The 57,671-nt window shown below is 32.6% G+C and carries 50 protein-coding genes and 6 tRNA genes (1 of these 56 running past the window's edge); 48 read left to right on the top strand and 8 right to left on the bottom strand.

Annotated features, from left to right (window positions below):
* Positions 1 to 66 carry the final stretch of a SusC/RagA family TonB-linked outer membrane protein gene (locus AC2D8I_RS08435; RefSeq protein WP_484705559.1) on the top strand. It extends 2,964 nt beyond the left edge of the window, so the window shows 66 of its 3,030 coding nt (coding positions 2,965–3,030); its start codon lies off the left edge, out of view; the stop codon is at positions 64 to 66.
* A gap of 17 nt (positions 67 to 83) precedes the next feature.
* Positions 84 to 1,625: a RagB/SusD family nutrient uptake outer membrane protein gene (locus AC2D8I_RS08430; protein WP_484705558.1), complete on the top strand. Its 1,542-nt coding sequence runs from the start codon at positions 84 to 86 to the stop codon at positions 1,623 to 1,625.
* Positions 1,626 to 2,078: 453 nt separating this feature from the next.
* Here the strand turns inward: AC2D8I_RS08430 and AC2D8I_RS08425 are convergent, their stop codons facing one another.
* Together AC2D8I_RS08425 and kdsA are read right to left on the bottom strand one after the other, a co-directional pair.
* Positions 2,079 to 2,675, bottom strand: a complete 597-nt coding sequence (locus tag AC2D8I_RS08425) for a YdeI/OmpD-associated family protein (protein ID WP_484705557.1) — start codon at positions 2,673 to 2,675, stop codon at positions 2,079 to 2,081.
* 205 nt (positions 2,676 to 2,880) lie between these two features.
* Positions 2,881 to 3,702 (bottom strand): 3-deoxy-8-phosphooctulonate synthase, encoded by an 822-nt coding sequence (gene kdsA, locus AC2D8I_RS08420; RefSeq protein WP_484705556.1) that lies wholly within the window; start codon positions 3,700 to 3,702, stop codon positions 2,881 to 2,883.
* 318 nt (positions 3,703 to 4,020) lie between these two features.
* Between kdsA and typA the strand changes: the two genes are divergently transcribed.
* The 7 genes from typA to AC2D8I_RS08385 all read left to right on the top strand — a co-directional run bounded on the left by typA (position 4,021) and on the right by AC2D8I_RS08385 (position 11,305).
* Positions 4,021 to 5,820, top strand: coding sequence for a translational GTPase TypA (gene typA, locus AC2D8I_RS08415; RefSeq protein ID WP_484705555.1), 1,800 nt, complete (start codon positions 4,021 to 4,023; stop codon positions 5,818 to 5,820).
* Between the two features lie 147 nt (positions 5,821 to 5,967).
* On the top strand, positions 5,968 to 6,204 hold the full coding sequence (locus AC2D8I_RS08410) for a uroporphyrinogen decarboxylase (protein WP_484705554.1): 237 nt from the start codon (positions 5,968 to 5,970) through the stop codon (positions 6,202 to 6,204).
* A gap of 151 nt (positions 6,205 to 6,355) precedes the next feature.
* Positions 6,356 to 7,237, top strand: a complete 882-nt coding sequence (locus AC2D8I_RS08405) for a hypothetical protein (RefSeq protein ID WP_484705553.1) — start codon at positions 6,356 to 6,358, stop codon at positions 7,235 to 7,237.
* A gap of 222 nt (positions 7,238 to 7,459) precedes the next feature.
* Positions 7,460 to 8,332: a GNAT family N-acetyltransferase gene (locus AC2D8I_RS08400; protein WP_484705552.1), complete on the top strand. Its 873-nt coding sequence runs from the start codon at positions 7,460 to 7,462 to the stop codon at positions 8,330 to 8,332.
* Positions 8,329 to 9,438, top strand: a complete 1,110-nt coding sequence (locus tag AC2D8I_RS08395; RefSeq protein ID WP_484705551.1) for a DegT/DnrJ/EryC1/StrS family aminotransferase — start codon at positions 8,329 to 8,331, stop codon at positions 9,436 to 9,438. Before AC2D8I_RS08400 ends, AC2D8I_RS08395 begins: the two co-directional genes overlap by 4 nt.
* Positions 9,439 to 10,746, top strand: a complete 1,308-nt coding sequence (locus AC2D8I_RS08390) for an O-antigen translocase (RefSeq protein WP_484705550.1) — start codon at positions 9,439 to 9,441, stop codon at positions 10,744 to 10,746.
* Positions 10,736 to 11,305 (top strand): acyltransferase, encoded by a 570-nt coding sequence (locus AC2D8I_RS08385; RefSeq protein WP_484705549.1) that lies wholly within the window; start codon positions 10,736 to 10,738, stop codon positions 11,303 to 11,305. Before AC2D8I_RS08390 ends, AC2D8I_RS08385 begins: the two co-directional genes overlap by 11 nt.
* Here AC2D8I_RS08385 and AC2D8I_RS08380 read toward each other — a convergent pair.
* The gene (locus tag AC2D8I_RS08380; RefSeq protein ID WP_484705548.1) at positions 11,289 to 12,440 is read right to left on the bottom strand and encodes a glycosyltransferase; all 1,152 of its coding nucleotides are present in this window, start codon (positions 12,438 to 12,440) and stop codon (positions 11,289 to 11,291) included. The two genes, AC2D8I_RS08385 and AC2D8I_RS08380, sit on opposite strands and share 17 nt — an antisense overlap.
* A 35-nt stretch (positions 12,441 to 12,475) precedes the next feature.
* Between AC2D8I_RS08380 and AC2D8I_RS08375 the strand changes: the two genes are divergently transcribed.
* Together AC2D8I_RS08375 and AC2D8I_RS08370 are read left to right on the top strand one after the other, a co-directional pair.
* Positions 12,476 to 13,336 (top strand): hypothetical protein, encoded by an 861-nt coding sequence (locus tag AC2D8I_RS08375; RefSeq protein ID WP_484705547.1) that lies wholly within the window; start codon positions 12,476 to 12,478, stop codon positions 13,334 to 13,336.
* Entirely contained in the window at positions 13,318 to 13,737 is a 420-nt protein-coding gene (locus AC2D8I_RS08370) for a sugar 3,4-ketoisomerase (RefSeq protein ID WP_484705546.1), read from the top strand. Before AC2D8I_RS08375 ends, AC2D8I_RS08370 begins: the two co-directional genes overlap by 19 nt.
* 1 nt (position 13,738) lies before the next feature.
* Here AC2D8I_RS08370 and AC2D8I_RS08365 read toward each other — a convergent pair whose 3' ends face one another.
* Positions 13,739 to 14,635: a glycosyltransferase family 2 protein gene (locus AC2D8I_RS08365; RefSeq protein ID WP_484705545.1), complete on the bottom strand. Its 897-nt coding sequence runs from the start codon at positions 14,633 to 14,635 to the stop codon at positions 13,739 to 13,741.
* Between the two features lie 276 nt (positions 14,636 to 14,911).
* The gene (locus AC2D8I_RS08360) at positions 14,912 to 15,595 is read right to left on the bottom strand and encodes a cell division ATP-binding protein FtsE (protein WP_484705544.1); all 684 of its coding nucleotides are present in this window, start codon (positions 15,593 to 15,595) and stop codon (positions 14,912 to 14,914) included.
* 192 nt (positions 15,596 to 15,787) lie between these two features.
* Here AC2D8I_RS08360 and AC2D8I_RS08355 point away from each other — a divergent pair, with 192 nt between their 5' ends.
* The 3 genes from AC2D8I_RS08355 to AC2D8I_RS08345 all read left to right on the top strand — a co-directional run bounded on the left by AC2D8I_RS08355 (position 15,788) and on the right by AC2D8I_RS08345 (position 22,466).
* A complete protein-coding gene (locus AC2D8I_RS08355) occupies positions 15,788 to 18,808 on the top strand; it encodes a tetratricopeptide repeat protein (RefSeq protein WP_484705543.1) in 3,021 nt (1,006 codons plus the stop codon).
* A 106-nt stretch (positions 18,809 to 18,914) separates the two neighbouring features.
* A complete protein-coding gene (locus AC2D8I_RS08350; protein WP_484705542.1) occupies positions 18,915 to 20,627 on the top strand; it encodes a TonB-dependent receptor in 1,713 nt (570 codons plus the stop codon).
* Between the two features lie 216 nt (positions 20,628 to 20,843).
* Positions 20,844 to 22,466, top strand: a complete 1,623-nt coding sequence (locus AC2D8I_RS08345; protein WP_484705541.1) for an amidohydrolase — start codon at positions 20,844 to 20,846, stop codon at positions 22,464 to 22,466.
* A gap of 67 nt (positions 22,467 to 22,533) precedes the next feature.
* On the opposite strand, the gene AC2D8I_RS08340 is transcribed toward AC2D8I_RS08345, so the two are convergent.
* Positions 22,534 to 23,232: a class I SAM-dependent methyltransferase gene (locus tag AC2D8I_RS08340; RefSeq protein ID WP_484705540.1), complete on the bottom strand. Its 699-nt coding sequence runs from the start codon at positions 23,230 to 23,232 to the stop codon at positions 22,534 to 22,536.
* Between the two features lie 65 nt (positions 23,233 to 23,297).
* Here AC2D8I_RS08340 and AC2D8I_RS08335 point away from each other — a divergent pair, with 65 nt between their 5' ends.
* On the top strand, positions 23,298 to 23,792 hold the full coding sequence (locus AC2D8I_RS08335) for a YkgJ family cysteine cluster protein (RefSeq protein ID WP_484705539.1): 495 nt from the start codon (positions 23,298 to 23,300) through the stop codon (positions 23,790 to 23,792).
* 66 nt (positions 23,793 to 23,858) lie between these two features.
* Positions 23,859 to 24,692 carry a sterol desaturase family protein gene (locus AC2D8I_RS08330; RefSeq protein WP_484705538.1) on the top strand — a complete coding sequence of 278 codons (834 nt, stop codon included), beginning with the start codon at positions 23,859 to 23,861 and terminating at the stop codon, positions 24,690 to 24,692.
* 42 nt (positions 24,693 to 24,734) lie between these two features.
* On the opposite strand, the gene AC2D8I_RS08325 is transcribed toward AC2D8I_RS08330, so the two are convergent.
* On the bottom strand, positions 24,735 to 25,973 hold the full coding sequence (locus AC2D8I_RS08325; protein WP_484705537.1) for an exo-beta-N-acetylmuramidase NamZ family protein: 1,239 nt from the start codon (positions 25,971 to 25,973) through the stop codon (positions 24,735 to 24,737).
* Between the two features lie 9 nt (positions 25,974 to 25,982).
* On the opposite strand from AC2D8I_RS08325, the gene AC2D8I_RS08320 reads away from it, so the two are divergent.
* The 27 genes from AC2D8I_RS08320 to AC2D8I_RS08190 all read left to right on the top strand — a co-directional run bounded on the left by AC2D8I_RS08320 (position 25,983) and on the right by AC2D8I_RS08190 (position 52,525).
* The gene (locus tag AC2D8I_RS08320; RefSeq protein ID WP_484705536.1) at positions 25,983 to 27,218 is read left to right on the top strand and encodes an ABC transporter permease; all 1,236 of its coding nucleotides are present in this window, start codon (positions 25,983 to 25,985) and stop codon (positions 27,216 to 27,218) included.
* A 181-nt stretch (positions 27,219 to 27,399) separates the two neighbouring features.
* Entirely contained in the window at positions 27,400 to 28,380 is a 981-nt protein-coding gene (locus tag AC2D8I_RS08315; RefSeq protein ID WP_484705535.1) for a PLP-dependent cysteine synthase family protein, read from the top strand.
* Positions 28,381 to 28,652: 272 nt separating this feature from the next.
* Complete coding sequence (locus tag AC2D8I_RS08310) at positions 28,653 to 29,198, top strand: hypothetical protein (RefSeq protein WP_484705534.1); 546 nt, start codon at positions 28,653 to 28,655, stop codon at positions 29,196 to 29,198.
* Between the two features lie 118 nt (positions 29,199 to 29,316).
* Positions 29,317 to 30,597: a DUF2851 family protein gene (locus tag AC2D8I_RS08305; protein WP_484705533.1), complete on the top strand. Its 1,281-nt coding sequence runs from the start codon at positions 29,317 to 29,319 to the stop codon at positions 30,595 to 30,597.
* Between the two features lie 27 nt (positions 30,598 to 30,624).
* Positions 30,625 to 30,852 carry a PspC domain-containing protein gene (locus tag AC2D8I_RS08300; RefSeq protein WP_484705532.1) on the top strand — a complete coding sequence of 76 codons (228 nt, stop codon included), beginning with the start codon at positions 30,625 to 30,627 and terminating at the stop codon, positions 30,850 to 30,852.
* Complete coding sequence (locus AC2D8I_RS08295; RefSeq protein ID WP_484705531.1) at positions 30,849 to 31,871, top strand: potassium channel family protein; 1,023 nt, start codon at positions 30,849 to 30,851, stop codon at positions 31,869 to 31,871. Before AC2D8I_RS08300 ends, AC2D8I_RS08295 begins: the two co-directional genes overlap by 4 nt.
* Before the next feature lie 141 nt (positions 31,872 to 32,012).
* Complete coding sequence (locus AC2D8I_RS08290) at positions 32,013 to 33,608, top strand: alanine/glycine:cation symporter family protein (protein WP_484705530.1); 1,596 nt, start codon at positions 32,013 to 32,015, stop codon at positions 33,606 to 33,608.
* Positions 33,609 to 33,723: 115 nt separating this feature from the next.
* Positions 33,724 to 34,482, top strand: coding sequence for a ComEA family DNA-binding protein (locus AC2D8I_RS08285; protein ID WP_484705529.1), 759 nt, complete (start codon positions 33,724 to 33,726; stop codon positions 34,480 to 34,482).
* A gap of 26 nt (positions 34,483 to 34,508) precedes the next feature.
* Positions 34,509 to 35,678, top strand: coding sequence for an acyl-CoA dehydrogenase family protein (locus tag AC2D8I_RS08280; protein WP_484705528.1), 1,170 nt, complete (start codon positions 34,509 to 34,511; stop codon positions 35,676 to 35,678).
* Positions 35,679 to 35,801: 123 nt separating this feature from the next.
* On the top strand, positions 35,802 to 37,229 hold the full coding sequence (locus AC2D8I_RS08275) for a carboxypeptidase-like regulatory domain-containing protein (protein WP_484705527.1): 1,428 nt from the start codon (positions 35,802 to 35,804) through the stop codon (positions 37,227 to 37,229).
* Positions 37,230 to 37,508: 279 nt separating this feature from the next.
* Positions 37,509 to 38,399 (top strand): tyrosine-type recombinase/integrase, encoded by an 891-nt coding sequence (locus AC2D8I_RS08270; protein ID WP_484705526.1) that lies wholly within the window; start codon positions 37,509 to 37,511, stop codon positions 38,397 to 38,399.
* A 37-nt stretch (positions 38,400 to 38,436) separates the two neighbouring features.
* Positions 38,437 to 38,739: a ribosome hibernation-promoting factor, HPF/YfiA family gene (gene hpf, locus AC2D8I_RS08265; protein ID WP_484705525.1), complete on the top strand. Its 303-nt coding sequence runs from the start codon at positions 38,437 to 38,439 to the stop codon at positions 38,737 to 38,739.
* 112 nt (positions 38,740 to 38,851) lie between these two features.
* Positions 38,852 to 38,925: transfer RNA gene (locus AC2D8I_RS08260), tRNA-Thr, on the top strand.
* Between the two features lie 70 nt (positions 38,926 to 38,995).
* A tRNA-Tyr gene (locus AC2D8I_RS08255) sits at positions 38,996 to 39,077 on the top strand.
* A gap of 33 nt (positions 39,078 to 39,110) precedes the next feature.
* Positions 39,111 to 39,183: transfer RNA gene (locus AC2D8I_RS08250), tRNA-Gly, on the top strand.
* 12 nt (positions 39,184 to 39,195) lie between these two features.
* Positions 39,196 to 39,267 (top strand) — tRNA-Thr (locus tag AC2D8I_RS08245).
* A gap of 66 nt (positions 39,268 to 39,333) precedes the next feature.
* Positions 39,334 to 40,518 (top strand): elongation factor Tu, encoded by a 1,185-nt coding sequence (gene tuf / locus AC2D8I_RS08240; RefSeq protein ID WP_484705524.1) that lies wholly within the window; start codon positions 39,334 to 39,336, stop codon positions 40,516 to 40,518.
* Positions 40,519 to 40,577: 59 nt separating this feature from the next.
* Positions 40,578 to 40,650: transfer RNA gene (locus tag AC2D8I_RS08235), tRNA-Trp, on the top strand.
* Positions 40,651 to 40,742: 92 nt separating this feature from the next.
* A complete protein-coding gene (gene secE, locus AC2D8I_RS08230) occupies positions 40,743 to 40,937 on the top strand; it encodes a preprotein translocase subunit SecE (RefSeq protein ID WP_484705523.1) in 195 nt (64 codons plus the stop codon).
* A 23-nt stretch (positions 40,938 to 40,960) separates the two neighbouring features.
* On the top strand, positions 40,961 to 41,515 hold the full coding sequence (nusG, locus tag AC2D8I_RS08225; protein WP_484705522.1) for a transcription termination/antitermination protein NusG: 555 nt from the start codon (positions 40,961 to 40,963) through the stop codon (positions 41,513 to 41,515).
* Between the two features lie 73 nt (positions 41,516 to 41,588).
* Positions 41,589 to 42,029 (top strand): 50S ribosomal protein L11, encoded by a 441-nt coding sequence (rplK, locus tag AC2D8I_RS08220; RefSeq protein WP_484705624.1) that lies wholly within the window; start codon positions 41,589 to 41,591, stop codon positions 42,027 to 42,029.
* Between the two features lie 17 nt (positions 42,030 to 42,046).
* Positions 42,047 to 42,736, top strand: a complete 690-nt coding sequence (rplA, locus tag AC2D8I_RS08215) for a 50S ribosomal protein L1 (RefSeq protein ID WP_484705521.1) — start codon at positions 42,047 to 42,049, stop codon at positions 42,734 to 42,736.
* A 21-nt stretch (positions 42,737 to 42,757) separates the two neighbouring features.
* A complete protein-coding gene (gene rplJ, locus AC2D8I_RS08210) occupies positions 42,758 to 43,279 on the top strand; it encodes a 50S ribosomal protein L10 (protein ID WP_484705520.1) in 522 nt (173 codons plus the stop codon).
* Between the two features lie 66 nt (positions 43,280 to 43,345).
* On the top strand, positions 43,346 to 43,717 hold the full coding sequence (rplL, locus tag AC2D8I_RS08205) for a 50S ribosomal protein L7/L12 (protein WP_484705519.1): 372 nt from the start codon (positions 43,346 to 43,348) through the stop codon (positions 43,715 to 43,717).
* A gap of 125 nt (positions 43,718 to 43,842) precedes the next feature.
* Entirely contained in the window at positions 43,843 to 47,655 is a 3,813-nt protein-coding gene (gene rpoB, locus AC2D8I_RS08200; protein WP_484705518.1) for a DNA-directed RNA polymerase subunit beta, read from the top strand.
* A gap of 93 nt (positions 47,656 to 47,748) precedes the next feature.
* The gene (gene rpoC, locus AC2D8I_RS08195) at positions 47,749 to 52,050 is read left to right on the top strand and encodes a DNA-directed RNA polymerase subunit beta' (protein WP_484705517.1); all 4,302 of its coding nucleotides are present in this window, start codon (positions 47,749 to 47,751) and stop codon (positions 52,048 to 52,050) included.
* 157 nt (positions 52,051 to 52,207) lie between these two features.
* Positions 52,208 to 52,525 (top strand): DUF3467 domain-containing protein, encoded by a 318-nt coding sequence (locus AC2D8I_RS08190; RefSeq protein ID WP_484705516.1) that lies wholly within the window; start codon positions 52,208 to 52,210, stop codon positions 52,523 to 52,525.
* Positions 52,526 to 52,583: 58 nt separating this feature from the next.
* Here the strand turns inward: AC2D8I_RS08190 and AC2D8I_RS08185 are convergent, their stop codons facing one another.
* Positions 52,584 to 54,173, bottom strand: a complete 1,590-nt coding sequence (locus tag AC2D8I_RS08185; protein ID WP_484705515.1) for a peptide chain release factor 3 — start codon at positions 54,171 to 54,173, stop codon at positions 52,584 to 52,586.
* Between the two features lie 220 nt (positions 54,174 to 54,393).
* On the opposite strand from AC2D8I_RS08185, the gene idi reads away from it, so the two are divergent.
* From idi to AC2D8I_RS08160, 5 genes are all read left to right on the top strand, one after another.
* Positions 54,394 to 54,930, top strand: a complete 537-nt coding sequence (idi, locus tag AC2D8I_RS08180; protein ID WP_484705623.1) for an isopentenyl-diphosphate Delta-isomerase — start codon at positions 54,394 to 54,396, stop codon at positions 54,928 to 54,930.
* Positions 54,914 to 55,324 (top strand): 6-pyruvoyl trahydropterin synthase family protein, encoded by a 411-nt coding sequence (locus AC2D8I_RS08175; protein ID WP_484705514.1) that lies wholly within the window; start codon positions 54,914 to 54,916, stop codon positions 55,322 to 55,324. Before idi ends, AC2D8I_RS08175 begins: the two co-directional genes overlap by 17 nt.
* Before the next feature lie 3 nt (positions 55,325 to 55,327).
* A complete protein-coding gene (locus tag AC2D8I_RS08170) occupies positions 55,328 to 56,302 on the top strand; it encodes a type I phosphomannose isomerase catalytic subunit (protein ID WP_484705513.1) in 975 nt (324 codons plus the stop codon).
* Positions 56,303 to 56,329: 27 nt separating this feature from the next.
* Entirely contained in the window at positions 56,330 to 56,599 is a 270-nt protein-coding gene (locus AC2D8I_RS08165) for a hypothetical protein (protein ID WP_484705512.1), read from the top strand.
* A 55-nt stretch (positions 56,600 to 56,654) separates the two neighbouring features.
* Positions 56,655 to 56,728: transfer RNA gene (locus AC2D8I_RS08160), tRNA-Thr, on the top strand.
* Positions 56,729 to 57,671 lie beyond the last annotated feature (943 nt).

Raw genomic sequence — 57,671 nt, 5'->3', positions numbered from 1 at the left:
GGGGTTGATAGCGGTTACTACCCTGTTCCCGCAACGGCCTTATTTGGGGTGTCTGTTGATTTTTAATCAAAAAAAAGAAAATTATGAAAAAAATAATTTTAAGCGTATTAACTTGTCTGTCATTATTATGGTTAAATTCTTGTGAAGATGATTTTGTCGAAAATCCTAAGATAGGATCCATAAACTCAGAGACTTTTTTTGATAGTCCAGAGAATGCAGAATTTGCCATTGTTGGTCTGTACGATTTATTACAATTTACTTATGGTCAAGATTGGCATAGTGCTTTTTTTGTAAAGTTACTACCAGGGGACGATGCAAATGCGGGAGGAGGAAACTCTGGAGATCAGCAACAGTTGCAGGATATAGATGATTATACAGCTGTGTCTACAGCTAACCCTTCAATCGCAAATGTATGGGGGAATTTTTATAAAACAATTGCTTTGGCTAATTTAATAATAGAAAAGGTTGAAGCAGGAAACTTAGTAAATAAAGAAATTCTTTTAGCTGAAGCTAAATTTTTTAGAGCTTGGTCTTATTTTGAATTAACAACAATGTTTGGCGATATTCCATTGCGAAAGAAACTGCCTGTAAATGAAAGTGAAATTCCCCTTAAAAAGTCCTCAAGAGCAGATATATATGCTTTTATAGAAGCCGATTTGTTGGCAGCAATAGCAGCATTACCAGATAAGGGAGCTGTACCAGTTCAATATAGAGTGTCAAAAGGAGCAGCACAAGCTTTAATGGGAAAAATGCTAGTGTTTGATGAAAGGTATCAAGAGGCCATTCCGTTTTTTGTCGCTGTAATAAGTAACCCAGCATTCGGTTTGGAGACAGATGTTAATACTGTTTGGTCGCAAAGTACAGATTATGGGAAGCAATCTTTGTTTGAGATTGGCTATGTTTCTACAGAAGGCTACGACTGGGGAGGAGCTAATTTAGAATGGGGAGGTCGTGTAGAAAGTAATTTACATATTCAATTAATGGGACCTAGAGGTGATGGTATTTTTGAAAATATAGGCGCCATAGGATTATCTAATGGTTGGGGATTTAATTTACCAACAAGTAAATTAATTAATGCCTTTAATAATGTAGGGGATACAGATCGTAAAGCGGCAAGTTTAATAGAGGAAGCAGATTTTATTGCCGCCGGTGTAGCGGTTAATCCTCCTGCAGGTGGGATTTGGGATTATGAAGGAGCTATTAGAACGAAATACGCTACTCGCCCTGAAGATACCTCTACAGGAGGAGTGGGGGAACTTAATTATACTACAAACTGGCGTCTGTTTCGTTATGCAGAAGTATTATTATTAGCCGCAGAGGCATACAATAAGGTAGGACAAGATGCGGCAGCAAGAGCAGAACTTAATAAGGTAAAGCTAAGAGCTGGTTTGCCTCCAGATGAGACGTCATCAGGAATGGCATTGTTTGATGCTATTGTAAATGAAAAATTCTTGGAACTTTCTTCTGAAGGACAACGTTTTTGGGATTTAGTAAGATGGGGCTTAGCTTCAACTGAATTGTCAGGGACAGGTTATACTTCTAAGAATAACTTATTCCCTATTCCTATTAACGAGATTAATCTTAATGATGCTTTAACTCCAGCAGATCAAAATCCAGGGTATTAAAAAAGAATAATAGGTTTTGTTTTATTTGAATCTATTTAGTCCAAACAGCGTACAAGAGTATGCTGTTTTTTTTTAACTGTAGTAATTCAGTAGATTATTGAGTTGTAAGGGCGGCGTCTAGAATGCGCTAAGTCCTTTAATTTATTTAAAGCTGAAAATAAATATAAATCATACTCAATTATTAAAAAAAATAATTAAGCTTTTGCTATTCTCTAAAAAGCTATTAATTATCACTTTTATGCTTTTGTTATTTTAAGTAATTAGAAGATATAGTTTGTTAGAAAGTACGTAAATCTGCACCCATTTATAAAATACTATAGCGTACAAGTGAATACAAAATATATTTAAAAAAACAAGACCTTATATCACTTCAAGTTATGTCGATTTTACTGTTTTATACAATGAAATCAAAAGAAATTTAAGTTACGATTACGGTCCGTTAAGCGCTTTTTATTATTTTTTGTATTTATCATGCAATCCCTTATTTTGTAGTATCATAGGTTTTATTTTATCCAATCTGGAGTGTTTAGTAGCATCTCGTTTAGCGCTAACGATATGTTCACAGTATTCACGTTGTTTAGATGGACTTAACCCTTCGAAAGCATTTTTATAATTTTCGTCTGCGTCTAAAGCCGTTTGGAGTTCTTGTGGAATGATGGTTTCCTTTTTACTTCTATCTGGCTTTATTTCTTTACCTAATTTTTGGTTTTCTATGGCCTCTTTAATATAGGCGAGAACAAGGTTTTTGTTGACCTCTTTTATAGAGTTAAAACGCATTTGTCTTAAAGCTTTGGTTTTGTTTTCTTGAGCATTTACTAAGAGATTATAGTCATCTTTTAGAAATACACCATTAAAAAACCAGATACCAAAATGCTTTTTGAAGGCACCAATACCAACTACATTTTTACCATTTAATGTGTAAACAGGAGCATTCCATTTTAAGGTTTCCTTGAGTTCTGTAGTGTTTATAATGCTTCGTAAAAGGATTAATGCCTCTTCAAAATGCATATTCATTTCTATGTATTCGTCGATTGAATGTACTTTTTTCATATGCTTTTTGTATTTAGAAATGAGAAGGTTTTACTGTTGTTGATGCGATGTATTTTAATACGATTTATCAAGTCCTAATCTTAATAAAGAAAAGCGGTGTTCCTAATAATTAAGGAAATTAATACTACTACAAAATATGAAAATAAAAAATCCTAACATAATTGTTAGGACTTTTTAAAGGATCTATTATGTTTTTCTGTTTCTTTTAGTAAAGGTTATTTATAGTTTTCCTAATAGCAACCAGATTGGTTAATAGGGGTTCTAAATTATCTAAATGCAGCATATTTGCACCGTCACTTTTTGCATTTGCAGGATCAAAATGTGTTTCTATAAATAGGCCGTCCACATTATTTACGATACCAGCACGAGCTATTGTTTCAATCATATCTGGTCTTCCTCCAGTAACACCAATGTTTTGATTCGGTTGCTGTAAAGAATGCGTAACATCTAAAACGGTTGGCGCATAGGCTCTCATTGTAGGGATGCCACGAAAATCTACGATCATATCTTGGTAACCAAACATCGTCCCTCGGTCTGTAATCCAAGCTTTATCACTCCCCGAATCCTTTACTTTTTGCACCGCATGTTTCATTGCTTCCGGACTCATAAACTGCCCTTTTTTAAGGTTTACCACTTTTCCTGTTTTGGCTGCAGCAACGACTAAGTCTGTTTGGCGTACTAAAAAAGCAGGAATTTGTAATACATCTACATATTGGGCAGCGAAAGCAGCATCACTAGCTTCATGAATGTCTGTTACTGTAGGAACATCAAATTTTTCTGAAACTTTAGCTAATATTTCTAGCGCTTTTTCATCCCCGATACCAGTAAAACTATCTATACGACTGCGATTGGCTTTTTTAAAACTCCCTTTAAAAACATAAGGGATTTCTAATTTGTTTGTGATTTCAACAACCCGCTCTGCAATTTTAAAAGCCATGGCTTCGCTTTCAATTGCGCAAGGCCCACATAAAAGGAAAAAATTATTGGCGTTTGTATGTTTTATTTTAGGAATATCTTGAAGCTTCATTTTCGAGTGTATTTCAAATTAAAAGCAAAGATACTATTAATGCTGAATTTATTTCTGTTTCTTTTTAAATAGAAATTTAAATAAAAAAAGGGCTTATTTTTAAAAGTATAGGGTTGTTTTAAATACGGATTAGTATTTAAACGAAAGCGTAAGGAATTAAAAAAGAATAATATTTTTGCTCATATAAAGAGACTTGTTGTTAGGCGATTAGCCCGTAAATGCGTTAAAGAACTTAATCGGAGCTCAAAAAATAGATAAAAAACTATAAATACATAAAAAATGAGTACCTTTGCACGCTTAAAATAAGGCACTAAGATTATGGCTAATATTAAAAACATCGCAATTATTGCGCACGTAGATCACGGGAAAACAACTTTGGTAGATAAAATTATGTATCACTGCCAATTGTTTCGTGAGAATGAAAACACTGGAGATTTAATTCTAGATAATAATGATTTAGAGCGTGAACGTGGTATTACCATTACGTCTAAAAATGTTTCTGTAATATATAAAGATACTAAAATAAATATTATAGATACCCCTGGTCACGCCGATTTTGGAGGTGAAGTAGAGCGTGTATTAAATATGGCAGATGGTGTTTTATTGTTGGTAGATGCTTTCGAAGGCCCTATGCCACAAACACGTTTTGTACTGCAAAAAGCGATAGATTTAGGTCTTAAACCTTGTGTAGTTGTAAATAAAGTTGATAAAGAAAACTGTACGCCAGAAGAAGTACATGAAAAAGTATTCGATTTAATGTTCGAATTAGGCGCCGAAGAATGGCAGTTGGATTTTCCTACCGTATATGGTTCGGCAAAAAACAATTGGATGAGTGACGATTGGCAAAACGAAACGGAGAATATAGAACCATTATTAGATATGGTTATCGAGCACATTCCTGAGCCTAAAATCCCAGAAGGAAATACACAAATGTTAATTACTTCGTTAGATTTCTCTTCATTTACTGGACGTATAGCCATAGGGCGTTTAACACGTGGTGAACTAAAAGTAGGACAAAATATTTCTTTAGTAAAAAGAGACGGTTCTATTGTAAAAAGTAAAATTAAAGAACTTCATATTTTTGAAGGTTTAGGCCGTAAAAAAGTAGAAGAAGTACAAACAGGAGATATTTGTGCTATTGTAGGTCTAGAAGGATTTGAGATAGGAGATACTGTTGCAGATTTTGAAGCGCCTGAAGGCTTAAAAACAATTGCTATCGATGAGCCAACAATGAGCATGTTATTTACTATTAACGATTCGCCTTTCTTTGGTAAAGACGGAAAGTTTGTAACCTCTCGTCATATTAAAGATCGTTTAACTAAAGAATTAGAGAAAAACTTAGCATTACGAGTAGAGGAGACAGGAAGTGCAGATAAGTTTATGGTTTTTGGACGTGGTGTATTACACTTATCTGTTTTAATCGAAACAATGCGTCGTGAAGGTTATGAGTTGCAAATTGGACAGCCACAAGTAATTATTAAAGAAATTGATGGTGTAAAATGTGAGCCAGTAGAAGAAATGACAATCGATTTACCAGAAAGTGTTTCTGGAAAAGCGATTGAAATGGTGACACTTCGTAAAGGAGAAATGTTGTCTATGGAAGCTAAAGGTGAGCGTATGGTTTGTGAGTTTATAGTGCCTTCTCGTGGTATTATTGGGTTGCGTAACCAGTTATTAACAGCAACAGCAGGAGAAGCTATTATGGCACACCGTTTTAAAGAGTATCAACCTTTAAAAGGAGGTATTCCAGAGCGTCAAAATGGATCTTTAGTATCTATGGAAAAAGGAACAGCTATCCCATATTCTATAGATAAATTACAAGATAGAGGGAAGTTTTTTGTAGATCCAGGAGAAGATATTTACGAAGGTCAAGTGATTGGAGAAAATTCTCGTGGTGATGACATGACGGTCAATATTACAAAAACAAAAAAACTAAGTAACGTACGTTCTTCTGGAGCAGATGATAAGGCAAAAATAGTTCCTGCTATTAAGTTCTCTTTAGAAGAAGCATTAGAATACATACAAAAAGATGAATATGTAGAAGTTACACCAAATTTCTTAAGATTACGTAAAGTGTTTTTAACAGAAGTTGAGCGTAAAAGAAATAAAAGCATCTAGAAATTTATAGATTAACTATATTTTTAAAGAGGAATTCTATTTTAGAATTCCTCTTTTTTATGACTAATAATATTAGATTTAAGTTCAGATTAAATAGTGAATATGCTTAATTTGACTTAATTAAAGGACTATATAAAGATTAAAATTATGGAATTATTTGGAATTACAGGAACTGAATATATTGGTTATTTAGCGTCGTTAATGGTTTTGTTGTCTTTTACAATGAAAAATGTAAAAAAACTACGTTTGGTAAATATGACAGGCTGTATTTTGTTTATTGTCTATGGCTTTTTAATGCCTACATTAAGAGTTGGACTCCCTATCATTATTGCTAATGCTGCGATATTACTTGTAAATGCTTATTATTTATTTTTTAAGAAGTAGAAGCTTAGGGCCTTTATTCTAAAAAATAAAAGTGAATATTGACTAGCTATGACTGATTGAAGTCTTAAAATTAAAGCAAAAGATAATTAATCGTTTTAATATCTATATATTGCATATTACTTAGATAATTTTAATATATATAAATAAAGTCATGAAGAATCTTTCTATTATCCTGTTGTTGTTTTCGTATACAATTTCATCACAAAATATAATTCCACTTGAAGAAGGGAATGTAGGTATTGGAACAACTGATCCTTCTACAGAATTAGAAGTTGTAGGGACTGTAAAAGGAACACAAGCAGTGTTTACAAATAATGTAGATGGAGAACATCCGCTACAGTTGGGAGAGTTTTTGGAGAATGATGGTGTTCATAACATGAGGTTTTATGTTAATAGTAATAATGCAGATAATGAGGCAAATCTTTTAGAAGGATGGCTTGATAAAAATGGAAACCGAAGACTGATACACCTTTTTAGAGGAAGAGGAGCGTATATTGGGTATTATGATTCTGATGGTAGAGAATTTTTTAAATTAGATCATTCTAACTCAGAAGCCCATAAAGTTTTTATGCAATTACCAAAGCCAGATTCTAGAATAGTTATAGGAGGCTATGCAGATTATATGCCTGAGCATAAGTTTCTAGTGAAAGATGGTAGCGCTTTGATTGAAGGAAATATTTTAACAAATAGTAATATTGGTATTGGAACGAGTTCATTTACTGATGAAGGTGAATCTTACAGGTTGTCTATTTCTGGAAAAATGAGAGCACATGAAGTAAAAGTTTATACAGATTGGGCTGATTTTGTTTTTGAAAAAAAGTATAAATTACCAACTTTAGAAGCCGTTGAAAAATTTATAAATAAAAATGGCCATTTAAAAGATATTCCAACAGCTAAAGAAGTTGAAGAACAAGGTATAGAAATAGGTAATATGAATAAGCTATTACTTCAAAAAATAGAAGAACTTACTTTGTATGTTATAGATTTAAAGAAAGAAATCGATATTTTAAAAACTAAAGTAAAAGAGAATTAGTGGTTTTTTGAGAGTATTTGTATAAACTTATAGAAAAAGTGCATTTGAAGTATTATTCTCAGAGGAAAGGTCATAATAATATGTTACTTTCATACCATTAAATTAATAAAATAGATAATACTTATTTTTTTAGTCAAAAAATATAGTCCAGATTATAAGCAGCTTTGGGATGATTTTATTTCTGAAGCCAAGAATGCTACATTTTTATTTAAGCGTGATTTTATGGAATACCATAAGCAGCGTTTTACGGATTATTCCTTGTTGGTCTTTAAAATAAATAAACTCATAGCTGTTATTCCAGCGAATAGAGAAGGGCGTATTTTGTATTCTCATCAAGGCTTAACCTATGGCGGGCTAATTTCTAAAGGCACTTTAAAACTGAATGATACTATAGCTGCCTTTAAAAAGGTGTTACAGTTTTTGGAATCGAGAGATATAGTCACATTTAATATAAAATTAATTCCTTCAATTTATACGGTTATCCCAAGTGACGAATTACAATATTTATCATTTTTACTACATGGAGAATTGTATAGAAGAGATGTGTTGGCAGTTGTTAATAATAGTATTAGGCTAAGCATTTCAAAAGATAGAAAAGAAGGTGGAAAGCGAGGTGTTAAAAACAAACTTATAGTAAAAGAAGAGTCTGATTTTAATGCATTTTGGAATACGATACTAATCCCAAATCTTTCTAAAAGATATAAAGTAAAGCCAGTACATAGCTTGGAAGAAATCAGTAGGCTTAAAAAAAAATTCCCTAAAAATATCAGGCAGTTTAATGTTTATAAAGGAAATGAACTTGTTGCTGGAACAACTATTTTTGAAACAAAATATGTTGCGCATTCTCAGTATATTTCAGGAAATGAAGACAATAATGCTTTAGGATCCTTAGATTTTTTACATTTACATCTCTTGGACACTGTGTTTGCTTCCAAACCTTATTTTGATTTTGGAATATCAAATGAAAATAACGGGAAGAATGTAAACAAAGGGCTTCAGTATTGGAAAGACGGTTTTGGAGCAAGAACAATAACACAAGATTTTTATAGTTTAAAAACGAGTAAGCACCTCCTTTTGGATACAATATTGTTATGATAAAATTTTTAGACTTAAAAAAGATTAATGCACGTTTTGAAGATGAATTTCACGATGAATTCAAACAATTTTTAAAATCAGGACATTATATTTTAGGACAATCGTTATCTAATTTTGAAATCCAGTTTGCTAAGTACTGTGGGACTAGACATTGTGTAGGTGTTAGTAATGGATTAGATGCTTTAACGCTTATCTTTAAGGGGTATATGGGGCTGGGAATCTTAGAAAGAGGAGACGCTGTAATAGTGCCAGCAAATACTTATATAGCGACCATTCTTTCAATAGTTAAAGTGGGGTTGATCCCTGTTTTTGTTGAGCCGAATTTAAGGACTTTTAATATCGAAGCAACAGAAATCAAAAAGTGTATTTCAACTAAAATAAAAGCAATTTTAATTGTTCATTTATATGGTCAGTTATGTGATATGGAACCTATTAATAGTTTGGCTAAAGAAAATAATATGCTGGTAATTGAGGATGCTGCTCAGGCGCATGGTGCTATTCAAACAAGAGGAAATAAGAAAAGGAGATCAGGGAATTTAGCAGATGCAGCAGCTTTTAGTTTCTATCCGAGTAAGAATTTAGGTGCTTTGGGAGATGCTGGTGCTGTCACGACCAATAATTGCAAATTAGCCGAAGTTATATGTAAGCTTCGTAATTATGGTGCCTCAAGTAAGTATATTAATGAATTGGTTGGGAACAACAACAGACTAGATGAAATTCAAGCTTCTTTTCTAAGTGTTAAACTGAAGTCTTTAGATAGAGATAATGAATTAAGACGGAGAATAGCAAAACGATACTTGTCAGAAATAAAGAACAAAAAAATTAAGCTTCCATTTTATAATCATTCACTGAATCATGTCTTTCATTTATTTGTTGTATTAGTTGAAGATAGAGATGTATTTATTGAATATTTAAAAAATAATGGAATAGAATCTTTAATTCATTATCCTATAGCACCGCATCAACAAAGGGCATTAGAGAGCTTTAAATCTTTAAAATTACCAATCACAGAAGTAATTCATAGGACTTGTGTTAGTATTCCTATTAGTCCAGTTTTATCTGAAAAAGAAGTTTCAGAGATTATAGCAGTTATTAATGTTTATTAATTGAATAGAATAAGAAATTATATAAATAATAATGTTTTAGTTAAGATTGCTTCTCTTAACTCTATTTCCATATTTATAAAAATTATAACAGGGTTTTTAACGTCTAAAGTTATAGCAGTTTTTATTGGTCCAGAAGGTATAGCAATAGTAGGGAATTTAAGGAATTTTGTAAGTTCTATACAAACATTTTCTATTCTTGGTATATATAATGGAGCTGTAAAGTATATAGCAGAAAATAAAGAGGATAAATCAGAACTTAGTATCATACTTTCGACTGTATGTTTTATAAGTTTTAGCACTACTTTAATTATAAGTATTTGTTGTTTTTTTCTTTCAAAGCATATCAATACATGGATTTTTGGTAATTATAATTACGAATATATTATTGAGATTTTTGCATTAATATTACCCGTATATGCTTTTAACATACTCATCATTTCATTGCTAAATGGTTTATCAAGGTTTAAAATTTTAATTGTATTAAATATTTTTGGGCAAATTATCAATGCGGTAATTGCAATTTTATTAATTTGGAAAAAACAGATTGATGGTGCTTTAATGGCTGTTACTCTTTCTGAGCTAATTTTGTTCTTCATTAATTTAATTGTTCTTTTTTACCTAAAAAAATATAAATTACGAATTAGTAAGAATAATTTTAGTTTTAATCTAGTGAAACGGTTAGGGGCTTATTCTGGAATGGCTTTGTTTTCTGCTACGATTATACCTTTTGTTATTATTAGTATAAGAACATATATTGCTAATGAACTAAGTTTGAATGAGGCAGGTATTTGGGAGGCAATGAATCGCATTTCTAAATATTATCTTATGTTTATAAATTCATTAATGGGATTGTATATTTTGCCTAAATTTTCTGAAATAGATAGTGTTAAGAGTTTTAGAATAGAAGTTTTTAATTTTTACAAAACAATTCTACCAGTTTTTGGTTTGATATTAGTTGTTATTTATTTATTAAGAGATATTATAGTAAGAATAGTATTTACTAGCGACTTTATGTTAGTTTCAGATTTGTTTTTGTGGCAAATATTAGGGGATTTTATTAAAGTACTTTCTATGGTTGTTTCATATCAGTTTTTAGCAAAGAAGATGTTCTGGCATTATATTATTACCGAAGGCACTTCCTTTTTGATTTTATATTTATTAAGCATTCATTTTTTAAATGTTTATGGCCTTAAAGGTGCAAATATGGCGTATTTTATAACTATGATAATTCATTATGTCATAATATTGTTGATATTTCGAAATTCTCTTTTTAAAGTATTACCTAAAGTACACGATTATGATAATTAGACATTTGTTTTCAAAAACATTTTTTAGATTAAGAAAATTAATTTATTCTTCTTGTTCAAATAATAAAAACATTAAAGGTGCTTTTAAAATGTATATCCCTACTGTTTTTAGAGGGCGAGGACAAATAATTTGTGGGAGAAATGTAAGTTTAGGTGTAATTAACTCGCCTTTTTTTTACAATAGTTATACATATATAGAAGCAAGAAATAAAGAGGCTGTTATCATTTTTGGAAATAATATAAATATCAATAATTCTTTTTCAGTTATAGCAGAAAAGAAAGTATTAATAAAAAACAATGTGTTAATTGGGTATAATTGTAGTATTTATGATAGTAATTTTCATAATCTAAGTATAAATAAAAGATCAGAATCAGATTTAGACCCAAAAGCGATTGTAATTAATGATAATGTGTTTATAGGTAATAATGTGACTATATTAAAAGGAGTAGAAATTGGAGAGAATTCTATTATAGCAGCAGGGGCTATCGTAACAAAAAGTTTTCCGAAAAACGTTGTAATAGGAGGCAATCCTGCAAAAATTATTAACTATCTAGATTAATTTTCCACATTTCAAGGTACTTTCTAGATTGATCAATATAATGATGTTCTTTCTCAATAAATGCACGCGCTTGTCTTGATATGTCTAATATTTTACTTGGATTTAAAATAAGATCTTCTATCTTTTCTACTAGATAATTAACATCTGGTAGCGCATTAATAGCCACGGTGTCTGCTTTTAAATTATAATATTTTAGCCATTCTTTCTCAGCTCCTGTAAAAACGACTTTTCCTTTAGCCATCGCTTCTAAAGCATTATAACCTTGATCATAACTATATACTTGGTCCATTAATATGTGGGCTTCATCATAAATCTTAATGTACTCCTTATAAGGTAAATTTTCAGTTGTTTTTATTATAACTTTGCTAGGATGTCTTTTCTTAATAATGGTTAAGGCTTGTTCAAAAAAAACAGTTCCTTTTTTAATTTTTGAATGTGTATTAATACCATGGAAGATGATTATTTTATCACTTATTTTAGGTTTTTTGTACTTGTTTTTTTTTATATTAATAGGGTTTGGAATGCAGCCTAAATAATTTGTTTCATTTAGCATTGGGATATGGTAATCTATATCAGAAGCAATGACCCCAACAGATTGTTCTTTTATAAACTGGTGTAGTTTTTTATAAGGCTCTGTCGTATATTTTAAAGAGAAAACAAATTTAGCTTTTAAGGACTTATCCTTTAAATAAGGGGTTAATATAGAATAGCGCTCTAGATTAGATAAATAGTGTTTTATAGTAGTGTAATCATCTCCACACGATAATAGGAACAGCTTTCTATTTTGAGTAATAAGTTTTTGTAGTAATCTTATTTGAGTCTTTGGTTTTATAAATAAAGCATCTTCATTTATTAATTGAACAACATCATAATTTTTTAAAAAAGGAAGTTTTTTTTTAAATCTAAAAGCATTTTCAATTTTTATAAAATCAGTATTAAAAAATCGAATACATAAACTGTTTATTTTATTAAGTATAAAAGAGGCTTTAATTTTAGAATTTATATTAATATCAGTTTTAAATTTTTTCATACCGTCTCCAGTACTAATAATTGTGACGTTATGGTTAAGAGTAGTTAATCCCTCTTTAAGAGAGCTGTGCAGCCTGCTATATTCGCCAACTAATAAGATCCTCATTTATATTTTATATATTTGATTCAAAGATAATTTTAATGAGTATTGCTACCAAAAATAAATTGAGATTAGAAATTCTTTTGTCTACAATGAATAGAAGCTCGTTGGATTTTTTAAGTACACTTTTTCCAGAGGCTAGCTTTTTGAATTATGATATACTAATAATAAATCAAACGACTCATAATTGCCTTTTACATTCAGAATACTCCAATATCCGTGTTATTAATTCTTTTGAAAAAGGGCTCACTAAAAGTCGGAATTTGGCTTTAAATAATACTCAGGCGGATATTTGTTTAATAGCAGATGATGATGTGAAATATTTGCCAGGCTTTGAAAAAATAATAGAAGATAGCTTTTACGCTAATACAGAAGCCGATGTTATTACTTTTAAAATGAGGGATTTGGAAGGGCGAGATTTTAAAAATTATACTAATAAAGGATGGCATAGTATGGACTCTTTAAAACACGTTAATTCTGTTGTAATCGCATTTAAAAGACAATCTATAGAAGCAAAAAAAATACAATTTAATCTTCTTTTTGGTTTAGGAGCAGTCTTTGAAACAGCAGATGAATATATTTTTTTAAGAGATTGTCATAAGGCAGGTTTAAAATTATGGTTAGAATCAGAATATCTTTTAGCCCATGATTATAATAGTTCTGGAAGAGCATCCGGTACAGATAGATTGGTGTTTTCAAGAGCTGCATTATATTATAAATATTCTGGGTTTTTAGGCTACTTGAAATTATGTAAATATTTGTATTTAATTTATAAAGATAATTATATTGCAGTTAATGAGATTTATAAAAAATTTAAAGTCGGTTTAAAAGGTATTTCAACGTATCGAAGATTAAAAAAACAAAATCACAGTAGTGTAAAGCTATGGAAGAAACTAGAATAAATAAAGCCTCAATAATTGAGGTTCCTAAAATAATAGATAAAGAAGGGCGAGGAAATTTGTCAGTTATTGAAAAAAGTATTTTACCTTATAAGGTAGAACGTGTGTATTATTTATATGATGTCCCAAGTGATGCTAGTAGAGGAGGGCATTCTCATAAAGCGTGTCAAGAATTTCTATTGCCTTTAAGCGGAAGCTTTGATGTTATTTTAAAGGATGGTAAAAACACTAAAACAGTAACTTTGAATAAGCCCAATAAAGGCCTTTTAATAGTGCCAGGGATTTGGCGTGAATTAGAAAATTTTTCATCAGGAGCTGTGTGCTTAGTTTTGGCATCAAATGTATATGAAGAAAGTGATTATATTCGTGAGTTCGACGATTTTATATCACAGAAAAAAATATAGTTTAGTTAATTAATGGCCTTCTTGAAACATAGCACATATACAAAATTTTGTAGAACTGTAAGACTCTTATAGAAGGAGAAATTCCCGTTAGATTAGTTTTCATTATAGCCCCCAGTAGCTTGTATAAGCCACTAAAAATAGATGTTAGACGATAATATTTTAGAATAGAAAATAAATTAAGCAAATCATTATCGTGCGTCGTGATAGCTTTAGTATTGTAGAGTTTAACTAAAGTCTCTGTAGCTTGCTCTTTCTTTCTAAGATACTTAATACTCTTTTCTATCCCTAAATGGTAAACTTCATTGTCTGTATGTAAAATAGGAATTTGTTGAAACTTTAGTAAGGCTCCAAAGAAATTATCGTAACCATAACCGGAGCCATTCATTTTAGAATTGATCGTTTCAAAAACGGTTTTTTTAATAAGATAATTTGCTGAGATAATAACCTTATAAGGTTTTTTATTTCTTCTAAATGCGGTGAGCTGTTCCTTGGTTTTACCATATTTCCAACGTAAAAGATAATCTTTTTGAGGTTTTTCTTTACCATAGGCAAAACCACCAAAAATAACATCATAATTTAATTTCAATAGTTTTACATAATTGGAAATGAAATTATCTTTTTTGGGGATAACGTCAGCATCTAAAAATAAAAACCATTCAAATTTAGCTTTTTTAGCTAAAAATTGACGTGCCTTAACTCTTCCTAAATTATTTTTATTAATTAAAACTGTTGTATACGGTAAATTAATAGTCGAATTTATGTTTTGAGTGCTGCCATCTTCTAATATAATAATTTCGAAATCTATGTTGATGGCGTTAAGTTGCATATGCACATTTTGTACAAGCTCATTAACATCATAATTAAATGTAGGGATTAATACAGATAGCATAATTAACATTAAGATAGGCTTAAAAATACATTTTTTAAGTACTCCAACGTATTTATTACTAATTTTTTTTCAGATAAATTAAAAAATGCATAATTCTTAAATGCTCTTAGCATGCTATAAATACAATCAAGAAGTGGTTTTGGATTGTGATGCTTCGATTAGAATGTTAATTAGGGAAGTATTCAAAAAAGGGATTCGTAGGAACCCACATATTTATAAAAAAAACAGAATAAAAGAGCTTAAATGCTAGGGGAACGGGAGAGATAATAATTTATTGGTGTGGGACTAGCCTCTTCTTTGTACGACTTCAAAAACTTGGTTCTCATCGCACTTTAACGTTTTACTAGGGTATTTTAAGAGCAAGGCATAATCATGAGTCGCCATTAGAATTGTATTTCCGTTTTTATTTAGTTCCTGGAGGACTTCCATAACTTCTACACTCGTTTGGGGATCTAGGTTTCCTGTAGGTTCATCTGCTAAAATAAGCTCGGGTTTATTTAATAAAGCCCGTGCAATGGCAATACGTTGTTGTTCTCCTCCCGATAATTCATGCGTAAATTTATAACCCGTAGTTTTCATCCCAACCTTGTCCAATACTTCTTCAACTCTAGATTGCATTTTGGTTTTATCTTTCCAACCTGTGGCTTTTAGTACAAATAATAAGTTGTCATTTACAGTACGGTCTGTTAGGAGTTTAAAATCTTGAAAAACCACACCCAGCTTACGTCTTAAAAAAGGAATGTCTTTTTCTTTCAAGGTTTTTAAATCAAAATCTACAATATTACCATCGCCTTGTTTCAAAGGAAGGTCTGCATAAAGGGTTTTCATAAAACTACTTTTCCCAGAACCCGTTTTACCAATAAGATATACAAAATCCCCTTTGTTTACCTTAACATTTACTTCAGAAAGCACCAAATTATCCCCTTGAAAAATAGACGCGTTTTTAAACTCTAAAATAGTGTTGGACATAAGATTGATATTTAAATAGTACTTGAAAGTTTTCGTAAAAGTATCATTAAAAAGTAAAAGCACAAAAGACCTATGGCGGAAAGTTGGGATCGTTTTTTTAATTTTAATATCGGGCTTATAATTATAATGGATTTCTATCGTTATCACATAAAGATTAATTTATATTTGGATTTTAATTAAAAACGTGGTTTAATGACTCGAAAATATATTTTAGTAAGCTTATTATTCTTAGGGTTAAGCACGCAATTATTTGCTCAGAAATCGGCAGCCTATACCAGTGACTTGGTAGGCTACCAAAAAGCATTAACATTATATAATTACCAGCAATACATAGCGGCTCAAACCGCCTTTGAAACGATAAAGAAAGAGACCAACGACGAAAGTATAATGTCTGATTGTGCTTTTTATATTGCTAATTGTGCCGTGCGTTTAAACCAACAAAATGCAGATCAATTGGTAGAGCAATTTGTAAGAGACTACCCCGTAAGCACAAAAAAAAATGACGCTTATGTGGATGTCGCCAATTATTATTATGAAAACGGAAAGTTTGCCTATGCACAGAAATGGTATAAAAAGGTAGATGAGAAATCATTAGATATAACGGCAAGAGAAAAATATAATTTTAATAACGGATACGTTGCCTTTAATGCTAAAAATTATAAAGAAGCAAAAAAATATTTAACCCGTGTAGAAACCTCTCAAAAGTATGGTGCACAGGCGAAATATTATATTGGTTTTATGGCTTATGAAGGCGACGATTATGAGAAAGCAAATGAATATTTTGATCAAGTTAATAATACCGATAAGTACAAGGAAAAACTGTCGTATTATCAGGCCGATTTAAATTTTAAGCTAGGTAAGTTTGATACGGCAATAAAGTTGGCAAAAACTAAATTAAAAACGAGTAATAAAGACGAAGCGTCTGAATTGTCCAAGATTATAGGGGAAAGCTATTTTAACCTAAACCAATATGATGAGGCCATTCCTTTTTTAAAAGCATATAAAGGTAGAAAAGGAAAATGGACTAATACAGATTATTATCAACTAGGCTATGCTTATTACAAGCAAGGAGATTATGAAAAAGCAATTTCAGAGTTTAATAAAATTGTAGGCGGAAACAATAGTGTGGCTCAAAATGCATATTATCATTTAGGGGAAGGCTATATTAAATTAAATAAAAAACAAGAAGCTTTAAATGCTTTTAGAAATGCTTCACAAATGCGTTTCGATCTTAAAATACAGGAAGATGCTTGGTTAAACTATGTTAAGGTTAGTTACGAGATAGGCAATCCATACAAGTCGGTTCCTCAGGTATTGGTAGATTATTTAGAGGCTTACCCAAAAACAAGTTATAAAGATGAGATCGAAGGGCTGTTAATCGATTCTTATATTACATCAAGGAATTATAAAGAAGCTTTTGCTTTACTAAAAGGGAAGAAGCGTTTTGAAAGTAAGCAAGCTTATCAAAAAGTAGCTTTTTATAGAGGTGTAGAACTCTATGGAGAAAATAAATATCAAGAAGCAGAAAAGATGTTTGATGCTTCTTTGAAAACACAACAGGATCCTAAATATACAGCAAGAGCAATATTTTGGAAAGCTGAAACAGATTATAACTTGTCTGAATATAAAGATGCTCTAATTGGCTTTAAACAATTTAAAACATTACCAGAAGCAAAACAATTTAAAACATATAAAAACTTGGATTATAATTTAGCATATACCTATTTTAAATTAAAAGATTATAGACAAGCTTCAACGTATTTTAATACCTACATAACGAATTATAAAGACGATAAGATAAGGCTTAATGATGCTTATTTGCGTTTAGCAGATGGACATTTTGTGTCTACGAATTATACACAAGCGATTGCAGCTTATAAAAAAGCCATTGAAATAGGAGAAATAGAAGTGGATTATGCCTTTTTTCAAAAAGCCATTAGTTTTGGATATTTAGGGCAAGCATCACGCAAAATTTCAGAATTAGAACAATTTATTTCAAATTATCCTAAATCAAAACTTCGAGATGATGCAATGTATGCCTTAGGTAATGCTTATGTGAAATTAGGTAAGGATGATAAGGCAATGGCAATTTACGATCGGTTAAATGTAGAATATAATAACAGCTCTTTTATATCAAAAACACTTTTAAGACAAGGTTTAGTGTTTTACAATGCAAGTAAAAATGAGGAAGCTATTACTAAATTTAAAAAAATAGCTAAAGATTTTCCAGCATCACCAGAAGCTAATCAGGCTGTAGAAACCGTACGTTTAATTTATATCGACCTAGGTCAAGTAGAACAATATGCCCAATGGGTAAAAACTTTAGATTATGTAGAAGTTACAGATGCCGATTTAGATAATACTGCCTATGAAGCTGCCGAGAAACAATTTTTGGAGAACAATATAGACAAAGCAATAAAGCAGTTTAACCGATACCTTAGTGCTTTTCCAAAAGGGATTCATGCTTTGCAATCACATTTTTACCTTGCGCAATTATACTTTAAAAAAGAGCTTAAAGAGAATGCTGAACCCCATTTTAAATATGTATTAGAAAGGTCTCAAAATGAATATACAGAAGAGGCAATGTTGCGTTTGTCTCAAATAATATTGAATAATAAAAAATGGGCAGAAGCAATCCCTGTACTAACACGGTTAGAACAGGACGCTAATTTTCCTCAAAATATCATTTTTGCACAATCTAATTTAATGCAGTCTAATTATCAATTAAATAAATATGAAGACGCTATTGCTTATGCAGAAAAGGTATTGAGTCATACCAATATAGATGCTAAAATAAAAAGTGATGCCAATACTATTATAGCGCGTTCGGCGATAATAATGGATAATGAAGCCAAGGCTAAAACAGCTTACGCTAAAGTAGAATTAACGGCTGTAGGGGAAACAGCTGCCGAGGCTTTATACTACAATGCCTATTTTAAAAATAAAGCAGGCGATTATAACGCTTCAAATATTACAGTACAACGTTTAGTAAAGGTGTATTCAAGTTATAGGTATTATGGCGCTAAAGGATTGGTCATTATGGCAAAGAATTTTAATGAATTAAAGGATGCTTTTCAAGCCACATACATTTTGGAAAGTGTAATTAGTAATTTTTCTGAATATGAAGAAATTGTAGCAGAAGCACAAGAAGAATTGAACAAAATAAAAACAGAACAGGCAAAAACAAATGCTTCTGTCGAAACTGAAGATTAAATACTTTTAGGTTTGCGTTTAAAAGAAACGTATTGAGAGGGATCAAAATAAAAAAAACATTAATGAATGAAGGGATATCATCATTCGGCAATCGTAAATAGAAAATATGTTTAGTAAGAAAAAGCAATTCACATTTATAGTGTTATCACTAGTAGTAATGCTAATGTACGCACAAGAACAGGAACAAGATACTCTTAAAACAGATGTGATAAATGTTATAAAACCCTATAAACCTAATATCTCAGACGCCTTTAAAGTAAAGGAAATCCCGGTGTTAGATGATGAAACAGAAAATAAAAAAGAAATTAAATACAGTATTTTTTCATTCCCAGTAGCCTCTACATTTACGCCTGTAAAAGGAAAAGCAGCAGTGGTAGACAAGGCCGAAAAGGTAAAATTGTTCGAGAATTATGCCGCTTTGGGATTGGGGCCTAATAGAACTGTTTTAGGAGAAGTGTATTTAAATCATAAATTAGGAAGAGGGGAAAGTGTTAGCGCTTATTTAGAGCAGCATTCATCAACAGGGGGAATCGATGAGGTCTTGTTAGATAATAATTTTTCCGACTCAAAACTTAATTTAGGTTACAGTAAAAAAAATAGAGACCTAACCTGGGGACTTAAAGGCGGTTTACAGCTGCAATCCTATAATTGGTATGGTATTGCACAACCTGAATTTACTCAAGAAACAGCAGATACGTTAAACGTTGGCCATACATTCACCAATAGTTATGTGTCTGGGGATATCACCTTAGAAAAAGGGGCTGTTAAATCAGCAAATGTACTCTTTAGGCATTTTGGCGATAATTATGGATCTGCTGAAAATAGATTTAAAGTAAAAACGATCGTAGATGTGCCTGTGCAAGGTGAGATTGTATCGACAAAGGTTAGTGTCGATTATTTGTCAGGAGCCTTTGATAGAAGTTATAGTACAGAAGAAGCTCTAAAATACGGGAATTTTCAAATAGGGATAGCACCAAGCTATCAATTAGAGGAAGATGATCTAACTGTAAATGTAGGGTTTTCACTAACGTATTTAAATGATACAGAAGCCAGCAAGAGCCGGTTTTATATTTACCCGAATATAAAGGCGTCATATCGTATGGTTGATGGGGTTTTAATTGCTTTTGGGGGCGTGAATGGGGGGCTGATTCAAAATACATACAGCCGTTTCACTAAAACGAATCCATTTGTGTCACCAACATTATTTATTGTCCCAACAGACCAGCAATACAATGTCTATTTAGGTTTAAAAGGAAAACTTTCTAATACTATGAATTACAGTGTTAATGGGCGGTACATATCAGAAAGAACAAAGGGGGTATTTATTAATAATAAAATAACAACAGATACAGCAGATTATACCTTTGGGAATTCTTTTGGTATACTTTACGATAATGTATCTTCATTAGGATTTGAAGGAGAATTAAATGTGGATATCAATAGGCGTTTTACTATGGGACTTAAAGGCGAGTACTTTGTGTATAATCCCAAAAATCAAGAAGAAGCTTGGAATTTACCCAGTATAAAAACAGCTGTGCTTATGGGGTATCGAATAGCAAATCAATGGTTTGTAAACGCAAATTTATTCTATATAGGCGAGCGAAAAGATCAAAAAGGGGGACTATCAAATGAAACAACAGTCGTAACTTTAGAGGGCTATTTAGATGTCAATGCCCACATAGCATACCATATAACTGAAAGGCTCTCTGTATTTTTAAAAGGAAATAACCTATTTGGAGGCGAGTACGAAAAATGGCAAAATACGCCTGTACAAGGGATTCAGTTTTTAACAGGCGCAACTTATAAGTTTGATTTTTAAAAAAGGTGTTTATTAGATAGATACTTTTGTTTTAAGGGCTATTGTTTTATAGTTTTTATACAAGGCGACTATTTAAAACTACAGATGTTAAAGTAAGTCGTTTAAATAGTCGTGTGGCACTTATAGTTAAAACTTAATATTAATTTAAATAAATTAAAACGCACTCATTATTAGGGCCATTTTTTATTTCTATATTTATACTCAAAATAATAAATAATGAAGATAAAATACCTAAGCTTGATGTTGCTTATTCTTTTTTCATGTGAAAAAGGAAAACCAGAAGTCGATAGTATTGTAATCAATGCTAATGTTTACACTGTAAATTCTAATTTTGAAAAGGCAGAAGCCTTTGCTATTAAAGACGGTAAGTTTGTTGCCGTAGGCGCAACGCAGGACATTCAAAATAAATATACCGCAGCAGAAATAATCGATGCCGAAGGACAAACGGTTATTCCAGGTTTAATAGATGCCCATTGCCATTTTTATGGTTTAGGATTAAATCAATTGAATGTGGACTTAAATGGAACCAAAAGTTTTGATGATATGATGAAACGTGTTATCAATTTTCAGAATAAGCGACAAGCTCATTTTATTAGAGGACGCGGTTGGGATCAAAATGATTGGGAGAGTAAAACATATCCAGATAAAAAATTACTAGATAAGTTATATCCAGAGACACCAGTCGCTTTAACGCGAGTAGATGGGCATGCAATGTTGTGTAATCAAGCGGCATTAGATTTAGCAGGCATTTCTAAAGACACAAAAGTTTCTGGTGGAGAGATTAAAAAGAAAGACGGTGAATTAACAGGGGTATTAATAGATAATCCTATGGAAATGGTCGCAGCCATTTTTCCTAAACCTACACGAACGCAACAAATAGATGCATTGGTTGAAGCTCAAAATATCTGTACAAAATATGGGTTAACCACAGTTTCTGATGCCGGATTGGATAAACAGGTTATAGAGCTTATAGATAGCTTACAACAAGTCAATGTACTAAAAACCAGAATTTATGCAATGATTAGTAATACCAAAGAAAACCTGGATTATTACTTAAAGAAAGGAAAGGTGAAAACCGAACGTTTAAATGTGCAATCGGTAAAAGTATATGCCGATGGCGCTTTAGGATCTCGCGGTGCTGCTTTAAAGGCACCTTATAATGATGAACACAATCATTACGGCGCAATGGTTATTCCAACAAAAAGTTATGAAACTCTAGCGACCCGTATAGCCGCGGCAAATTACCAGATGAATACTCATGCTATAGGCGATTCTGCTAACCGATTTGTATTACAAACTTACGATAAGGTGCTTAAAGATAAAACGAATAGACGTTGGAGGGTGGAACACGCACAAGTTATTACCGATAATGATTTTAAATATTTTAAGAACGAAAATATAATCCCTTCTATACAACCTACACATGCAACGAGCGATATGTATTGGGCAAAAGACAGAGTTGGAGAAGCGCGAATAAAAGGCGCTTATGCTTATAAAACATTGTTAGATATGAGTGGGAAGGTTGCATTAGGGACCGATTTTCCCGTAGAACAGGTTAGTCCATTTTTAACATTTTATGCTGCTGTAGCAAGGAAAGATTTGAAAAATTTTCCTGAAGGCGGTTTTCAACCGAAAGATGCATTATCTCGAGAAGAAACTTTAAAAGGGATGACTATTTGGGCAGCTTATGCTAATTTTGAAGATGAAGAAAAAGGGAGTATTGAAATTGGTAAATTTGCAGATTTTATCATTTTAGATAGAGATATTATGAAAGTAAAACCTAGGCGTATTGCTTTTACAAAGGTCAAGCAAACATTTATTAATGGGCTCTCTCAATAATGGAAGCCATAGTCTCTTTTGTGTCATCTAATAATAGTTTTTAAAGCATAATTAAAGGACACAAATGTTAAATATAAAGTTTCGCTAAATAATCAAAGTGGTCGCCATCGGCCACTTTTTTGCATTGTAATCCTACGGAAGCACAGGCGATTGATAATGTATTAAAATCTAAGTATAACCATTTCATAGGGGCTTCTTTTTCATTTTTATAACTTAAAAAGTAATCAAGTTCACCATAGTAATTGGAATTAACATTATGCCAAAAGCCACCATCTTCATCTTCATACATGTATTTAATGTCACTAGAATCTATTAAAATTTGTCCGTTAGGATTGAGTAAGGTTTTTAAGTGTTTTAAATAAGTCGGCACAGCGTCTAAGGTTTGAAAAATTCCAGTACCGTTCATTAACAATAAAATGGTATCAAAAGTGTCTGTTTCTTCAAGAAGCGGTTTTAATTCGGCACATTGTATCCCTCTAAGCTTACACACCTCAATGGCGCCTTTAGAGCTGTCTATAGCTTTAATCGAAAGTCCTTTTTTTTGCAAATATAAACTATGGCTTCCTGCACCAGAACCAACATCTAAAAGGGAACCCTTAGCAAGGTTTAAGGCTTTTTTTTCAAGATTCGGCATCGCTTTATAATCTCTAAAAAGATAAGGCAAAGGGAGAATATCTTCATCAGAAATATTTGTGGAAGTTATAATGTCTTCGGTGTAATTCCCGTTTTGATAGTCTAATAATGCTTTTCCGAAGCGGTCTTTCATAAAAAAAAAGTTTCATTACCCTAAGGCAGAAGTTCTAAGTTATAAACTTTAATTATTTTTGTGCTATGCAAGACGAAATAAACAAGCTAGCTAAGCAGGCCAAAGATAAGCATAAGGAGAATAAAACCTTTTTTACTAAGTTAAAAAAAAAGCCTCCCAAGCAATTAGACTATTTAATGCAAGAGTTGCATGAAAACGAGTTTGAACAAACAGATTGTTTAACATGTGCTAATTGTTGTAAAACTACAGGGCCTTTATTTACAGATAAAGATGTGTCTCGTATCGCAAAGTACTTCAAGATGAAAACACAACAATTTATTGATCAGTTTTTACGAGTAGATGAAGAAAATGATTATGTTTTAAAAAGCGTACCCTGTACTTTCTTAGGTGCAGATAATTATTGCACTATTTATGAAGTAAGACCCAAAGCTTGTCGAGAATTTCCTCATACCGATAGAAAAAAATTTCAGCAAATCGCTAATCTTACATTAAAAAATGTAGCTATTTGTCCTGCAGCATTTAATATTGTTGAAGCTATGAAAAAACGAATAAAGTTTTAATACTAGTAGGCAAGGTTAAAACACGAAACACATCATCTTTTTCTTATATTTACAAGAAAAGTGATATTGGAATCTATTTTAAATTATTTTGAGACTATCCCATCCCTCCATAGAAGTATTATACTCGTTGGCGGGATTACTCTGTTCTGGCTTTTAGAAGGCATCCTACCCTTGTTTAATTATAATTATCAAAAATGGAGACATGCCTGGCCAAACCTTTTCTTTACTTTAACAACTATTCTTATAAACTTCGTATTGGCTTTTGTGTTATTAAAAACATCGGATTGGGTTGTCTTAAATAATTTTGGTATTATTAACTGGTTGCCAGAAATGCCTTTATGGTTATATGCCGTTTTAGGAGTTTTATTATTAGACTTTATTGGTGCTTATTTAGCACATTATACAGAGCATAAAGTCCGTTTTTTATGGCGCATTCATTTAGTACATCATTCAGACCATAAAGTGGATACAACTACAGGGAACAGACATCATCCCTTAGAAAGCGTTATTCGTTTTATTTTTACACTTCTAGGTGTTTTTGTTGTTGGAGCACCTATAGCTATTATTATGTTATATCAATCAATGTCCGTTGTTTTTACTCAATTTACACATGCTAATATTAAATTGCCTAAAACACTAGATACTGCTATTAGCTATATCTTTATTTCACCCGATGTACATAAAGTACATCACCATTATATGTTACCCTATACCGATTCTAATTATGGGAATATTTTTTCTATTTGGGATCGTTTATTTGGAACGTTTATGGTATTAAATAGTGAGGATATTATCTATGGCGTAGATACATTTCCAGATGAGAAAAAAAATGAAAGCTTAAAACATTTGTTAAAGCAACCTTTTCATAAATATAGAAAACCAACCACACTTCAAAAATAACCTCTAAAATAATAAGAAATGCAATTCGGGAATTAAGTAGGGTTAAGGGTATAATAGATATTTCGCTCTCACAAGTTTAAAGTTTTTTAAACCCTTTGCCCAAGAGGCTTTTATTTGTGCTTCAGTTTTACCATTCTCTATATCTTGCCTAAGAGTTTTAGTTCCTGCTAGTTTTGTAAAGAACCCATTAGCGTTAAAGAATTTGTTCTTATCTTTTGTTGTATTATAGGCTGCTATTAAATAGTTTAAATTAAGAGCTTCTAAAGGCGGTGTATTGCTAAGATTATAGCCGTAACAAACGGTGTTTTTATGTTTAGGGTATTTGGCACCAAAATTAGGTTTGGGAGTAAATTCATAGTCTGTTATAGGTAATTCTGGTGAGCCGTATATTTGAAATTGTAGCGCGGTACCTCTTCCAACACTAACGTTAGTGCCTTCGAAAAAACATAAGCTAGGGTATAAATTGATTGCAGTGCTGTTAGGTAAATTTGGAGAAGGTTTTATTGGAAGCTCATATGGTATATTATGGGCATAGTTTTTTACGGGAATAACTGTAAGGTTGCATTTAATTCCTTTGGTGAGCCAATTTTCTCCATTAATCATTTGGGCATATTCACCAATGGTCATCCCGTGTACTACAGGTATAGGGTGCATTCCAACAAAACTTTGATGTTCTAATTCTAAAATAGGACCATCAATATAATGCCCATTAGGGTTTGGTCTATCCAAAATAAGCATCGGAATATTATGCTCAGCACATGCTTCCATAACATAATGTAAAGAAGAGATATAGGTGTAAAAACGCGCGCCAACATCTTGAATATCAAAAACCATAAGGTCTAAGTCCTCTAATTGTGTTTTTGAGGGTTTTTTGTTTTTACCATAAAGGGATACAATAGGGAGTCCCGTTTTGGTGTCTAAACCATCTTTTACAAGTTCTCCTGCATCTGCATTACCACGAAAACCATGTTCCGGAGCAAATACTTTTTTTACATTTATATTTAAATCTAATAAAGAATCAACAATATGACTGTGTTGTTGATTATTCTTAAAAATCACGGAAGTTTGGTTCGCTACTATTCCTATACGTTTCCCTTTTAGAAGTGGTAAATAAAGAGCTGTTTGGTTTGCTCCTACAATTATTGGAGGTTTTTTTTTACTAAGATTTAAAGCCCTGTAATCATGCTTTACGGTTTGCTCTTGTGTCTTAACTGTATTTCCACAAGAAATTCCTAAAAAGATAAATAATAAAACTGTATTTTTGAGCAAAGTTAACCGCATACTTATAAATTGAATTTCGAATATTTTATAGCTAAACGCATTATTGATAGTAAAGCGTATAAAAGTAGTATTTCGGCGCCAATAATAAAAATTGGAGTCGCAGCAATTGCCATAGGAATTGTTGTAATGATGATTGCCATAGCAACAGGAATTGGCTTGCAACAAAAAATAAGAGATAAAGTCGTTGCTTTTAACGGACACGTTACGATCTCAAAATACGACACAAATAATTCTCAAGAAAGCGAAAACCCAATAGATACAAACCAAGATTTTTATCCTAACTTTACTAGTGTTGCAGGCGTAAAACATATACAAGGGGTTGTAACTAAAGCTGGAGTTGTTAGAAAACAAGATAATGTTGAGTTTGCAATGATAAAAGGTGTTGGAGCAGATTATAATTGGGACTATTTTAAAACATTTTTAAAAGAAGGAAAACTTCCTGATTATACTAAAACAAGAAATGAAGACGTCTTAATTTCTCAATACTTAGCAAACAGATTAGATATTAAACTTGGCGATAAAATAAATACTTACTTTATTAAGCAAAATGTAAATAAACCGCCAAGTGTAATTCCCTATAAAGTGGTTGGGATTTATAATTCTGGTTTTAAGGAGTTCGATGAGCAGTATGTAATAGGCGATATTCGCCACATCCAACGCCTTAATAAATGGCAGGAAAATGAGGTAGGGAATTTTGAAGTTTTTATAGCTAATTATGATCAGCTAGACGAAACAGGAGAAGCGATTTTTAAAAACATTCCATCAGACCTTAATTCTTATACGGTAACACGAAAATTTCCTTTAGTCTTTGAATGGATTAGTATTTTTGATAAGAATATTTACGGAATCATTGGGATTATGATTTTAGTTGCGGGTATAAATATGATAACAGCATTATTAGTTTTAATATTAGAACGCACACAAATGATAGGAATCCTTAAAGCTTTAGGTTTGTCTAATCTAGGAATTCGAAAAATATTTGTTTACAATGCAACTTATTTAATATTATTAGGGCTGTTTTGGGGGAATATTATAGGTTTAGGATTGCTTTTATTTCAAAAGTATTTTGAAGTAATTCCTTTAAACCCTGATACATATTATGTGTCTACAGTGCCTATTTATATAAATATAGGTTATATTTTAATATTAAATATCGGCACATTTATACTTTGTTTATTAATGCTATTAGTGCCATCTTATGTTATTACACGTATTTCTCCAGTAAAAGCCATACGTTTTGAATAATTTTAGCTATTAAATCAGAAACTTTTTAACCATTACTGTTAGTATTTATACTGTTAAAAGACTATAAAAAATAGAAGTAATACTTAAAAGTAAAAAAACAATTTTAGGTTTTAACTTTTAATTACTTTTGCACACGCAAAATAGGGAATGGAAAGGTTGTAACTTTTCAAAAAAATAAAAGATGAATTACGCAAAGAATATACTAGAGACCATCGGGAATACACCCTTGGTAAAATTAAATAAATTAACAGAGGCATTACCTTGCTTAGTCTTGGCAAAGTATGAAACTTTTAATCCAGGGAATTCTGTAAAGGACCGTATGGCATTACAAATGATTGAAGATGCTGAAGCTGATGGGAGATTAAAACCAGGCGGTACTATTATAGAAGGTACTTCTGGAAATACAGGAATGGGTTTAGCACTAGCAGCTATAGTAAAAGGTTACAAGTGTATTTTTGTAATGGCAGATAAACAATCTAAAGAGAAAGTAGATATGTTAAAGGCTGTAGGTGCAGAAGTTGTTGTTTGTCCGACAGCTGTAGAACCAGACGACCCAAGATCGTATTACTCTGTATCTAAAAGGTTGGGAGAGGAAACACCAAACTCATGGTATGTAAACCAATATGATAACCCTAGTAATGCTAAAGCGCATTACGAAAGCACTGGACCAGAGATTTGGAAACAAACGGAAGGTAAAATAACACATTTTATAGTTGGCGTTGGAACAGGCGGTACTATTTCCGGAGTTGGAAAATATTTAAAAGAGCAAAACCCAGAGGTTAAAGTATGGGGAGTGGATACTTATGGCTCTGTTTTTAAAAAGTATCATGAAACAGGCATTTTTGATGAGAACGAGATTTATCCTTATGTTACTGAAGGAATAGGAGAAGATATTCTACCTAAAAACGTGAATTTTGATATTATTGATGGATTTACAAAAGTAACAGATAAAGATGCTGCTGTTTACACACAACGCTTGTCCAAAGAAGAAGGTATGTTTTTAGGTAATAGTGCTGGAGCAGCTATAAAAGGAACATTACAGCTAAAGGAACATTTTTCAAAAGACGATGTGGTGGTGGTGTTATTTCATGATCATGGTAGTCGTTATGTTGGGAAAATGTTTAATGATGATTGGATGAGAGAGATGGGATACATCGAATAAATACTTATTCAGAAAACAGAAGAGGCTAGGGAATATAATTGTTTCTTAGCCTCTTTTTTAGTGTAAAAACAATAAGTTTTAGCTAGATATGAGATAAAGGAGGGCAGTCTTGTTTAAAATAAATAACAGATATACTATAGAGGAGTGCTTTATTACAAAAAATGAAATCTAATGGTTTGAAGTAGTATTTTTTATACTAAGTAGGATTAGAATAAATGTAATATTATTTATACTAGAACGACCAATGCTAAATTATTTTTAAAGAATATTATATGTGTAAGAAAAAGAATGTGCTATTTGCTATTATTTTGTGTAATGTGTTGTTTTCGTTTTCTCAAGTAGGAATCGGTACTGTTACTCCAGATGAGTCCTCTATTTTAGAGATTCAATCGTCTCATTTAGGTGTGCTCCTCCCTAGATTAACAAATGCCCAACGGGATGCTATAATAAATCCAGCTAAAGGCCTTTTAATTTATAATTCTAACGAAAATGTTTTTCAGTTTAACGAAGGAGATAAAGCAAACCCTATGTGGATGGCATTGCATGCAGATAAAAGTCAATCAGGAACCTATGATGTGGGAACAACAACTACAGGGTGGAATTATTATAACGTTACGTTTAATAAGAACTTTACAAATGTACCGTCAATTATTTTAACATTTAGAGAAGGCGTGGGGACTAACAATACAGGCTCACATACAGCATCGCATATTAAAGTAGCTAATGCTTCCCTTTCAGGGTTTACAATAGCTATTTATGAAACCTCTGGTACAGGAGATATTTTTATTGATTGGATTGCAAGCCCAAGAACACAGTAGTAATGCCAAATGTTTTAAAATAGATTCTAAGCACTTTTTTAATTGTTTGCTTTGTTTTTTTTAAATACTATTAGCACTGTATTAGGATATTACATATAAAATTGTAATTTAATAGTCTATGCAAGAAGACTTCCTACACTATCTTTGGAAATATAAAAAAATAGAGACGCTTAATTTAAAGACGACCGAAAATGAAAACATCGCTTTATTAAGTGTCGGAGAACATAATCATAATACTGGACCAGATTTTTTTAATGCAAAATTAAGAATAGGAGAGCAAGTTTGGGCAGGGAATGTAGAAATCCATGTAAAGTCTAGTGATTGGTTTATACATAATCATGAGTCTGATAGCAATTATGATAATGTTATTTTACATGTTGTTTGGGAGTATAATACAGATGTATTTAGACGAAACAATAGTAAGATTCCAACCCTAGAACTTCGTAAATATGTTTCTAAGCGCGCACTTGCTAATTATTTAAAATTATTCAACACCTCTCAAAATTGGATTAATTGCGAAAAAGAGTTTCGTTCTGTATTGCCTTTTACAGTAAATAATTGGCTGGAACGCTTGTATTTTGAACGGTTGGAGCGAAAATCTAAGGCGATAGATCATATTTTAAAGCAGTCCAAAAATGACTGGGAGACAGTTTTATTTAAATTGTTAGCAAAAAACTTTGGATTAAAAGTTAACGGAAATGCTTTTTTTGAAATGGCCAATTCATTAGATTTTTCAATCGTGAGGAAACAACAATCCAAACTGTTACGTTTAGAAGCTTTATTTTTTGGTCAAGCTAATGCTTTGAATAATATTAGTCAAGAAGCGTATTTTTTGCAGCTTCAAAAGGAGTATAAATTTTTACAACAAAAATTCCATTTATCAAATAGTACGGTAACACTCATACAGTTTTTTAGATTGAGGCCTGCTAATTTTCCAACCATCAGATTATCTCAATTGGCTAATTTATATCATTTACATCAAAACCTGTTTTCAAATATAATTGAGGCAAAGACTTTAGAGACTATTTATAATGTGTTTTCTGTAGGGACTTCAGCGTTTTGGAATACACATTATACATTTGATAAACCTTCAAAAGCATTTCAAAAGAGACTAACAAAATCCTTTATAAATCTATTAGTTATAAACACAATTGTTCCATTAAAATTTAGTTATGCAAAATATTTAGGAAAATCTGTAGAGGCAGATACTTTTAAAATAATTGAACAAATAACATCCGAAAAGAATAGTGTTGTCGATAGATTTAATAAAATAAAATCGATTTCAAAAACAGCATTGCACTCTCAAGCATTAATTCAACTTAAGACAGAATATTGCGACAAAAATAAATGCTTGCAATGTGCGATAGGGAATTCTATTTTGGCACAAGACAATCAATAGCACGTTTTTTTTCTTTAACTTGCAACTATGGAAATTTTCTACAAACCATTATTGTTTTTTCAAAAACATGGATATCACGTTTGTCAGCGTATTGCAGATCGTTTAGGTATTCGTGCCAAAGTTGTTAGAACCTCTTTTATGTATTTAACATTCGTAACCTTAGGGTTTGGTTTTGCCTTGTATTTATTTTTGGCTTTTTGGATGCATATAAAAGATATGTTATACACAAAAAGATCCTCTGTTTTTGATTTATGAACAACCGTTTAATCCAATTTTTTAAGGTGAGATTATATAGAGCAATAGTACTAATGCTAGTATTGTTGCTTATTGGTGTTTTTGGATATCGCATATTATCAGGATATACTTTAGTTGATGCCTTTTATATGACCGTGATTACAATAACAACAGTGGGTTATGGGGAAATCGCGCCTTTGGATGATAAAGCTAAAGTTTTTACAATATTTTTAATATTGGCTAGCGTAGTAATCGTAGGTTATGTAATAACCGTTATTACGGAGTACATTTTAAGTAAGAATAGCATAGAAGAATTAAAACAAAAGAAGATGAAAAAGAAAATCGATAAGCTTTCCAATCATATTATTATTTGTGGGTATGGTCGAAATGGGAAACAAGCAGCACGAAAATTGCTGGCCCATAAAAAACCATTTGTTATTATTGAAAAAGATAAGGAGATTATTGATAAGTTTCAAAGTGATGCTATTGCTTTCGTTTATGGGAATGCTAATGAAGATGAGGTTTTGTTGGAGGCAGGAATAGATCGCGCAAGTACATTAATCTCTGCATTACCAAACGATGCCGATAATTTATTTGTGGTGTTATCGGCAAGACAGATAAATAAGGACATGCAAATTATTAGTAGAGCATCCCAGGAAGCATCATATAAAAAATTAAAATTGGCAGGAGCAAATAATGTCATTCTACCAGATAGAATAGGAGGGGATCATATGGCTTCGTTGGTTGTTGTACCAGATTTAATAGAGTTTATAGATAACTTATCCATTGTAGGAGAAGATAATATTAATATAGAGGAAATTAATGTCGATAAACTCTACAATACGTCAAGCATACGCACTATAAGGGATTTAGACCTAAGAAACAAAACAGGATGTACCGTTATTGGTTTTAAAGGGAGCGATGGGGAATATGTTGTAAACCCTGAAGCAGAACTAAAGTTGGTGCCAGATTCCAAAATTATTGTTCTGGGGCGTCCAGAACAAATCCAAAAGTTAAATTCACTGTATAATTTAGACTAGTTTTTTAATATTAGTAAAGGTATTGAATTGTTAATTACTGTAATTTATAGTTAATTTAATACTATACTTTTAAAAAGTCATCATTTTTTTGCATCTTGCTAATCTTTTAAAAAATAAATAATAAACTAACGATAATAAATTATGAAGAAATATCTTCTTTCAATTTTTACTTTAATAGTACCATTTATAACATTTGCTCAAGAAGCGCAAGACAAAGGAATCGATCAAAAAATAGACCAAGCGTTTGGAGATGCAACAGGTTGGTTCGTTAATTTTATATTTTATCAAATTGATTTTGGAGGAGGCGTTAAAATATTTTGGGTGCTTTTTCCATTAATTTTAGGGACCTTATATTTCACATTTTATTTCAAGTTTATAAATTTTAAAGGGTTTTTTACATCAATTAATATTGTTAGAGGTAAATATGATCACCTTGATCATCATGAATCTATGGTTGGGGCAGGAGATTCAACGCCAGGAGGGGATGCTATAGAAACAATTGCAGTAGAAGGGCATGAAGGCGAGGTAAGTCACTTTCAAGCTTTAACGGCTGCTTTGTCTGCAACCGTTGGTTTAGGAAATATTGCAGGTGTGGCAATAGCAGTTTCCATTGGTGGGGCAGGAGCTACATTTTGGATGATTATAGCTGGGCTTTTAGGAATGGCTTCAAAATTTGTAGAATGTACGTTAGGTGTTAAGTATAGAGATATTGCTGAAGATGGTACAGTGTATGGCGGGCCAATGTATTATTTAACAAAAGGGTTAAATTCAAAAGGCTTTGCAGGTTTAGGAAAAGTATTAGCTGCTTTGTTTGCTATTTTTGTTATTGGCGGTTCTTTTGGAGGCGGAAATATGTTTCAGGTAAATCAGGCATTTCAATTAGTTGAAAGTATTACAGGAGGAAATGAATCTTTTCTACATGGTAAGGGCTGGTTGTTTGGTCTAGTTATGGCTGTATTTGTTGGAATTGTAATTATTGGAGGAATTAAAAAAATTGCCAAAGTAACAGATAAAATCGTTCCTTTTATGGTTGTGATTTATGTTGCGGCTTCTTTATTCGTGATTATAGCAAATTATAATATGGTTGGAGATGCTTTTGCTCAGATTTTTAATGGGGCATTTAGTCCAGAAGGAGTTGCCGGAGGAGCAATAGGCGTGTTGGTGCAAGGTTTTAGACGTGCTGCTTTTTCTAATGAAGCTGGTGTAGGTTCAGCATCTATTGCCCATTCCGCAGTAAAAACTAAATATGCAGCAAGTGAAGGTTTGGTGGCTTTGTTAGAGCCGTTTATAGATACAGTTGTTGTGTGTACAATGACAGCTTTAGTCTTAGTCATTACAGGAAATGTAACATCTGCAAACTCTGGATTGAATGATGCTCAAGCGATTTTGTTAACCTCAGGCGCATTCGAATCTGCTATTTCTTGGTTCCCCTATGTATTAACTATCGCTGTAGTACTATTTGCTTTTAGTACCATGATATCATGGTCTTACTATGGTTTTCAAGGATGGGCTTATTTATTTGGCAGAACAAAAAAGATGGAATATACTTATAAAATTATATTCTGTATTTTTGTTATCATAGGAGCTGCGGCGAGTCTTGGATCTGTAATCGGTTTCTCCGACGCGATGATTTTTGCAATGATGGTGCCTAATATGATAGGTTTAGTGATTTTGGCTCCTAAAGTGAAAAAGGAATTAGATAAATATATGAAAGCTATTAAAGGCAATAAAGAATAACATTAAAATGAATAATTTAAAATCCCTTTTCGTTTTTACTAAACAACAACGAAAAGGGATTTTTTAGTTATTACTACTTATCGTTGTATTACAATGCATATATTCCTTTGTCTATGTGCCAGTTAAAATAGCAGCGGTAAACCCAGAGGAGTTACAGCGTTTCAAAGCCGAAGTAGATTCCCTGCGTATAGTAGAAATTGAAAACAGAAAACCCCAAATGTATCCATTTAACCCTAACTATATTTCAGATTATAAAGGGTATACTTTAGGGATGGAAACAGAAGCAATAGACAGGTTGCATCGTTTTCGAAGTCAAGAAAAATGGGTGAATTCAACTCAGGAGTTTCAGGAAGTTACTAAAGTTTCAGATTCCTTATTAGTTGCAATATCACCTTATTTTAAATTTCCGAAATGGGCTATTGATTCTCGAAAAAAGGCCGTTAAAGTTCGTCATAATACAGTGTTATCAGAAACGCAAAAGAGAGACTTAAATAGCGCAACAACTCTTCAACTTCAAAAAGTGTATGGTATAGGAGAAAAATTAGCGCAACGTATAGTTGATTATAGAACACACAATAAAGGATTTGTAAATACCGTTGAATTATTAGACGTTTATGGGCTACAACCTGAAGTTGTTAATGAGATCGAGAAATACTTTATTGTTAAAACTCCTAAAGCGATTAAAAAGATAAATTTAAATACAGCCACAAGAGAAGAATTGGTTACAATTAAGCATATAGATTATGAAATTGCACATCATATTATTGAACAAAGAACCCTTAAAGAAGGCTATAAGTCTATCGAAGAATTAAAAGCGGTAAAGGCGTTTCCTATTCAAAAAATAGAGATAATTAGATTATATTTGACCCTATAACTATAATATAAAGAATTAAATCATAAATGGATAATAGATATTTTACAGAAGAACACCAGTTGTTTAGAAAAAGTTTACAAGATTTTTTAGAAAAGGAGGTTGTTCCCCATATAGATGAATGGGAAAAAACAGGAACAATAGATAGGGCTGTATGGAAGAAATTTGGTGAAATGGGGTTTTTCGGTATTGCTTATCCGGAAGCTTATGGCGGTTTAGCATTAGATTTATTTTACACGGTTATATTTCTGGAAGAGTTACAGAAAATAAACTCAGGAGGTTTTGCAGCGGCAATGTGGGCACACACTTATTTAGCAATGACACATGTTAATGCCGAAGGAGGAGCGCATCTTAAGGAAAAATACTTGACAAAGAGTATCTCTGGAGATATGATAGGCGCTATGGCTGTAACAGAACCTTTTGGAGGTAGTGATGTTGCAGGAATGCGTACTACAGCTGTTAAAAAGGGAGAAACTTATGTTATAAACGGCTCTAAAACGTTTATAACAAATGGAATTTATAGTGATTATATTGTTGTGGCAGCTAAAACTAATCCTGAGTTAGGAAATAAAGGGATAAGCATGTTTATGGTAGATCGTGACACACCAGGGGTGTCTGCAACTAAATTAGATAAACTAGGGTGGAGAGCCTCGGATACAGGTGAAATCGCTTTCGATAATGTTACTATTCCTGCTAGCAATTTAATGGGAGATGAAAATAAAGGGTTTCCCTATATTATGCAGCACTTTGCTTTAGAACGTTTAATAATGGGAATTAATGCGCATGCTAGAGCTGAATTTGCTTTGGAATATGCTATACAATATATGGGAGAGCGTCAAGCTTTTGGGAAAACAATAGATAAATTTCAGGCCTTAAGACATACTATAGCAGAATTGTATGCAGATATGGAAATATGTAAAGAATTTAATTACTCGGTAGCAGCGCGATTGGATAAAGGCGAGTATGTTGTAAAAGAAGCTACGATTTCTAAGTTGAAGTCTACTAAAATGGCAGATGAAGTTATTTATCAATGTCTTCAAATGTTAGGAGGTTATGGTTATATGGAAGATTATCCAATGGCAAGATTACTTAGAGATAGTCGTTTAGGACCTATAGGTGGTGGTACCTCAGAAATTTTGAGAGAGATTATTGCCAAAATGATAATAGATAAAAAAGAGTACAAACCAGCAGTAAAGTAATTTATTAGTATTTTTATAAGAATACGTCGCCAATTCTCATAAAGGAATGATAATTGATAATGAAAAATGTGAAGTAAAAAATCAGTTTTTAACGGCTATTAACAAATTAAACCTATTGTTCAAATGTCACAAATCAATTGCTTAAAATATTTAATTCTGGTACTATTATGTGCGTGTTCATCGGTTACATTTGCTCAAATAGAGTTAAAAAATCAAGTCATAGATTTTAATAAAGGAATGCCTATTGAAAGTGCTAGTGTGTATATTAAGAATACAACTATAGGTACAATAACTAATGCCGATGGTAAGTTTGTACTTAAAGTTCCTACAAAGCATCAAAAGGATACAATCATTATTTCATCGATAGGCTATTCTACTCTAAAAATACCTATTGACGGTTTTGATGAAAGTTTAGAAATCTATCTAGATGAAGAGGTTGCTGCTTTAGAGGAAGTTTTTATTGTTGGCGCACCAAGACCAAAAACCGGGAATGATATTGTTTTGAAGGCTTTAGAACGATTGCCAAGGAATATGCCAGATTCTTCTTATGTGCAAAAAGGGTTTTTAAGACATAAAGAGCGTAATAAGAAAGAGTTTAAATGGCTTATCGAGAGTGCTATAACGGTTTACGATTCTGGTTTTACATCAAACTCAAAAAATTATTTAAAAATTAATGTAGACCAAGTACGTAAGAGCTATGATCTTAGAGATGTAGATAGTTTGTTCGCATATCGTTCATACCTCAATCAAAACTCATATCGAAGGCTTAAAGCTAGTAATCTAAAACGAGACACTATTAAAACGGCTTCTTTGATTAAAGCCATTAAATGGAATGATAATAGAGTTAATGGTTTGCAGAATATTTTTCAAGGCAAGCTGAATATGTTACGCAATGTAAATAATGTAAAAGCACTGTTTGGGGACGATATTTTAGATACACATCAATTTGAATTGGATACCATTTTGGTAGATAATGAACGTAAACTCTATAAAATTAAAATAGGAAAAAGCGATACATATGTCGGTTTGGGAACTTTAGGTATTTATAATGAAGGATTTGAAGCCAAAGGATGGATTTATATCTATTGGGATAATTATGCCGTAAAAAAAATAGAATACGAGCTTATAGCGGCCTCTAAAGAACAAAAAATTAGAAGTAAACGTTTGTTTGATACACAGGTCAACCACAAGTTAATTGTATCTTATAAGGAATACCTAGGGAAAATGTATCCCAACTATATTTATTATGAAACTCCTAAATTAGTTAATGTAGGCTATAGAGCTAAAGGACGTGTAGATGAAAAAGAGCAAGCACGATATAACAAAGAAGAACGCTATTATTATACCATTCAAGAAATTCTGTTTTCTAAAGTGATTCTTGATCAAGATGTAATTAATGCAGAACTTCAAAAAAAATGGGATATTGATATTTTTTCACCTAAGCCCTACGACAAAAAGTTTTGGAGTACATATAATATTCTATTAGAAAGTGATGAAGATCAAAAACTAATAAAAGACCTAACACGAAGAGCTACATTATTTGAAGAATAGAACGGGAGTTTAAATAAAACAATCTTAACTTAAGATAATACTTAACGCCTTGAAGCAAACTTCAAGGCGTTTTAATATTCACAACTTCATGCTATTTTAAATAAAATATCCTCATTAAGTATTACGAGAGTGTTATTATAGTAACATGATTAGCGGTGTCTTCTATTAATTCTAAAATAAGATACCAAGATTAAACGACTATATAAATAATGCTAATTAACGCTTGTGGAGAGAAGTTAATTAAGAAAAGTATTATCTTTAAAGTCTATCCATATTCATATGTCATTACAATCATTTATAAATTACTTGTCTTTAGAGAAAAACTATTCAAAGCTAACAGTAAACGCATACAAGAAGGATATAGCGTCTTTTCAGGCTTTTTTGGAAAACACATACGAGACCTCAGTTTTAACGACCGTAAACTATGCGCAAATAAGGAGTTGGATTGTTAGCTTAGTAGAAGCTAAAATTACTAACCGAAGCATAAACAGAAAAGTTTCAGCATTAAATTCCTATTATAAATTTCAGTTAAAAATTGGCGATTTGGAGGTTAATCCATTGGCTAAGCACAAGGCGTTAAAAACAAGTAAAAAGATACAAGTCCCTTTTTCTGAAATTGAAATTAATAAAGCTTTAGATGAAATTAATTATAACAATGATTTTGAAGGTATTCGAAACAAATTGATTATAGAGCTGTTTTATTCTACGGGAATAAGACGGATAGAGTTAATAGATATAAAAATAGCTGATGTCGATCTCGTTAATAAAACATTAAAAGTGTTAGGTAAGCGAAATAAAGAACGCTATGTGCCGTTATTAGATTCAGTAACAAAAACGGTAAAACACTATATCGCTCAAAGACAGGAGTTAAAAAAAATAGAAGATAAAGAATCTCTTTTTTTGACCAAAAAAGGGGTTAAAGTGTATGAAATGCTTGTCTATAGAATAATAAATGAGTACTTTAGTAAGGTCTCTTTAAAGGTAAAAAAGAGCCCACATATATTGCGACATTCATTCGCAACTCATTTGTTAAATCAAGGCGCAGATTTAAATGCAGTAAAAGAACTTTTAGGGCATTCCAGTCTAGCAGCAACACAAGTCTATACTCATAATAGTATTGGTGAGTTAAAGAAAATATATTCTAAAACACACCCAAGAAGTAAGAAATAAAAACAAAATCATTGTTTAACCAATAAAAATGAAGAATATGAAGGTGAACACACAATCAGTAAATTTTAATGCAGATCAAAAGCTATTGGATTTTATTCAAAAGCGAATGGATAAGTTGGAACTGTTTTACGATAAGGTAATTAAATCAGATGTGTTTTTAAAAGTTGAAAATACTAGCGATAAAGAAAATAAAATATTTGAAGTAAGAGTAAGTGTACCAGGAGATAGTTTTGTCGTTAAAAAGCAATGTAAATCCTTTGAGGAAGGCGCAGATGCCGCTGTAGCATCGTTAGAAAGACAATTAAAGAAACGAAAAGAAAAGCTCAGAGCACATATTTAAAAAAAAAATGAAAATTTTTTTTAAAAAATGCTTTGAATAAAAGAATAAATATTTACATTTGCAGTCCGTTAGAAATAGCGGGCTTTTTTTATGACGAAAAAAGCAGTAAAAAGCCGATGTAGCTCAGCTGGCTAGAGCAGCTGATTTGTAATCAGCAGGTCGTGGGTTCGAGTCCCTCCATCGGCTCAAAATAATCCAAAAATCTTGAGAAAGATAATGGATTGAACGTTCTTTAAAAGAGTGAAAGTTTAAAATAGGGGAGATACTCAAGCGGCCAACGAGGGCAGACTGTAAATCTGCTGACTATGTCTTCGCAGGTTCGAATCCTGCTCTCCCCACTAAATTTTAAACTTAATTGGAATTAAATAATTGCGAGAGTAGCTCAGTTGGTAGAGCGTCAGCCTTCCAAGCTGAATGTCGCCGGTTCGAACCCGGTCTCTCGCTCTAATTATTTAAGCCGGTGTAGCTCAGGGGTAGAGCGTTTCCTTGGTAAGGAAGAGGTCACGGGTTCAAATCCCGTCATTGGCTCTATATTAAGGAAGTTAAAAATAGAACACTAATATTATTATATAACTAAGATTAAATTATTAAAACATGGCAAAGGCAACTTTCGATCGTTCAAAACCACACTTAAATATTGGTACAATTGGACATGTAGATCACGGTAAAACAACGTTAACTGCTGCTATTACTAAAGTATTAGCTGATGCAGGTTTATCAGAAGCAAAAGATTTCGATCAAATCGATAATGCTCCTGAAGAAAAAGAAAGAGGTATCACAATTAATACGTCTCACGTGGAGTATGCGACAGCTAATCGTCACTATGCTCACGTTGATTGTCCAGGTCACGCCGATTACGTAAAGAATATGGTTACTGGTGCTGCTCAAATGGATGGTGCTATATTGGTGGTTGCTGCAACAGATGGTCCTATGCCACAAACACGTGAGCATATCTTATTAGGGCGTCAGGTAGGTATCCCAAGAATCGTTGTGTTCTTGAATAAAGTGGATATGGTTGATGATGAGGAGCTTTTAGAGTTGGTAGATATGGAAGTTAGAGAATTGTTGTCTTTCTATGAGTACGATGGAGATAATGGGCCTGTAGTTTCTGGTTCAGCTTTAGGTGCGCTTAACGGTGAGCAAAAATGGGTAGATACAGTAATGGAATTGATGGCGCAGGTTGATGCTTGGATTGAAGAGCCTACAAGAGAAGTGGATAAAGATTTCTTAATGCCTATTGAAGATGTATTCTCAATTACAGGTCGTGGTACTGTAGCAACTGGACGTATAGAAACGGGTATTGCTAATACTGGAGATCCTGTAGAGATTATTGGTATGGGGGCTGAAAAACTGACTTCTACTATTACAGGAATCGAAATGTTCCGTCAAATATTAGATAGAGGAGAAGCTGGAGATAATGCAGGTATCTTATTAAGAGGTATAGAGAAAACACAAATCTCTAGAGGTATGGTAATCTGTAAGCCAGGTTCTGTAACACCTCACGCTAAATTTAAAGCAGAGGTTTATATCCTTAAAAAAGAAGAAGGAGGACGTCATACACCATTCCATAACAACTACCGTCCACAGTTTTACGTACGTACAACAGATGTAACTGGTAACATTGCTTTACCTGATGGAGTAGAGATGGTTATGCCAGGAGATAACTTGACAATTACAGTAGAATTAATTCAACCAATTGCAATGAACGTAGGTTTACGTTTCGCTATCCGTGAAGGAGGAAGAACAGTTGGTGCTGGTCAGGTAACAGAGATATTATAATAAACTAAGTTTATAAAAATTAAGGTGTTTCGAAAATACTGAAACACCTTAATTTATCTACGGGTTTAGCTCAGTTGGTAGAGCACTGGTCTCCAAAACCAGGTGTCGGGAGTTCGAGTCTCTCAACCCGTGCTTAAAAAACAAAGCTTTTATAGGCTTTGTTTTTAGACGTTAAAAAATAAGTGTAAAGGAGTTTTGTTTTAATCCTTATAAAAAGAATATACATGGCTGGAATAGTAGATTACATAAAAGAATCATTTGGAGAGTTGAAAAACAATGTAACTTGGACTCCATGGGCAGAAACACAACGATTGACTGTTTTAGTAGCTGTGTTTTCAATTGTATTCTCTTTAACAATTTGGGGAATAGACACCGTTTTTAGTAAAGTTATAAGTCAATATTTTAATTTAATAGGTTAACTGGTAAAAAAAATCAGGTTAGTATGGCTGAAGTAGGTGAAAAAAAATGGTACGTTGTAAGAGCGGTAAGTGGGCAAGAAAACAAAATTAAAACTTATATCGAGAATGAAATAGCACGATTAGGTTTACAAGATTATGTTGAGCAAGTATTAGTTCCTACAGAAAATGTTGTTCAAATACGAAATGGAAAAAAAATAACCAAAGAGAAAGTTTATTTCAGTGGTTATATAATGATAAAAGCAAACCTAACAGGGGAGATTCCTCATATTATAAAATCAATTACAAACGTAATTGGTTTTTTAGGTGCTACAAAAGGAGGAGATCCTTTACCTTTAAGACAATCTGAAGTAAACAGAATGTTAGGTAAGGTCGATGAGCTAACGGTAGAAACAGATACAAATGTAGCGATCCCTTATACAAAAGGAGAAACAGTTAAAGTAATAGATGGACCATTTAATGGATTTGATGGTACCATAGAAAACATAAATGAAGAAAAGCGTAAGCTAGAAGTGATGGTTAAAATTTTTGGAAGAAAAACACCATTAGAATTAAGCTATATGCAAGTTGAGAAGATATAATAATTGTTACATAAAGATGGGATCGATTTATGCTTCCAAATAAATAAATGGATACCGAACTAAATTATTGAAAATGGCAAAAGAATTAAGTAAAGTAGTTAAGTTACAAGTAAGGGGAGGTGCTGCGAATCCGTCGCCACCGGTTGGACCCGCTTTAGGTGCTGCTGGAGTTAACATTATGGAGTTCTGTAAGCAGTTTAATGCTAGAACACAGGACAAATCTGGTAAAGTTTTACCAGTTGTTATCTCGGTTTACAAAGACAAATCATTTGAATTTGTAATTAAAACCCCTCCAGCTGCAGTACAATTATTAGAAGCGGCCAAGGTAAAGAAAGGATCAGGTGAACCTCACGTTAAGAAAGTAGCAAAAGTTTCTTGGGATCAAGTCAGAACAATAGCAGAAGATAAAATGGCAGATTTAAATGCCTTTACTATTGAATCTGCAATGAGAATGATTGCTGGTACAGCAAGATCTATGGGTATAACTGTTAAAGGTGGTGAAGCACCTAATTAACCTAAAAAGATTTTAAAATGGCAAGATTAACAAAGAAACAAAAAGAAGCTCAAGCAAAAATCGTAAAGGATAAAATCTATTCTTTAGATGAAGCTTCAGCATTAGTAAAAGAAATAACCAATACAAAGTTTGATGCATCAGTGGATATCGCTGTACGTCTTGGAGTAGATCCAAGAAAAGCTAATCAAATGGTAAGAGGCGTAGTATCGCTTCCTCATGGTACTGGTAAAGATGTAAAAGTATTAGCATTAGTAACTCCAGATAAAGAAGAAGAAGCTAAAGCAGCAGGCGCTGATTATGTTGGATTACAAGAATATCTTGATAAAATTAAATCAGGGTGGACAGATGTAGATGTCATTATTACTATGCCAAGTGTAATGGGTAAATTAGGGCCTTTAGGACGTGTCTTAGGACCACGTGGTTTAATGCCTAACCCAAAAACAGGAACAGTAACAATGGATGTTTCTAAAGCTGTAACAGAAGTTAAAGCTGGTAAAATTGACTTTAAAGTTGATAAAACAGGTATTGTACACGCTGCAATAGGAAAAGCTTCTTTTAGCGCTGATAAAATAGCAGGTAATGCAAATGAATTATTAACAACATTAATGAAACTGAAGCCAACTGCAGCAAAAGGAACTTATGTAAAGAGTATTTTTATCTCTAGTACAATGAGCCCTAGTATAGCAGTTGATACTAAAATCGGTTAATAGTTAAAATAACTTATAATTATGACAAGAGAAGAAAAATCACAAGTTATTGAAGAATTAACTGGAGAGCTAGCTGAAAACGCTAACATATATTTAGCAGATATTTCAGGATTAAATGCAGGTAATACTTCAGATTTACGTCGTGCTTGTTTCAAAGCAAACGTAAAATTAGCAGTAGTAAAAAACACATTACTTGAAAAAGCAATGGAAGCTTCAGACAAAGATTTTGGAGACTTACCTACAACGCTTAAAGGGAATACATCTATAATGTACTCAGAAACTGGTAATGCCCCAGCTAAGGTTATAAAAGCATTTCGTAAGAAATCTGAAAAACCTTTATTAAAAGGAGCGTTTATAGAAGAAGCTGTATACATTGGCGATGACCAACTAGAAATGTTAGTAAACATTAAATCTAGAGAAGAATTGATTGGAGATATCATTGGATTATTACAATCGCCTGCTAAAAACGTAGTTTCTGCACTTCAATCTAGTGGAGGAAAACTTGCAGGTATTCTTAAAACATTATCCGAAAAAGAAGGATAATTTAGAAAGTACGCACTTTATTACAAATATATTATTACAATTACAAAATTATTAAAACGATAGAAAATGGCAGATTTAAAAGATTTCGCAGAACAATTAGTTAATTTAACAGTAAAAGATGTTAATGAATTAGCTAACATATTAAAAGAAGAGTACGGTATTGAGCCTGCAGCTGCTGCTGTAGTAGCTGGACCTGCTGGACCTGGTGCTGAAGCTGCTGAAGAGCAAACTGAATTTGATGTAATCCTTAAAGCTGCAGGTAGCGCTAAGTTAGCTGTTGTAAAATTAGTTAAGGAATTAACTGGATTAGGATTAAAAGAAGCTAAAGGATTAGTTGATGATGCACCAAGTGCAATCAAAGAAGGTGTTTCTAAAGATGAAGCAGAAGGCTTAAAATCTTCTTTAGAAGAAGCTGGAGCAGAGGTTGAGCTTAAGTAAGCTTTACTATAAAACAATACAAAGGTTTAGGTCTGGAGAATAATCTCCAAGACCTAGACCATTTGTCGTATATAGTGCCCAACTATATACAATCATATTTTTTTTAATCAAAATTTCGTCCATTGATGTTAGTAACACAAGCTGAAAGATTAAATTTCTCGTCTATTATCAATAGAACTGAATATCCAGATTTTATGGATATTCAAATAAAGTCCTTCCAGGATTTTTTCCAATTAGAAACTAAATCTGAAGAAAGAGGTGATGAAGGGTTGTACAATACCTTCATGGAAAACTTTCCAATAACAGACACACGTAATCAATTCGTTTTAGAATTTTTAGATTACTTTATTGATCCACCAAGATACGCTATTGAAGAATGTATTGAAAGAGGACTTACATATAGCGTTCCGCTTAAAGCAAGGTTAAAACTTTATTGTACAGACCCTGAACACGAGGATTTCGAAACTATTGTTCAAGATGTGTACTTAGGTACAATACCTTACATGACTCCAAGTGGTACCTTTTGTATTAATGGCGCAGAACGAGTAGTAGTATCTCAATTGCATAGATCTCCAGGTGTATTCTTTGGACAGTCTTTCCATGCCAATGGGACAAAATTATATTCAGCAAGAGTTATTCCTTTTAAAGGTTCTTGGATTGAATTTGCTACAGATATTAATCAAGTAATGTATGCTTACATCGATCGAAAAAAGAAGTTACCTGTAACAACTTTATTTAGAGCTATCGGTTTTGAGCGTGATAAAGATATTCTTGAAATCTTTGATTTAGCCGAAGAGGTTAAAGTTTCAAAGACAGGACTAAAAAAATACCAAGGTAGAAAACTAGCAGCGCGTGTATTAAATACATGGCATGAAGATTTCGTAGATGAAGATACTGGAGAAGTAGTTTCTATCGAGCGTAACGAAATTGTGTTAGACCGTGACACCATTTTAGATAAAGAAAACATTGAAGAAATTCTTGAAGTAGGCGTTAAAACTATTCTTTTACACAAAGAAAGTGCTGAACAAGGAGATTACGCAATTATACATAATACACTTCAAAAGGATCCAACAAATTCTGAAAAAGAAGCTGTAGAGCATATTTATAGACAACTACGTAATGCTGAGCCGCCAGATGAGGAAACAGCACGTGGAATTATAGATAAATTATTCTTTAGTGATCAACGTTACTCTTTAGGAGAGGTAGGTCGTTATAGAATGAACAAGAAATTAGGGTTAGATATCGGTATGGACAAGCAAGTACTTACCAAAGAAGATATCATTACCATTATAAAGTACTTAATAGAACTGATAAACTCTAAAGCAGAGATTGATGATATCGATCACTTATCTAATCGTCGTGTACGTACGGTAGGGGAACAATTATCTCAACAATTTGGAGTTGGTTTAGCACGTATGGCGCGTACTATTCGTGAACGTATGAACGTTCGTGATAACGAAGTTTTTACACCTATAGATTTAATTAACGCAAAGACACTGTCTTCTGTGATTAATTCCTTCTTTGGAACCAATCAGTTATCTCAATTTATGGATCAAACGAATCCTTTGGCAGAGATTACGCACAAGCGTCGTCTATCTGCCCTTGGACCAGGAGGTTTATCAAGGGAGAGAGCAGGATTTGAAGTTCGTGATGTTCACTATACACATTACGGGCGTTTATGTCCTATTGAAACACCAGAGGGACCAAACATTGGTTTGATCTCATCACTTTCTGTGTTCGCAAAAGTAAATTCAATGGGCTTCATTGAAACGCCATACAGAAAGGTAAACGATGGTGTTGTCGATATTGAAAATACACCAACTTATTTAAGTGCAGAAGAAGAAGAAGAAAAATTAATTGCACAGGCAACTGTAAAAGTTGATGAGAATGGAAAAATCCTTCACGACAAAGTAATTGCTCGTATGGAAGGTGATTTCCCTGTAATAGAGCCAACAAAAGTAGATTATACCGATGTTGCTCCAAATCAAATCTCTTCAATTTCAGCCTCTTTAATTCCTTTCTTAGAGCATGATGATGCGAATAGAGCCTTGATGGGATCAAACATGATGCGTCAAGCTGTACCATTATTACGTCCTCAAGCTCCTATTGTAGGAACAGGATTAGAGCGCCAAGTAGCTTCAGATTCAAGAGTATTGATTAATGCAGAAGGAGAGGGAGTTGTACAGTATGTAGATGCTAATGAGATTGTAATACAATATGATCGTACAGAAGACGAGGCTAAAGTAAGTTTTGATAGTGATATTAAACGTTACCCGTTAGTTAAATTTAGAAAAACAAATCAAGGGACTTCTATTAACTTAAAACCTATCGTTAAGAAAGGAGATAAAGTTTCTAAAGGACAAGTGTTATCTGAAGGGTATGCTACTCAAAAAGGAGAATTAGCACTTGGTAGAAATATGAAAGTAGCCTTTATGCCATGGAAAGGGTATAATTTTGAGGATGCGATTGTAATTTCAGAAAAAGTAGTACGTGAAGATATATTTACATCTATTCATATTGATGAGTATTCTTTAGATGTTAGAGATACAAAATTAGGTAATGAAGAGTTAACTAATGACATACCTAATGTTTCTGAAGAGGCGACTAAAGACTTGGATGAAAATGGAATGATTCGTATTGGTGCAGAAGTTAAACCAGGAGATATTCTTATTGGAAAAATTACTCCAAAAGGAGAAAGCGATCCAACACCAGAAGAAAAATTATTACGTGCTATCTTTGGAGATAAAGCTGGAGATGTTAAAGATGCATCTTTAAAAGCTTCTCCATCATTACATGGGGTCGTAATTAATAAAAAACTGTTCTCTCGTGCAATAAAGGATAAACGTAAAAGAGCTCAAGACAAGGAAGATATTTCTCAATTAGAAGGAATCTATAATGCTAAATTTGAAGCATTGCAAACCGTTTTGATAGAAAAGTTATTCAATATTGTAAATGGAAAAACATCACAAGGTATTTTTAACGATTTAGGGGAAGAAGTATTACCAAAAGGTAAGAAGTTTACTTTAAAAATGTTAAATGCTGTCGATGATTATACACACTTAACTTCAGGGACTTGGACTACAGACGATCATACGAATAAATTAGTTGCAGATTTAATTCACAACTATAAGATTAAAGAGAATGATTTACAAGGCGCTCTAAGACGTGAGAAATTTACCATCTCTGTAGGAGATGAATTACCAGCAGGTATTATTAAACTTGCTAAGGTTTATATTGCGAAAAAACGTAAACTTAAAGTGGGGGATAAAATGGCAGGACGTCACGGTAACAAAGGTATTGTTGCGCGTATCGTTCGTCAAGAAGATATGCCATTTCTAGAGAATGGAACACCTGTAGATATTGTATTGAATCCATTAGGGGTACCTTCTCGTATGAATATTGGACAAATATATGAAACTGTTTTAGGGTGGGCAGGTCAAGATTTAGGGCGTACCTATGCAACGCCAATTTTTGATGGTGCTACAATAGATCAAATTAACGAATTCACAGATGAAGCAGGAATTCCTAGATACGGACATACGTATTTATACGATGGTGGAACAGGACAACGTTTTGATCAGCCTGCAACAGTAGGGGTTATCTATATGCTAAAATTAGGGCATATGGTTGACGATAAAATGCACGCACGTTCTATAGGTCCATACTCACTAATTACGCAACAACCTCTTGGTGGTAAAGCACAATTTGGTGGTCAGCGTTTTGGAGAAATGGAAGTTTGGGCACTAGAGGCTTATGGCGCATCTGCTACGTTAAGGGAAATCTTAACCGTAAAATCTGATGATGTGGTTGGTAGAGCTAAAACTTACGAATCTATCGTAAAAGGAGAAGCTATGCCAGATCCAGGATTACCAGAATCTTTCAATGTACTTATGCATGAGTTGAAAGGATTAGGGTTAGACATTAGATTAGAGGAATAATTCATATTCCCGTGTAAACGGGAATCTTTTAAATTGAAGTTTTAACTTTTAAGGTTAAAACTTCAATATAAAAAAAATCAAAGTTTCAGCATTATGGCAAGAAAACAAGATAAGAATACAGTAAAGAGATTTAATAAAATCTCAATTGGTTTGGCATCTCCAGAGTCTATATTAGCAGAGTCTAGAGGAGAGGTTTTAAAACCAGAAACTATCAATTATCGAACACACAAACCTGAGCGAGATGGTTTGTTCTGTGAGCGTATTTTTGGTCCTGTTAAAGACTACGAATGTGCTTGTGGAAAATATAAAAGAATACGTTACAAAGGAATAGTATGTGACCGTTGTGGCGTTGAAGTAACAGAAAAGAAAGTACGTCGTGATAGAGTAGGACACATCAATCTTGTTGTACCTGTTGCTCATATTTGGTATTTCCGTTCTTTACCAAATAAAATAGGATATTTATTAGGCTTACCATCTAAGAAATTAGATATGATTATTTACTACGAGCGTTATGTAGTAATTCAACCAGGTAATGCCAAAAATGAAGAAGGTGAGCCATTACAAAAAATGGACTTCTTAACAGAAGAAGAATACCTTAATGTATTAGAAAGTCTTCCTATTGAGAATCAATATCTAGATGAAACAGACCCAGAAAAGTTTATTGCTAAAATGGGAGCTGAATGTTTAATAGAATTGTTGTCTAGAATAGATTTAGATACATTATCATACCAATTACGTCATAAAGCAAATACTGAAACGTCTAAACAACGTAAAACAGAAGCTTTAAAACGTCTACAAGTTGTAGAAGCTCTACGTGAGTCTAATAACAACAGAGAAAATCGTCCAGAATGGATGATTATGAAAGTTGTGCCAATTATTCCACCAGAATTACGACCATTAGTGCCATTAGATGGAGGGCGTTTCGCTACTTCAGATTTAAATGATTTATACCGTCGTGTAATTATACGTAATAATCGTTTAAAAAGATTAGTGGAAATTAAAGCTCCTGAAGTAATCTTACGTAATGAAAAACGTATGCTACAGGAATCAGTAGATTCATTATTTGATAACACACGTAAGTCTTCGGCAGTAAAAACAGATTCTAATAGACCATTAAAATCGTTATCCGATTCGCTTAAAGGTAAACAAGGACGTTTCCGTCAAAACTTATTAGGTAAGCGTGTCGATTATTCTGCACGTTCTGTAATTGTTGTAGGACCAGAATTAAAATTATTTGAGTGTGGTTTACCAAAAAATATGGCAGCCGAGCTTTACAAACCTTTTATTATTAGAAAATTAATAGAAAGAGGAATTGTAAAAACCGTAAAATCTGCTAAAAAGATTATCGATAAAAGAGAGCCTGTAGTTTGGGATATTTTAGAGAATGTTCTAAAAGGTCACCCTGTACTACTTAACCGTGCTCCTACGCTTCACCGTTTAGGTATCCAAGCATTTCAACCGAAACTTATTGAAGGTAAAGCAATACAATTGCACCCATTAGTATGTACGGCTTTTAATGCCGATTTTGATGGGGATCAAATGGCGGTACACTTACCATTAGGACCAGAAGCAATTTTAGAGTGTCAGTTATTAATGTTGGCCTCTCATAATATATTAAATCCTGCAAACGGATCACCAGTAACGGTACCTTCTCAGGATATGGTACTTGGTCTTTATTATATGACCAAATTGCGTAAGTCTACTCCAGAATTAATAATTAAAGGAGAAGGTTTAACTTTCTACTCTGCAGAAGAAGTAACGATTGCTTATAATGAGCAACGTGTAGATTTAAATGCTCAAATTAAAGTAAGAACAATAGACTTTAATGCAGCAGGAGAATTAGTACCACAAATTATAGAAACAACTGTAGGGCGTGTCCTTTTTAATGAAAAAGTACCAGCTGCAGCAGGATATATAAACGAAGTCTTAACCAAAAAATCTCTTAGAGATATTATTGGAGGGATTTTAAAAGTAACTAGTGTACCAGAAACAGCAGCTTTCTTAGATGAAATTAAAACCTTAGGTTATAACTTCGCATTTAGAGGTGGATTATCATTTAGTTTAGGAGATATTATTATCCCACCAGAAAAGCAATCAATGATTGATGCTGCCAATAAGAAAGTAGATGGTATTACTGGAAACTATAACATGGGACTTATAACAAATAATGAACGTTATAACCAAGTTATTGATATCTGGACATCAACAAATGCAGAGTTGACAGAGTTGTCTATGAAACGTATTAGAGAGGATCAACAAGGATTTAACTCTGTGTATATGATGCTTGATTCTGGAGCCCGTGGATCTAAAGAACAGATTCGTCAGCTTACAGGTATGCGTGGATTAATGGCAAAACCTAAGAAATCTAATGCAGGTGGAGGAGAGATTATTGAAAATCCAATTCTTTCTAACTTTAAAGAAGGACTTTCAATTTTAGAATACTTTATATCTACACACGGGGCACGTAAAGGTCTTGCCGATACAGCACTTAAAACTGCAGATGCCGGGTATTTAACACGTCGTTTGGTAGATGTATCTCAAGATGTCATTATTAATAGTGAAGACTGTGGTACATTACGAGGTGTAGAAGTTACTGCACTAAAAAAGAATGATGAAGTTGTAGAAAAATTAAGCGCACGCGTCGTAGGTCGTATAGCTCTTAATGATATATACAACCCATTAACAGAGGAGGTTATAGCAACTTCAGGAGAATTAATTAGTGATGAAATTGCTAAAAAAATCGAAGAATCGCCATTAGATGCTGTCGAAGTACGTTCTCCACTAAGTTGTGAAGCTAAGAAAGGAATTTGTGCTAACTGCTACGGACGTAACTTGGCAACAAATAAAATGGTACAACGTGGAGAAGCTGTTGGTGTAGTAGCAGCACAATCTATTGGTGAACCAGGAACACAGTTAACATTGCGTACTTTCCACGTAGGAGGTATTGCAGGTAACATTTCTGAGGAAAACAAGTTGGCTGCTAAATTTGATGGTATTGCAGAAATAGAAGAATTAAAAACAGTTAAAGGCGAAGATAAAGAAGGAAATGAAATAGATATTGTCATTTCACGTACTTCTGAGTTGAAACTTATTGACAAGAAGACAGGTATAACATTAAGTACTAATAATATTCCTTACGGTTCAGCTATATTCATTAAGAGTGGCGATAAACTAAAAACAGGAGATGTTGTTTGTGAATGGGATCCATATAATGGTGTTATTATTTCAGAATTTGCTGGAAAAGTTAGATATGAGAATATTGAACAAGGTGTAACTTATCAAGTTGAAATTGATGAACAAACCGGTTTCCAAGAGAAAGTAATTTCTGAATCTAGAAACAAGAAATTAATACCAACACTTATTGTGGAAGATGCTAAAGGAGAAGCGATTCGTTCGTATAACCTCCCAGTAGGAGCCCACATAATGATAGACGATGGCGAGAAGATTAATATTGGTAAAATATTAGTTAAAATCCCTCGAAAATCTGCAAAAGCAGGGGATATTACAGGAGGTCTACCACGTGTAACAGAGTTGTTTGAAGCACGTAACCCTTCTAACCCAGCAGTTGTAAGTGCCATAGATGGTGTGGTTTCTTTTGGTAAAATTAAGCGTGGTAATCGTGAGATTATTATAGAGTCTAAATTAGGAGACATTAAAAAATACTTAGTTAAATTATCAAATCAAATTCTTGTACAAGAAAATGATTTTGTGAAAGCAGGGATGCCTTTATCAGACGGTTCTATTACTCCAAATGATATTTTAAATATAAAAGGGCCTTCAGCAGTACAACAGTATTTGGTTAACGAAGTTCAAGAAGTATACCGATTACAAGGGGTGAAAATTAATGATAAGCATTTCGAAGTAGTCGTGAGACAAATGATGAGAAAAGTTAAAATAATTGATTCAGGAGATACTATTTTCTTAGAAGATCAATTAGTACACAAATCTGATTTTATCGAACAAAATGACGAAATATTTGGTAAGAAAGTTGTTGAAGATGCAGGAGAATCTACAAATCTTAAAGAAGGACAGATTATTACATCTTTCGAATTAAGAGATGAAAATTCATTATTGCGTCGTGAAGATAAAAAGTTAGTTGTAGCTAGAGATGCACAACCAGCAACAGCAACACCTATTTTACAAGGTATTACAAGAGCTTCTTTACAAACCAAATCGTTTATATCTGCGGCATCGTTCCAGGAAACAACGAAAGTACTTAATGAAGCAGCTGTAGCAGGTAAAATAGATTCTCTTGAAGGTCTTAAAGAAAATGTAATTGTAGGACATAGAATTCCAGCAGGAACAGGAATGCGAGCTTATGATAATATTATAGTAGGATCTAAGGAAGAATTTGATGAAATGATGAAAGCTAAAAAAGAAGTAAATTATAATTAAGAATTATAGTTTGTCTAAAAGCAGAAATCTAATAGATTAAAACATCAGTTTTAATTTTTAAGACAATTATAAAAGTCCTGCTTAATGCAGGACTTTTTATTTGATATATAATATTAACAGCACTTTCGTTAAACCTGAAAGCGTAAATACATATACTATGGCAGACCATAAAGAAGAAAAAAAACAAGGACAAATTAACATTGAGTTAGATGAGAAAATAGCAGAAGGGATCTATTCTAATCTAGCAATTATAAACCATTCGGTATCTGAATTTGTTGTAGATTTTGTAAGTATAATGCCTGGCACACCAAAAAGTAAAGTGAAATCCAGAATTATATTAACACCACAACATGCAAAACGCTTACTGAAAGCATTAAATGATAACGTTAAACGTTTTGAAAATGCACACGGTGAAATTAAAGATTATGAGCAAGCCCCAATTCCATTAAACTTTGGTCCAACAGGTCAGGCATAATAAAAAAAGCCCTTTGAAAATTTTCAAAGGGCTTTTTTTTGTATAAAAAGTAATTTTATTACTCGAATTCAGAAACATAATGAAACGTAATACTTGGATATTTTTGCTGAGTCATTTGTAAAGAAAACGAAGAATCTGCTAAGAACACCAATTGCCCTTGCTTATCTTTAGCTAAAAAACGCTGTTTTACTCTTAAAAAGTCTTTATATTCTTCACTTTTAGAATCTTCAGGATCTACCCAACATGCTTTATAAACATTTAAATTTTCATAAGTACATTTAGCCCCATATTCATGTTCTAATCTATATTGAATAACTTCATATTGTAATGCACCAACGGTACCGATAACTTTTCTGCCGTTTAATTCTAAAGTAAATAATTGCGCAACACCTTCATCCATTAATTGGTCAATCCCTTTATATAATTGTTTTGATTTTAAAGGATCAGCGTTGTTTATATATCTAAAGTGTTCTGGCGAAAAACTAGGAACCCCTTTATAATTTAAAACTTCACCTTCTGTAAGAGTGTCTCCAATTTTAAAATTCCCGGTGTCTTGTAGACCGACAATATCTCCAGGATAAGAGATGTCTACAATTTCTTTCTTTTCGGCAAAAAAGGCATTAGGACTAGAGAATTTAACCTTTTTATTGTTACGAACATGCAAATAAGGCGCATTACGCTTAAACTCACCTGAAACAATTTTAACAAAGGCAAGCCTGTTTCTGTGATTAGGATCCATATTGGCATGTATTTTAAATACAAATCCTGTGAATTTTTCTTCTTCAGGGTTGACTAAGCGTTCTTCACTTTGTTTAGGCCTTGGTTTAGGTGCTATATCTATAAAGCAGTCTAATAATTCTCTGACCCCAAAATTATTTAAAGCAGAACCAAAAAAGACAGGTTGTAAATGACCTTCTAAATAATCTTCGTTATTGAAAGAAGGGTAAATACCTTCAACCAATTCTAGCTCTTCTCTTAAGGTATCGGCAGCAGTATCTCCTATTAAAGTATTTAATTCATCAGAATCTAAATTAGAAACTTCTACGGTTTCTTCAATATCTTTTCTATTATCTCCACTAAAAAGATTAATGTTTTTTTCCCATAGATTATAGATCCCTTTAAAGTCATAGCCCATTCCAATTGGAAAACTTAAAGGAGTTACCTTTAAACCTAGTTTTTGTTCAATTTCATCTAGTAATTCAAAAGCATCTTTACCTTCTCTATCCATTTTGTTTATAAAAACAATCATCGGGATATTTCTCATGCGACAAACTTCAACTAACTTTTCGGTTTGCTCTTCAACCCCTTTTGCGACATCAATAACAACAATAACACTATCTACAGCGGTTAACGTTCTAAAAGTATCTTCAGCAAAATCTTTATGTCCTGGTGTGTCTAGAATATTAATCTTTATACCATCGTATTCAAAGGCTAAAACCGAAGTTGCTACAGATATTCCACGCTGACGTTCGATTTCCATAAAATCACTAGTAGCCCCTTTTTTTATTTTATTACTTTTTACAGCTCCAGCCTCTTGTATGGCTCCACCAAAAAGAAGAAGCTTCTCTGTAAGTGTTGTTTTTCCTGCATCTGGGTGAGAGATTATACCAAAGGTCCGTCTGCGTTTAATTTCGTCTATAAATTTCATAAAATTAAATTTTGGCAAATATAAATTTAAATATTCAACTCCCTTTACTTTTCATTCAAAACCTGAAACTCTGAAGGCTATTATATCGCAAATACACGATGATAGTTTAAAAGGAGTCCTTATTAAAGAGCAAAGCGATTCATCTTATTATTTAAAATTAACTCAAAACAATTAGAAACTATAAGCTATTTTGTAAATTTGCTCTTACTCAATATGTGAAATAGTGGAAGAAAACGTTATACTTGTAGACGAAAAAGACCAACAAATAGGCTTGATGCCTAAGTTAGAAGCTCATGAAAAAGGAGTTCTACATCGCGCTTTTTCTGTTTTTATTTTTAATAATAAGAATGAATTAATGCTTCAACAAAGGGCTATGAGTAAGTACCATTCTCCAGGGTTGTGGACAAACACATGTTGTAGTCATCAACGAGAAGGAGAAAGTAATTTACAAGCCGGAACGAGACGATTAAAAGAAGAAATGGGATTTGTAACGACTCTAGAAGAAAAAACTTCCTTTATATATAAAGCGCCTTTTGATAATGGTTTAACCGAGCATGAATTAGATCATATTATGATTGGTTATTATAATGAGTCGCCAATAGTAAATGTAGAAGAAGTAGAATCTTGGAAATGGATGCCATTAGAAATGGTAAAACAAGACATAAAAATTAACCCAGAGCAATATACAGCTTGGTTTAAAATCATATTTGATAAATTTTACAAATTTATAAACGTTGTAGATGAGAGTAACTGTTAATAGGAAAGCACATTTTAATGCCGCTCATAGATTATATCGTAAAGACTGGTCTTTCGAAAAAAATGAAGCCGTATTCGGAAAATGTAATAATCCTAGTTTTCATGGGCATAATTATGAGCTTATAGCGAGTGTAACAGGAGATATAGATCCAGAAACAGGATACGTTATAGATGTTAAAATTTTAAAAGACATAATAAAGAGTGAGATTGAGGATGCTTTCGATCATAAGAATTTAAATTTAGATGTTCCAGAATTTGAAACATTAAATCCAACCGCAGAAAATATAGTAGTAGTTATTTACAATAAAATAAAACAAAAGTTAGATGTTAAATTAGATTTAGCGGTGACACTCTACGAAACACCTCGTAATTTTGTAACTTATTCTGGAAATTAATTTATGTCAACAAAATTTTATCCAATACAATTTGAGCCTATTTTAAAAGATAAAATATGGGGAGGACAAAAACTAAAGACATTTTTAAATAAACCTAGTACATTACCTAAGATAGGTGAAAGCTGGGAAATTAGTGATGTGCAAGGCGATATTTCAATAGTAAGTAACGGTGAATTTAAAGGCCTTAGTTTAAAAACATTATTAGAAACCTACAAAGGGGATTTAATAGGGGAAAAGAACTATAACATTTTTGGAAATCAATTCCCCTTATTAATTAAGTTTATAGATGCAAAAGAACATTTATCTATTCAATTACATCCAAATGATGAGTTAGCAGCAAAGCGTCATAATTCCTTTGGGAAAACAGAGATGTGGTATGTTATGCAAGCAGATGAAGATTCAAAACTAATAGTAGGTTTTAATAAAGAAATAAACAGAGAAACTTATTTGAACCATTTAGATAATAAAACACTACCTGAAATTTTAAATTTTGATACCGTTAAAAAAGGAGATGCTTATTTTATTGAAGTGGGCAGAGTACATGCTATTGGAGCAGGAGTGATGTTGGCAGAAATACAGCAAACGAGTGACATTACCTATAGAGTTTATGATTGGGATAGAGTAGACAGTAAAGGAGAAGCTAGAGAATTACACAACGATTTAGCAATTGATGCCATTGATTTTAAAATGAAAGATGATTTTAGAGTCCGTTATTCTAAAAGCGAAAACATTTCTAATAGAATGATAAATTGTACTTATTTTACTACAAACTATATTTTAATTGAAGAAGACGTTATTGAAAAAGAAAATACTTTTGATTCTTTTATAATATATATGTGTGTAGATGGAGAAGCAGAGCTAATCATAGGGACAAATTCTAAAACTATAAAAATAGGAGAAACCCTTCTGTTACCTGCAAAAATTAAAACGTTTGAAATTACAGCAAAAAAGGCAGAACTATTAGAAGTTTATGTGTAATTTTGCAAACAATAAAAAATAAATATTATGGCAAATAAAAGAGACCTAAAAAAAGACATTAATTATGTTATAGGTGATATTATTGAAGCAGTTTACGTTTGGGAATATTCAAATACAGAAAAAGATACAAAAAATAGTGAAGCGCTAATTGATGAAGCTATTGAAGTTTTTGACGATCTAATCGCTAAAGTAAATGCTAAAGATGTTGAAAATAAGAAGGTTCACTTTAAAGCAATCAGTCAAGAGCTGGAGGACAAAGGGCGAGCACTTATTGAGAAGATAAATAAGTTAGCATAATTTTTTAAAAAAAGTTTGTAGATATTAATTACAATGTTATATTTGCACTCGCATTGCCGATGTAGCTCAGCTGGCTAGAGCAGCTGATTTGTAATCAGCAGGTCGTGGGTTCGAGTCCCTCCATCGGCTCTTAATAAAAACCATTCTTTTTAGAATGGTTTTTTTTTGCCATAATTTTAATCTGAGAATGTTTTAAAAAAGTCAAACCCAGCAATTTTATTAGCCCCTAAGATATTGTTTCAATAAAAAAGAACATTAGGTCTTCTCAAAATGCTAAACAGGTATATTAAAACAGTAAACCAGCTACGAGATGTTGATTCAATAAAACAAATCGCCATCACAATATCAAAGCTAATAATAGCATGAGCAGAGATTAAGCTCTGTAATAAGAGTTCGACTAGAATAAAGGGACTATTATACCTAATAATGTATAGCAATTAAAATAATCTAAAATCTCTCAATAACGTAATACTAAAAAAAAAGCGTATTAAAATCTCATCACCCTAATTAATATAAAAAGAGAAAGGTCCTTCTATAAAATAAAGAGTAAAAGTTCTAAAACAAAGCCCTAAAAACACCAAAACATAACAAAAAGCCAATAAGATCAAAACCTTTATAAAAATAAAACTCTGTAAACACCTTAAAACAAAGCAATTAAATAAAAAGCAAATAACTCCTAATAAAAAGAATAAAAAAAAGCTTGCAGGAGCGCTAAGAGGATGTATATTTGCAGCCGCTTAGCACGTATGCCACAAGGCAAAAGAGTAAAAGCGACGTTCAGAAACAAGGCTAAAAAAGAATTACAACAAAAAACCAAAAAAATCTTGCGAGATTAAAAAGGAGTTGTATATTTGCAGCCGCTAAGCGATTAAGCGCTTAGAGAAACAAGAAAAAAAGTTCATAAACATATTGAATTGACAGCGTAGATTAACATTGGAAACGATGTTAATTACAAAAAGAGAATAAACCATTTTGAGTACTTAGAAAAGTTCCTTAATTGTTAAACAATATTTAAGATTTAACGATGAAGAGTTTGATCCTGGCTCAGGATGAACGCTAGCGGCAGGCTTAA

The organism is Lacinutrix sp. YIN62 (genome assembly GCF_057219185.1).
Note: the sequence above shows the minus strand (reverse complement) of the source record. Positions and strands in the feature narration are given on the sequence as shown.

Excerpts from the sequence above, each read along its gene's own strand:
- AC2D8I_RS08430 (WP_484705558.1), top strand. The coding sequence starts at position 84 with ATGAAAAAAATAATTTTAAGCGTATTAACTTGTCTGTCATTATTATGG.
- AC2D8I_RS08425 (WP_484705557.1), bottom strand. The coding sequence starts at position 2,675 with ATGAAAAAAGTACATTCAATCGACGAATACATAGAAATGAATATGCAT.
- kdsA (WP_484705556.1), bottom strand. The coding sequence starts at position 3,702 with ATGAAGCTTCAAGATATTCCTAAAATAAAACATACAAACGCCAATAAT.
- typA (WP_484705555.1), top strand. The coding sequence starts at position 4,021 with ATGGCTAATATTAAAAACATCGCAATTATTGCGCACGTAGATCACGGG.
- AC2D8I_RS08410 (WP_484705554.1), top strand. The coding sequence starts at position 5,968 with ATGGAATTATTTGGAATTACAGGAACTGAATATATTGGTTATTTAGCG.
- AC2D8I_RS08405 (WP_484705553.1), top strand. The coding sequence starts at position 6,356 with ATGAAGAATCTTTCTATTATCCTGTTGTTGTTTTCGTATACAATTTCA.
- AC2D8I_RS08400 (WP_484705552.1), top strand. The coding sequence starts at position 7,460 with ATGGAATACCATAAGCAGCGTTTTACGGATTATTCCTTGTTGGTCTTT.
- AC2D8I_RS08395 (WP_484705551.1), top strand. The coding sequence starts at position 8,329 with ATGATAAAATTTTTAGACTTAAAAAAGATTAATGCACGTTTTGAAGAT.
- AC2D8I_RS08385 (WP_484705549.1), top strand. The coding sequence starts at position 10,736 with ATGATAATTAGACATTTGTTTTCAAAAACATTTTTTAGATTAAGAAAA.
- AC2D8I_RS08380 (WP_484705548.1), bottom strand. The coding sequence starts at position 12,440 with ATGAGGATCTTATTAGTTGGCGAATATAGCAGGCTGCACAGCTCTCTT.
- AC2D8I_RS08375 (WP_484705547.1), top strand. The coding sequence starts at position 12,476 with ATGAGTATTGCTACCAAAAATAAATTGAGATTAGAAATTCTTTTGTCT.
- AC2D8I_RS08370 (WP_484705546.1), top strand. The coding sequence starts at position 13,318 with ATGGAAGAAACTAGAATAAATAAAGCCTCAATAATTGAGGTTCCTAAA.
- AC2D8I_RS08365 (WP_484705545.1), bottom strand. The coding sequence starts at position 14,635 with ATGTTAATTATGCTATCTGTATTAATCCCTACATTTAATTATGATGTT.
- AC2D8I_RS08360 (WP_484705544.1), bottom strand. The coding sequence starts at position 15,595 with ATGTCCAACACTATTTTAGAGTTTAAAAACGCGTCTATTTTTCAAGGG.
- AC2D8I_RS08355 (WP_484705543.1), top strand. The coding sequence starts at position 15,788 with ATGACTCGAAAATATATTTTAGTAAGCTTATTATTCTTAGGGTTAAGC.
- AC2D8I_RS08350 (WP_484705542.1), top strand. The coding sequence starts at position 18,915 with ATGTTTAGTAAGAAAAAGCAATTCACATTTATAGTGTTATCACTAGTA.
- AC2D8I_RS08345 (WP_484705541.1), top strand. The coding sequence starts at position 20,844 with ATGAAGATAAAATACCTAAGCTTGATGTTGCTTATTCTTTTTTCATGT.
- AC2D8I_RS08340 (WP_484705540.1), bottom strand. The coding sequence starts at position 23,232 with ATGAAAGACCGCTTCGGAAAAGCATTATTAGACTATCAAAACGGGAAT.
- AC2D8I_RS08335 (WP_484705539.1), top strand. The coding sequence starts at position 23,298 with ATGCAAGACGAAATAAACAAGCTAGCTAAGCAGGCCAAAGATAAGCAT.
- AC2D8I_RS08325 (WP_484705537.1), bottom strand. The coding sequence starts at position 25,973 with ATGCGGTTAACTTTGCTCAAAAATACAGTTTTATTATTTATCTTTTTA.
- AC2D8I_RS08315 (WP_484705535.1), top strand. The coding sequence starts at position 27,400 with ATGAATTACGCAAAGAATATACTAGAGACCATCGGGAATACACCCTTG.
- AC2D8I_RS08310 (WP_484705534.1), top strand. The coding sequence starts at position 28,653 with ATGTGTAAGAAAAAGAATGTGCTATTTGCTATTATTTTGTGTAATGTG.
- AC2D8I_RS08305 (WP_484705533.1), top strand. The coding sequence starts at position 29,317 with ATGCAAGAAGACTTCCTACACTATCTTTGGAAATATAAAAAAATAGAG.
- AC2D8I_RS08300 (WP_484705532.1), top strand. The coding sequence starts at position 30,625 with ATGGAAATTTTCTACAAACCATTATTGTTTTTTCAAAAACATGGATAT.
- AC2D8I_RS08295 (WP_484705531.1), top strand. The coding sequence starts at position 30,849 with ATGAACAACCGTTTAATCCAATTTTTTAAGGTGAGATTATATAGAGCA.
- AC2D8I_RS08290 (WP_484705530.1), top strand. The coding sequence starts at position 32,013 with ATGAAGAAATATCTTCTTTCAATTTTTACTTTAATAGTACCATTTATA.
- AC2D8I_RS08280 (WP_484705528.1), top strand. The coding sequence starts at position 34,509 with ATGGATAATAGATATTTTACAGAAGAACACCAGTTGTTTAGAAAAAGT.
- AC2D8I_RS08275 (WP_484705527.1), top strand. The coding sequence starts at position 35,802 with ATGTCACAAATCAATTGCTTAAAATATTTAATTCTGGTACTATTATGT.
- AC2D8I_RS08270 (WP_484705526.1), top strand. The coding sequence starts at position 37,509 with ATGTCATTACAATCATTTATAAATTACTTGTCTTTAGAGAAAAACTAT.
- hpf (WP_484705525.1), top strand. The coding sequence starts at position 38,437 with ATGAAGGTGAACACACAATCAGTAAATTTTAATGCAGATCAAAAGCTA.
- tuf (WP_484705524.1), top strand. The coding sequence starts at position 39,334 with ATGGCAAAGGCAACTTTCGATCGTTCAAAACCACACTTAAATATTGGT.
- secE (WP_484705523.1), top strand. The coding sequence starts at position 40,743 with ATGGCTGGAATAGTAGATTACATAAAAGAATCATTTGGAGAGTTGAAA.
- nusG (WP_484705522.1), top strand. The coding sequence starts at position 40,961 with ATGGCTGAAGTAGGTGAAAAAAAATGGTACGTTGTAAGAGCGGTAAGT.
- rplK (WP_484705624.1), top strand. The coding sequence starts at position 41,589 with ATGGCAAAAGAATTAAGTAAAGTAGTTAAGTTACAAGTAAGGGGAGGT.
- rplA (WP_484705521.1), top strand. The coding sequence starts at position 42,047 with ATGGCAAGATTAACAAAGAAACAAAAAGAAGCTCAAGCAAAAATCGTA.
- rplJ (WP_484705520.1), top strand. The coding sequence starts at position 42,758 with ATGACAAGAGAAGAAAAATCACAAGTTATTGAAGAATTAACTGGAGAG.
- rplL (WP_484705519.1), top strand. The coding sequence starts at position 43,346 with ATGGCAGATTTAAAAGATTTCGCAGAACAATTAGTTAATTTAACAGTA.
- rpoB (WP_484705518.1), top strand. The coding sequence starts at position 43,843 with ATGTTAGTAACACAAGCTGAAAGATTAAATTTCTCGTCTATTATCAAT.
- rpoC (WP_484705517.1), top strand. The coding sequence starts at position 47,749 with ATGGCAAGAAAACAAGATAAGAATACAGTAAAGAGATTTAATAAAATC.
- AC2D8I_RS08190 (WP_484705516.1), top strand. The coding sequence starts at position 52,208 with ATGGCAGACCATAAAGAAGAAAAAAAACAAGGACAAATTAACATTGAG.
- AC2D8I_RS08185 (WP_484705515.1), bottom strand. The coding sequence starts at position 54,173 with ATGAAATTTATAGACGAAATTAAACGCAGACGGACCTTTGGTATAATC.
- AC2D8I_RS08175 (WP_484705514.1), top strand. The coding sequence starts at position 54,914 with ATGAGAGTAACTGTTAATAGGAAAGCACATTTTAATGCCGCTCATAGA.
- AC2D8I_RS08170 (WP_484705513.1), top strand. The coding sequence starts at position 55,328 with ATGTCAACAAAATTTTATCCAATACAATTTGAGCCTATTTTAAAAGAT.
- AC2D8I_RS08165 (WP_484705512.1), top strand. The coding sequence starts at position 56,330 with ATGGCAAATAAAAGAGACCTAAAAAAAGACATTAATTATGTTATAGGT.